This window comes from Nocardia camponoti (assembly GCF_014646135.1).
In the GTDB taxonomy this organism is placed as follows: Bacteria; Actinomycetota; Actinomycetes; order Mycobacteriales; family Mycobacteriaceae; genus Nocardia; species Nocardia camponoti.
This window is the reverse complement of the sequence record NZ_BMMW01000002.1, coordinates 1086693-1143510: the sequence shown is the minus strand read 5'-3', so window position 1 is coordinate 1143510 and position 56818 is coordinate 1086693. Positions and strand designations below refer to the sequence as shown.

The window sequence follows — 56818 nt, the reverse complement described above, 5'->3', positions numbered from 1 at the left end:
GCGTTCCAGCGTTCGGAACTGCTGCCTGAAGAGCCCAAGCAGATCGGTTCGCGCAGCGAACTTCGCGAAAAACTCGCCGACCGCCAGACCGGCGGCATCTTCTTCACGACTTTGCAGAAGTTCGGACTGACCAAGGAGGAGAAAGAGTCAGGGCTCGATCACCCGTTGCTGTCTGATCGCAGCAATATCGTGATCGTGGTCGATGAAGCGCATCGCAGCCACTACGAAACCCTCAACGGTTACGCCGCGCACCTGCGCGCCGCGCTGCCCAACGCGACCCGCATCGCGTTCACCGGAACGCCGATCTCGTTCGAAGACCGCAACACGGTGAACGAATTCGGCAATCACATCGACGTCTACGACCTCGTGCGTGCCGTCGATGATGGCGCGACCGTTGGGGTGATCTTCGAGCCTCGATTGCCGGAAGTGCTTATCTCCGAGGGGGTTTCCGACGCTGAGATTGACTTGGCCGCAGACGCGGCGGTCCTCGGACTCGACGAGGCGGAGCGCGCGAAGATCGAGGGCGAAGTTACTGTCCTCAACGCGCTCTACGGCGCACCTGAGCGGCTAGAAGCTGTCGCGAAAGACCTTGTCGCGCACTGGAAAGCGCGCCGCGAAGCCATGAGCGAGTTCATCGGTGGCCCGGGCAAGGCACTCATTGTGTGCGCGACGCGCGAAATTTGCGCCGACCTCTACGCCGAAATCATCAAGCTTGAACCCGAGTGGGCGTCGGATGCCAATGCCGAAGGTGTCATCAAGGTCGTCTACTCGGGTAGCGCGAGCGACCCTGCCAACGTCCGTAAGCATGTGCGGCGTGAGTCGGAGAACAAGTCGATTACCAACCGCCTCAAGGTGGCCGACGACCCGCTTGAGCTGGTGATTGTGCAGAACATGCTGCTCACCGGCTTCGATGCGCCTCCGCTGCACACGCTCTACCTAGACCGGCCGATGCAGGGTGCGCTACTGATGCAGACGCTTGCCCGCGTGAACCGGACCTTCGAGGGCAAGCCGAACGGACTGGTCGTCGCTTACGCGCCCATCGCCGACAACCTCGAACGGGCGCTGAAGGAATTCACCCGCAGCGCCGGACGTGAGCAACCGGTGAAAGCCACGCCGGACGCGGTGATCGCGGCGACACGCGAGCTGGTCGCACGCCTCGATGATCTATGCTCGGGCTACCCGTGGAGGTCCAAGCTCGGCGGCAAACCCGGCCAGTACTTCCGCGTTGTGAACGGGCTGCTTGCCTACCTTCGCTCCCCAACAACGCCGGGGAACCAAGACGAGCCGACTCTTGCTGACCGGTTCCGTTCGCTGTCAAACGAACTCAAGCGGGCATGGGCGGTTTCGCATGGCGCGCAAAATCTCGCCGACATCGCCCCGGTGATCAAGTTCTATGAGGAAGTTCGCGTCTGGATGGCGAAGTATGACGCCGAACAGCGCAAAGCCGAAGGTCGGCCGGTGCCTGCCGAGATCAAGCGCGTGCTCGACAAGCTGGTCGCCGACTCGACGGCATCGGGTCGAATTATCGACATTTACGAAGCGGCAGGCATGCCGAAGCCCTCACTCACCGACCTCACGCCCGAATTCGAGGAGAAGGCGAAGAACGCCGAGCACCCGCACCTGGCTATCGAAGCACTGCGCGCGGTACTGACCGAGGAAGTGCGCCAGACGACTCGAAACAACCTCGCACGGCAGAAGGCGTTCTCAGAACGGTTGCGCGAGTTGATGAATCGCTATACGAACCAGCAGCTCACTTCAGCTGAGGTGATCGCCGCGCTCATCGAACTCGCCCGCGAGGCGTCACAAGAACGCAACCGTGGTGCGCAATTCAGTCCGCCACTCAGCAGCGATGAGCTGTCTTTCTACGACGCCCTTCACGAAAATGATTCGGCGGTAACCGAATTGGGCGACGACACCCTGATCGCGATCGTGAAAGAACTGATCAAGATCATGCGCAACGACATTAAGACTGACTGGACGGTACGCGACGACGTCCGCGCGAAACTGCGCTCAACGATCCGCCGCTTATTGGTGAAGTACAAGTACCCACCGGACCGCCAGCCCGACGCGATCCGCTTGGTGATCGACCAGATGGAGGTGTTGGCACCGATGGTGGCGGCTGAGCGGTTGGCCGCGCGGGGGTAGGAGTCAGGAGGTTTGGCTCACCGGAGGTTACGCGCCGCCTTTATCCCCTCGACATACGCGGCGACGTGCCGTAGTTCGCGGTCGGTGAGCCCAGTCAGGTTCACAACTGAATCGCCTGGCAGCGATTGCGCGGTTGCCGGGTGCTTGTCGGCCGGACACGGTGATTCGGCCGGGCTCAACCCGACCTCTTCGAGTAGATGCGTCGGATCGAGGCCGACGGCGTGCGCCATAGCCTGAAGGGTGTCGGCCGTCGTCCGAACCGGGACCCGATTGCCCTGCTTGTACTGAACCCCGGTCTCGACTTGCGTCCACAGGCTGCTGCTGATGCGTGCCTCCTTGGCGGCCTGAACCACCGTCAGCCCGCGCTCTTTGCGGGCGGCTTGCAATTTTGCACTGATTGCCGACGGTATCGGCGCGCTGGGATGCCTTGACATGCAATGAGTGTAGTTTTACGGGCCGGATATCCTGCTGGTGTGCCTGACGAAACGACGATCACGGTGCCTACACGTCTCTACGACCGGCTGCTTGAGCTTGCATCGGCCCGTGGGCTGACGGTGGCGCAGGTGGTCCAGCGCCTGGTTGACGGTGCGCCCAGCCGACCGAAGCCGACGATGGGTGGATACCGCAGCGGTGGCCCGCTTGCCGCCGAAGAAATCGATCGTGAGCTAGCTGATCGAACGCGGTTCGGGTTGCCCAGCGACGGCTGAAGCCGCTTGCCAATTCGCCGCCATTCTGCGCATGGCCATTGCGTGCGCTAGTTCGTCGGACGTTACGGCTTCACCGTGAGCTAGCTCCGCATCGGACGCGACGAGCCTTGCGACGGTCTCGGGATCCGAGAGCGCGGCGACGGTTTCTTCCAGCGGCGTCGCCTTATCCGCAGCAAGTTCCATAGGGCAAGCATTGACCATATTTCGCAGGTCGTCTAGCAGCAGGGTGCGCGCACCGCGCCCTTGCGGCCGGTCCGGCGGCGGCGTTGGCCTCGGCTGATCACGGGGTGGTAACGTCGACTGCCAGCGGGTTTGGCGACAAGGGGGCCGCGATGATGTCTGACTTATTAGTGCGGGAGGGGACTCGGTGACCAATGATCAAGGGGCGTCGCTCAGCGACCTTCCCGCAGCGCTAGTTCCGATTTTCGGGGGCGCGACGACGGCGGCTGCCGAAGGTGCGCAACAGAAGGTTGCTGCCGCGCAAGCGCGCGCGACCGCGACTGATCAGGCGTTGGCGGCAAAGAACGCGGGCACTGACCCCAATTTCGTTAATTCGACCGATAATTTCGGCCACTACAGCCACTCCGACATTTATCTGCACGCGCAGTCGCTCAACGTTGAAGGCCTCCAATCCGCAGCGAAATTGTGGACAGCTGAGTGCACACGACTCTCGGATCTTTCGATGTCGTTGCAGACCGCAGTGTTGGGCCTGATGGCCAGCGGCGGCTGGCAGGGGGCAAGTGGCGACTCAGCGCGAACGGCGCTGGGTGCGCTCGGTGGTGCTACCCGACAGGTCGCGGAAGTTTTCTCCAGCGTTTCCGACCGGCTTGATGCGGCGGCCTGGGCTGCCGAAGCGACGCGTCTTGCCGTTCCCCCGCCGAACGTCTCGTCGGCGGTGCTTAACCCGAACCCTGATGATCCGTTGTCCCAGATCGTGCCCGGCCTAGCTAATCCGGCCACCGTCACCGCCGATTCGGATGCGCGGATCGCGGCCGAGAATGCCGCTCGCGCGACGATGACCGCGGTCTATAGCCCGGCATTTCCACCGACCGGGAACACGGTGCCATCGTTTACCGAGACCGCGAATGCGGGACAGCCTGGGGTCTCGAACGCGGGAATACCTGACGCCGCAGGCAAGCCCGCTGCTCCAGGGGGTGGCACGGAGAGCGGGACGCCCAGCGGAACGCCGGCCTCGTCTGACAACGGCAGCGACCCAGCATCGGCTGATGCACCCGGTGCTGGGGATAAAGGCTCCGTTGGCGACCAGGGGCAAAATTCAGAGACGGGCACGCCCGGCGACGACAAAACGAATCCGGCATCCACCCAGCCAACACAGGCCGGTCAGGTCCCTGCCGCTCCATCAACAGGTTCGCCCACGACGAACACACCAGGGGCTGGCGCACCGGGTACGACGGCAGGTCCCGGCGGAAGCGTTCTCGGTGGAGGTCCCGGCCAAGCAGGCTCTCCTATTCCGGGAAGGTCGGTTCCGGGCCAGGGCGCGGCTGTGCCCGCAGGTGGGCGGTCCGTAGCGGGCGGTACGGGTGCGTCAGGTCGACCAGGTGGAATGGGACCGATGATGCCGGGCGCTGGCGCACGTGGCGGAAAAGGCGACAACGATGACGAGCATCGGATTCCCGATTACTTGCGTCGGGTACAGCCGGATTGGCTTGCAGGCACCGACGCGATGTCAGGAGCTCTCGGCGCGGATGCGCCGTCGGCAGCGCCGGTTGAAGGTGCCAATCATGGCCTGCCAGAAGCAGTTTCGCCCACCACGCGGACGTATCCCCGCAGCGAACCGATGATCGAAAGGCCGTCCGTTCCGGCAACGCGAGCAGCGCAACCTGAGCCCGTCCCAAGCTCGCCACCGCCGGAAGCTCCCCAACCTGCGCTCTCCGCAGACCTCGCGAGTTTGCTTGCGCAGCACGGCCTTTCGACAGGCGCTCGCGCTGAGACACCATCGAACGGTCAGCGATGACACCACTAGCAACCTGGACTCTGACGCCAGACGAATTCGCTGTTCTTTGGTCGCGGGAAACCGGGCTCGACTCGTTCGACTACCCTGCCCCATTAGTTGTGCGCGAAGCATTTGCGACTCGTGATGAACAAGACCGCTACGTCAGCACGGCGTTAGCGGCCAGATTTCCGCAGGGTGCCGACGACACGCTGCGTGCGGCCTTCACGATCATGGCCAAGGCGGAAACCCGACTTCGTTGCCAAGGAGAGCTTGCGGGTGGTCTCGCGGTTCGAATACACGGTGCGGCATTGGATAACTTCGGTGTGACGGTCCATCAGTACGCGACTTCCGCTGAACCATCGACGGCGATTTTTGTCGCGCTTGTTCGTCGGGCGGATGTGCCGTCGACGGTGTGCGCCAAGCTTCCTCCCACGCAAGCAGGCGCGGCCGGTTCGATGGTCGGTTACACGCAGCGAGTGCGCGGCGAAGGCGAGCAAGGAATCTGGGGAATTGGCGCGGGGGAGAACTCTGCCGAAGACCGTATCCGCAGGTTGCTGCGGCAACGCAGAACCGGGGAAGGACAGTTCGTTCTGCAACGTGCTGCGAATTCTGAACGGCCACACCCGCCCCTTTTCACCAGTTGGATCGATATTGCGTCAGGTTCGGCAGCGGCCGGTCGGTACCTGATCACCGTTGATAGCAACGACACCACTGTCGTTGCTGCGACCGGTGACCAGCTGGCGCGAGAACTCATCGAGCGGAGGCGCTGACATGGGCGGGCGACGAGAGGAGGCATGTCGTGGCTGACGGAGGTTTGTACGGTCAGGCGGAGATCTCCGCGTTCAATCAAGACGCGCGCGATCAGAACTTCACATTTGTTGAAGCGGATGTGCGGGCTGTAGTGAAGGAGATTGACGCGTATATCGCGGGATTGCAGGCGTGCCATGCCGCAATGGCCGAGGGTGAGGTCGTCAGCGGATTTGGCACGCTCCCAACTGGAATCGAGCTTCAGCTGGGATTTCGGAAGAAGGCCGCATTGAGCAAGGTGGCCCTCGAACAGTTGATCCAGCGCGGAATGGAACTGCGTGAGGGGTTCTTCCGCGCTGCCAAGCTGACGAAGGACGCCGATGCGACCGCCGCTCAGCGAATCCAACTCGCAGGTGCGTCGGGGGCGTCGTCATGAAGCTCTCGCGAGCGGCAGGCGCGCTGACCAGTGTCCTGGTTGCTGCCGCAGCGTGCGGTTGCGAGAGCAACACGGCAGAACCCGCTACTGCTGTTGTGATCAAGTCGCCAGTTGCTGACGCACCGACCCAAGGCTCCCGGACTAAGGTCCCGGTCGCGTGGGACCCCTGTGTGCGGGTCGGCGACGACGTCGTACCCGCTTCTGAGGGCTTTGATCCTGGAACGCGGGTGCGGAATGATTCCATTAACAGCGATTACGCCTTCATTGGGTGCAGCTTCTCCCGAACAGAGGACATCAGCGGCCAAGTTCTGCCCGCTGGCAAACTCACGATCTGGTCCGCGAACGTCACGCCGCAACGGGTGAGGGATCAACTGCGGGAACGCGGCCTGGAGGCAACCGACACCAGCGTCAATGGCCGATCAGCTATGAGATGGAGCGAGGGCGTTTTCGGCGGCTGCGTTGTCGCAATGCCCGGTCCTGACGGGGTCGTTGAAGTTATGTTGAGCGGCTTGCCCGCATTGAGCAACTGGGATGCGTGCGCCCACATCGACAGCGTCGCCAAGTCCGTCGAATCCGTACTCCCGAAGTGAGGTGGGCCATGTCCAAGGACCTTGATCCGCTCCCGCAAAAGACCGATGCGCTGGTCAACGCACTCACCGCGACCCGGTCGACGGTCACCGCGGCGGACGGGCTCGTGCGCGTCGAAGCGTGCGCCGATGGCGAGATCAGCGTGCATATCGACGACAAAATACTGGTTATCGGCGGCGCTGGGCTGAGTAAGTTGATCACTGAATTAGCCGCGCATGCGCTCGCGACCGCACGGGGAAACGCCGCGAACGCGTTGGCGGATTTTCGGGCTGATCCGCGAATCGCGGAAGCGGTGGCCGCGACAGTCGACGCCATGCACCAGCCGCTCGCTCAACCACATCCGCACGAATGGGGAGGTAGACAGTGAGTGGCGGCCTCGGCGACTCAGTCAAAATCGACATCGATGACGCGGTTTCCCTGGCGAAGGGGATGCGCGGGTACGCAAGCGAGATCGCTTACGGGACGGTCGCGCCGAGCAGTTTCGGACGCGCGGCCAACGCGGTCCGATTCGGCTTCGCTGATTTCCGGCTGGCCGACGTGTGCGCGGCTAAGTCATCTGAAACCGCCACCGCGAACGGAGCTTTGAGCGATGCGCTGGAAGCGATCGGCGACAACACTGTCAAGTGTGTCGACGCCTTTCATCACACCGATTACGTGAGCAAATTGCAGATCGAAAACGCATCGACCTGGAAGTCCGGCAAATGACCGCGCCAGCAGGCAAGCCGGCGACGAAAACGCAGGCGGCGTCGATCGTTCCCGGCGCATTGCAGGGACAAGCGACGGAGTGGCAGTCCCTCCACGACCGATTGGTTGCGAATCTCGATCTCGCCCAACGCGATTACGCCGGCTCGGGCAGCTACTGGACCGGTAAAGCGGGCGACCGTGCGCGCGAGAGCGCTTCGACAACCGTGACGGAGGGCCGAAAGATCACCTCCGCGCTCGCCGCCGCTGTCGCTGCCGCAAATACGGGCCAATCCGATATCGCGACAAGCAAAGCAACGGCCGTCGCGGCAATTGAGCTGGCCGAACAGGCGAAGTTCAAGGTGGCTGAAGATGGCACCGTCACCGCGCCTGACGCACGAAACTCATTGCCTAACGCTAAGACTGAGGACATCACGGCCGCGCAGGCCGCCCTAGATGCGACCGCGAAAACAACATACGAGCCGCCGATCAAAGCAGCACTCCTCGGGCTGGGGCAGACTATCGAGAGCACTACAACGGCGATCGAGAAGGCGTTCGAAAACATCGGCTCGGTGAAAACCGCAGTGCACAACGTGCACGTGAGCTTGGGCGAGCGAAGCCAGCAGGTCCAAGACATTCTCGACGGCAAGAGCAAGGTGCCGACGAACAGCAAGGATTTCAAGTCGTTTTGGGACACGCTCTCGAACGAGGAGAAGGACGCGCTGTGGAACCAGAATCACTACATCGGCAATACAGACGGAATGCCAGCGACGGATCGGGACCACTACAACCGATTGACGCTCGACGAGCGACTGACCGCCGCCCAGGCAGCCCGCGCCGAAGCGCAGCAGATTTTTGCAGCACACCCCGAATGGACTCCGCAGGTCCTGTCATCTGGCGTTCCTGCCGAAAGCAAAGCTGATTTCGAACGTTGGCTCGCTAAGCGTGAGGAATCGAAGCACCTTGAGGACTTGACAACCCTAAAGGAAGTCACGGGTGACAAATATCCAAATAGCGTGCTGATGCAGGTTGACGACAAATCCGGCACGAATGTCCACGCTGTCGTTGCTGACGGCAACCCCGACACAGCGTCGCACGTGACAACGTACGTCCCTGGAACTGGGTCGGAGCCCTCAAAAATGGGCAAGGATATGGAGCGAGTCGCCGCTATGACGGATTCGGCCCTAGATCAGGGCGCCAAGCGGCCAGTGACTGTCGCTTGGTTTGGTTACGACGCGCCACCGGGCCTTTTTAACGCCACTCAGGATAGCTACGCCAAAAACGGAGCATCAGCGCTGACCGCATTCCAGGACGGCCTTCGAGTGACCCACGAAGGCAGCCCGTCCGCGAACACAGTACTGGGGCACAGCTACGGCACAACGCTGATCGGCGAGGCTGCTTCGAACGGTCGGACCTTGAACGCGGACAATGTTGTCCTAGTTGGGAGCCCTGGCGCAGGGGTCGACAATGTTCGCGAAATTAGCCTGTCAGGCGTTGCGGACGGCACGCAGGGCCAACATATTTTCGCTACGCGGGCAGAGAATGACCCTGTACCTCGATATTCGTGGGCCAATGAGGCGGGTGTACTTATTCCGATCGGTGGCGTACTGACCGACGACCATGGCATTAACCCGACCGATTCAAGCTTCGGTGGCCAGGTGTTCACGTCCGACCCCGGCACGGCCGGACCCTGGTGGTCAGGCGGATACAGTACGGATGCTCACAGCGATTATTGGAACACCAATTCGACATCCCTAGTCAACATGGGTCGGATTATTGCTGGCAAGACTGCGGAAGTGTCGTGATGATGAAAAGGACCCGCGCGGCCGTCGTGGCGATGACTGTGTTCGCGCTAGTCGGTTGCTCCGAATTCAAACAGGATGGTGGATCTGCTGTGAATGAGTCGCTCACTGCCCCTCAGGCGCAGGAGAAGATCTATGCGTATATGCGGGAAACCCTCGGCGAATTGCCTGCCGGCGCCGCGCTTTCAAAGGTTCCCGACAATACGGAGTTGGGTGTGCGGCGGTCTCTTCGGCCGAATGCTGTGCCCTGTTGGGACGGCAACATTCAGTCGTCCGGTCCGCGGTATTTGAGCGTCCACTACTGGATTACCGGGCTTCCAGCTGGTTCTGTTCAGCAGTACTACGACCAAATCGGTGCGAGCTGGAAAGCGAAGGGGTGGGAAATTCAAACTATGGGCACCGATGTCATCAAAGCGTCGATACCCGACGGATTCGGACTGAAGGTTCAGGATGCCGGGAAAGGCGACGGGTCGCTCAGTCTCGCCGGATACTCGCCGTGCATCCCTGAATCGACCATTGACCAGCTTGCGAACAACCCCGAGACTATCCCGCGCCCATAGGCAGAACCCGGGAACTCACCCCAACCAATCCAAAACCGATGCTGCTGTCCATGACTGCTGCATACTGCCCAAAGGGGCGCCCGTAAAGGGCTCGTAGTACTCCGCGAAAGAGCCGTCGCTTGCCTGGCGTAAACCCTCCGCGCGCAGCATATGGCTGCGTTCGGCCCAACCTCGGCGGGCGAAAGCCCAGGAGAAAAGCCAGCTCATTACGGGCCAAACCGGGCCCCGCCAGTATTCGCGGGGGCGGAAATCTTTGGATACCGGGGACGTGGACGGGGGTAATGCGTAGCGGAGGTCGGGGTGGCCGCAGAAGCGGGGGCCCTCGAAGGTGTTCAGTAGTTGGCGTTCCGCCTGGCGGGGGAGGCCGCCTGACAGCAATGGCGCGAACATCGCCAATGTCTCGGTGGTGATCCAACGGTCGAGTCGCACGTCGAAATCCCTTGCAGCGCCCGTACGTTGGTCGGTTGTCGCTACCACGCCCTTGCGGAAACGGTCGGCCCAATTGTGTAGGTCGCGCACGTCGGCAAGTGGTTGCTTGTATTCCTCGCCGATGTCGGCGAGCACGTCGCACGCCAGCGCGAAAATCGCGGAAACGAATACGTCTTCAACCGCGAAACTCATCGCCTCGGTGAGCTGGAAATCGTCGTAATTCACTCGGCGCATTTGTTCGACCAACCACAAATAGCGGTCGTATTCGCGGTCGCTTGGGCGCTGAGTCGGGTCGGAAATAATCGCGGTGTCTTCGCGACGGTAAGGCGGAAGATCAAGCCCAGGAACAACATTCGCATACGCCCGATCCCAGCGCGGCGAATTGTCCATCCCCGATTCCCAGCCGTGGTACAGGGTGATTCGCCCATTTTCCTTCGGGTCGCGCGCGTGCGCCAACCACCGGTGCCAGCGCACCAAATCCGGCCAGCGGCGGTTCAAAAACTCCTCAGCAACCGCGCGCGTGCTGCGTCCGTGCCTGCGGGAATGGTCGAGAATGCGCTGCACCGCGATCGCGTGCACGGGCGGTTGCGTGATGCCGGACGTGTCGGGTCCTTCAGGCGCGTTCGGCGCGAGCTGGCGACATTCCCACCGCGACGGTCCCGGAAAATACCCATCGACCCCATTCGCGAACACAATGTGCGGGATCATCCCGTTCTTCCACTGCGCCGAAAGCAAGGTGTCGAGTTCGATGACCGCCCGTTCCACCGACAGCGGTGCCAACCCGACCGCGACAAACGCCGCATCCCAACTCCACATGTGCGGGTAGAGGCGAGGCGCGGCCGAGGTCATCGTGCCCAGGTCATTGCCGCGCAGGAGATAAGCCGCGCGGGCGGCGAGCTGCGTCGAGGTAAAGCCGGGGTCGGTCATCCTCATAGTTTGCGACTCACTTGTCAGGTCGGCATCTTGGCGCGATCAGTACTCGGCGCGATTCAGCGACGCCGACCCCACCGACGACAGCATCGTGGTGATGCACAGCCCGATCAGCAGGTTGATGACAGCGGTCGCGATTTTGGCGTCCCAGTCGGCAACCAACGTGAACGGCAGAATCACCGCGACCGCCGTGACCAGCAAACAAATCCAGGTGAAGAAGGTGAGCGGGCTCGGCATCGCGAGCAGCAAGACCATCAAAAGCGCGGTCGCGAGCAGCGCGGCACCTGCGGCTGCGACAGCGTAAGAGGTGGTTGACACCGTGCCGTACGCGCCAGCACCTTCCGGCGACAAAATCGCGATGCCGAGCACGCTGCGCACGAGCATGATCGCGACAACAACGAGCAGCGCCGCGACGACCGCAGTGCCGATGCCACCCGCCCACAACTTGCCGATGTTGACCTTCGGCTGGCTCGGCGGCTGTTGTTGGTACTGACCGGGCGGTTGTTGGTATCCGCGCGTCGGGTACTGACCGGCGGGATACTGACGGTTCGCTGGGTCATTGTCATACCGTGGATCGGTCATCCTTCGACGGTACTAGCGTGTGCCGCTGTGCTGCGGTTTTGCTGGTAAATGTCGCGGTGGAAATGGGCGGGATGTCGCGTTTGCCGGGAAGCTGACGGCCGACCGTGCACTACCGTTGCCGACGTGACGACTAACACGGCACTGATCACCGGCGCGAGTCGCGGTCTCGGCGCGGCCATCGCGCGAGCGCTCGCCCCGACCCACGACCTCATCCTCGGCGCCCGATCCGCCGACGCGCTCACCTCGATTCTCGCCGAACTGCCCGGCTCGATCCCGTGGCCGGTGGCGCTCACCGACTACGAAGCGGTCGCCGAAGCGGCGAAGGGTATCGACCGACTCGACGTGCTCGTCCACAACGCGGGCGTCGCCGACCTGGGCACGGTCGAAAGTTCGACGGTCGATCAGTGGCGAAATACGCTCGAGGTGAATTTGATTGCCGTCGCCGAATTGACCCGCCTACTTTTGCCCGCTCTGCGCGCGGCGAATGGCCACGTTGTCTTCATTAATTCGGGCGCTGGCATCCGCGCGAACGCGGGCTGGGCATCGTATGCGGCGAGCAAGTTCGGGCTGCGCGCCTTCGCCGACGCCTTGCGCATCGAGGAGCCTGACCTGCGGGTTACCTCGATTTTCCCCGGTCGAATCGACACCGATATGCAGCGCGAGATCGTCGCTGGCGAGGGGCGCGACTACGATCCGACGCATTTCTTGAAGGCGAGCACGGTCGCGAGCGCGGTGCTGCACGCGGTCGAGACACCCGCCGACGCGCAACCGGTCGAGATCGTGATCCGTCCAGCATAATCGTGCACGTTCGCGCACTTTTGGCCAAAATCAACTGTTCAGCCGCGAAAGTGCACGAATATGCCACTTATTTAGCAACTCGACAGTTGCGACAACTATCGTGCCGCTGATTCGCGCGTGCTCAACCGAGCACCTGGTTTGAGTAGGGGATTTCCGCAAGTGGACAGACGTCAGATGCTCGCGCTGTTGACCGCAGGTACCGCTTTCGCGCTGGCCGGTTGCGCGACCGCCGAAGGTGAGGCGGTGCAAGCGGGCTCGGGCGGCGAGATTCCGGTGCCGCCTTCGCTCGTCCCCGCCAAGCCGCCGCTTCTTCCTCCGCCGCCGACCGGGCCGAAGTCGGTGATCGGCGCGAAGACGATCACCGCGCTGCCGGGTGAGGGTACGTCGATGGCACTCACCGTCGACGACGGCGCGAGCGCGGAAGTTGTTGGCGCCTATGTGAAGTGGGCGAAAGACACCGGCGCGCGCTTCACCTTCTTCGTCACCGGCTACTACGAGTCATGGACGATCCACCGCGACGCGATGCGCCCACTTGTCGAGTCGGGCCAGATCCAACTTGGCAACCACAGCTGGGACCACCCCGACCTCACCAAACTCAGCGCATCGGGCGTCGCGCAGCAGCTGGAGAAGACAAAGACCTTCCTGCACAACAACTTTGGTGTCGACGGCACCCCATACTTCCGCCCGCCGTTCGGCAACCACAACGCGACAGTCGACAAGGTGGCCGTCGACCTCGGCTACGTGGTCCCGACGATGTGGTACGGCTCGCTGTCGGACTCGGGGTTGATCACCGAGGAGTACCTGATCGAGTGCGCGCACAAGTACTTCGCCGCGCAGTCGATCATCATCGGCCACGCCAACTTCGCCCCGGTGACCCATTGCTACGGGCAGTTGGTTGACATCATCCGCGAACGCAACCTGTCGCTGGTGACGCTGAATGATGTGCTGCGAGTGCAGGTTTAAGACAGCGAAAGACCCCGGAGACCAGGTCTCCGGGGTCTTCGCGATTAACGCTTACGGGACGATGTTCACCATCTTGCCCGGCACGACGATCACCTTGCGTGGTGCGTTGCCTTCCAACAGCGCGACAACCTTCTCGTCCGACAATGCCGCCGCTTCGATCGCCGCGGCGTCAGCATCGGCGGGCACCTGAATTCGGCTGCGCACCTTGCCCTTTACCTGAATCGGGTACTCAACCGAGTCCGCGACGAGCAGTGCCGGGTCGGCGGTCGGGAACGGGCCGTGCGCCAGAGAACCGTTGTGCCCCAAGCGTTCCCACAGTTCCTCAGCGACGTGCGGAGCCAGCGGGGCGAGCATCAAAACCAGCGGCTCGACGGCCGCGCGCGGTGCACCTTCCGGGTAGTGCTTCGTCAGATGGTTGGTGAGCTCGATCAGCTTCGCGCCAGCGGTGTTGTCGCGCAACGCGGCAAGGTCTTCGTCGACACCAGCGATCGTGCGGTGCACGAAGCGCAGCGTTTCATCCGAAGGAGCGTCGTCGGTAACGCGGGCAAGCCCGGTCTCCTCGTCGATCGCCAATCGCCATACCCGCTGCAAAAAGCGGTGCGCCCCAACAACATCCTTGGTTGACCACGGCCGCGACGTGTCAAGCGGACCCATCGACATCTCGTAGAACCGGAAGGTGTCGGCACCGTACTGGTCGCACATTTCGTCAGGCGAGATAGCGTTCTTCAGCGACTTGCCGATCTTGCCGTACTCCTGGTTGACCGCGATCTCAACGCCATCGCCGTTGGTCCAGAAGAACTTGCCGTCGCGCTCAACAACTTCGGCGGCGGGCACGTACGCGCCGCGCTCGTCGGTGTAGGCGTATGCCTGCACGTAACCCTGGTTGTACAGGCGACGGTACGGCTCCGACGAAGAAACATCGCCCAGGTCAAAGAGCACTTTCTGCCAGAACCGCGCGTACAGCAGGTGCAGCACTGCATGCTCGACGCCGCCGACATACAGGTCGACACCGCCCGGGTCGGCCGGACCGTGCTGCTCGGGACGCGGGCCAAGCCAGTACGACTCGTTCTCGGGTGCGCAGAAGAAATCGGCGTTCGACGGGTCCGCGTAGCGCAGCTGGTACCACGACGAGCCTGCCCAGTTGGGCATCACGTTGGTGTCGCGGCGGTAGGTCTTGACGCCGTCGCCCAGGTCGAGTTCGACGTTGACCCAGTCGGTCGCCTTCGCCAGCGGCGGCGACGGCTCGGAGTTGGCGTCGTCGGGGTCGAAGGTGACCGGCGCGAAGTCTTCCATCTCCGGCAAGACGACAGGCAGCATCGATTCGGGCAGCGCGTGCGCGACACCGTCTTCGTCGTAAACGATCGGGAACGGCTCGCCCCAGTACCGCTGACGCGCGAACAGCCAGTCGCGCAGTTTGTACTGCACCTTGCCAACGCCAACGCCGTCGGCTTCGAGCCGCGCGATGATCGCGGCCTTGGCCTCGTCGACCGAAAGTCCGTTCAGGTACTCAGAATTGGTGAGTTCGCCAGCACCGGTGTACGCGGCCTCGGTGACGTCACCGCCGGAGATCACCTCAACGATCGGCAGCCCGAAGGCGGTCGCGAAGTCCCAGTCGCGCGCATCGTGACCGGGCACGGCCATGATCGCGCCGGTGCCGTACCCGCTGAGCACGTAGTCGGCGATGAAGATCGGCACCTGCTTGCCGGTTGCCGGGTTGGTCGCATACGAACCGAGGAAGACGCCGGTCTTCTCCTTGTTCTCTTGGCGCTCCAAATCCGACTTCGCCGCGATCGACTTGCGGTATGCCGCAACAGCGTCCGCAGGCGTTGCCGCGCCCCCGTTGGTCCACGCTGCCTCGGTACCGTCGGGCCATGCGGCGGCGGTGAGCTGGTCGACCAGCTCGTGCTCGGGGGCGAGCACAACGTAGGTGGCACCGAACAGCGTGTCGGGGCGTGTGGTGAACACGTCGAACGAAGCGCCTTCTGCGGTGAAGGTGACCTCAGCGCCGCGCGAACGCCCAATCCAGTTGCGCTGCATCGACTTAACGTTGTCGAACCAGTCGAGGTTATCGAGGTCGTCGACGAGGCGGTCGGCGTAGGCGGTGATGCGCATCATCCACTGCCACATGCGCTTTCGGAAAACGGGGAAGTTGCCGCGCTCGGAACGCCCGTCGGCGGTGACCTCTTCGTTCGACAGCACCGTACCCAAACCGGGGCACCAGTTGACGATCGAATCCGACTGGTAGACAAGGCGATACGAGTCGATCAGCGCCTTGCGTTCGGCGGCTGACATCGTGGCCCATTCGCTCGGGCGTGTGCCGTCGGCGAATTCGGCTTCCAGCTCGGCGATGGGCCGCGCGCGACCCTGCTCGACGTCGTAGAAGGCGTTGTAGATGCGCAGGAAGATCCACTGCGTCCAGCGGTAGTACTCGGGATCGGTTGTCGCGAACGAGCGACGCGGATCGTGACCGAGACCCAACCGGTCGAGCTGACGCTGCATCGTCGCGATGTTGGCCTCAGTCGTGTCGCGCGGGTGCGCGCCCGTCTGCACGGCGTACTGCTCGGCGGGCAGGCCGAACGCGTCGTAGCCAAGCGCGTGCAGGACGTTGCGGCCCTTCATGCGGTGGTACCGGCCGAACACGTCGGTGGCGATGTAGCCGAGCGGGTGTCCAACGTGGAGGCCAGCGCCCGACGGGAACGGGAACATGTCCTGGATGAACAGCTTGTCGGCAGGTGTCTCGCCAGCGAGCGGGCCGACCGGGTTGGGCGCGTTGAAGGTGCCACGCTCAGCCCAGTTGCGCTGCCAACGGCGCTCGATCTCGCCAGCAAGCTCGGCGTTGTACCGGTGCTGGAGGACCGCGGGTGCGTCACTATTTGGCTGCACGGTTCTGCCTTCTCTTTGCTCGCCGGGTGGTCGAGGTGGGGGTAAACATCGTTTCACAGGGTAGAACGTGCGGACGACGGGATTTCTCTTGGCTAGGGCCTGTGCGCGAGGTCACGCGATTCGTTGCGGTGCTGATTCCCCTGGTCGGGCTGTCGGGGGTGTGCGCTAGCCTGCATTGCATGGTCGTCGTCGCTGTTCTGTTGTTCGCGCTGGCCGCCGTCGCGATCGCGACCGGCGTCCTTGGTCTGCTCGGCAAGCTCCCGCGCAACCCCATTCTTGGTGTTACCACCGAAGCCGCGCTGCATAGCGACGAGAACTTCCGCATCGCCAACCGCATCGCGGCCCCCACTTCGGTTGGTGCCGGGTTCCTGCTGTTTGCCGGCGGCCTCGTCGCGCTTGTCGCGAATGGCTTCGCCGCGCTCGGTATCGCGGTTGTCGTCGCGGTGATCGCGGTGTTCACGCTCGGCGCTGGTGCCAACGCGGCAGCGCGCGCGGTTGAGCCGCTGCTCCCGCCCGCGCCCGTTGGCGGCTGTGGTTCGGCGTGCGGCGGGTGCTCGATCCGCGAGACGTGCGAGCCGGCGACCAGCGCTTAATTCGCAAAACTAGTCCCCTTAACAGGTTAGTTTTCCGCGCCTCTTGTCTCTACGTATACATCTACGTATAGTTGGCTCATGCCCAACAAGACGATCTACGTCGCCGACGACGATCTACCCGTGTTTCAGCGGGCGCAAGAACTCGTCGGCGGCAACCTGTCCAGCACTGTTGTGACGGCATTGCGTCACCTGATCAACGCCGAAGAGGGTCGCCTCGCGGGCTTCGACGAAGTGGTTCTGCAAGTTGGTCGCGACGGCGTGCGGCAGGTGCGTTTCGACGGTGTCCTGCTTGGCGAGTGGCGCGATGTCGGCAACGAAAAGGTCATTGAGCAGCGCGTTTATCGCAGCCGCAAGGGCAAGATCGTGCTGCACACCCACACCGCACTGTGGAAGGACTACCCCACCGGTCCGGCGGCGGGCGACCTCACCGACTGGAAGTACTGGCGTCGCATGTTCGGCATCGGCGACCGCCCGTGGGACTGGGGCGACTACACCTACGAGATTTTCGACAAGGTCGGCGACCTCAAGGAACTGATCCCCGAAGTGCTCTACCGCAAGGTCGACGAAGTCGTCTCGCATCCCAAAATCGAAGACCTCGACATCTAACTAACCCCGCCAACTTCAACACGGCCCCTTCGGGGAGCTGTGGCGATAACTCATGCACATATACGCAATAACGAATGAAAGGTACGGCCCATGACAACGCAACCCGCGATCACGACCCGCGGCCTCACCAAGAGCTACGGCGACAAAGTCGTGCTCGACGGCATCGACCTGACCGTCGCGCCAGCGTCCGTCTTCGCCCTGCTCGGCCCCAACGGCGCTGGCAAAACGACGACGGTGCAGATCCTCACCACGCTCATCCGCGCCGACGGCGGGACGAGCACGGTCGGCGGCAACGATGTCGCGACGGCCAAGGATGTCGTTCGCGAATTGATCGGCGTCACTGGGCAATTCGCCGCTGTGGACGAACTGCTCACCGGTCGCGAGAATCTGGCGCTCATGGGCGACCTGAATCAGTTGCCCCGCAAGGAAACTCAGCGACTCACCGCCGAACTGCTCGAACGGTTCGACCTCGTCGACGCCGCCGACAAACAGGCGAGCACCTACTCCGGCGGCATGACCCGGCGGCTCGACCTCGCGATGACGCTGGTGGGCAATCCCCGCATCATTTTCCTCGACGAGCCGACAACCGGCCTCGACCCGCGCAGCCGTCGCGCGATTTGGGACGTCATCCGCAGCCTCGTCGACAACGACGGCGTGACGGTGTTTCTGACCACGCAATACCTGGAAGAAGCCGACCAACTCGCCGACCGCATCGCGGTGCTCGACCAGGGTCGCATCGTCGCGGAGGGTACTGCGGCAGAACTGAAACGGCTGATTCCCGGCGGACACATTCGCATTGATTTCGCCGATCACGTCACGCTGCGCAAGGCGCAATACGCGCTCGGCGACCAAGCCCAGGTGCTCGACGGTGGCGACGGTCTCACGCTCGCTGTCCCGAGTGACGGCGGCGTGCGATCACTGCGCGCGGTACTCGACCTGCTCGACGCCGAAAGCATTGAAGCGGGCGGCATTTCGGTACACACGCCCAACCTCGACGACGTTTTCCTCACCCTCACCGGCCGTAGCGCTGCCACTGACAAGGAGTCCGCACGATGAACGACACGATGACGATGTTGCGCCGCAACATCACTCACGCGAAGCGCTACCCGAGCATGACGTTCAGCCTGATCATCATGCCGATCGTGCTGCTGCTCGTCTTCAACTTCGTCTTCGGCGGCGCGCTCGAACAGGCGACCGGCGGCGATTACATCGACTACCTCACGCCCGGCATGCTGCTCCTGCTACCCGCGTATATGACTGTCTCCGTTGCGGTTTCGATCGCCACAGACACGAGCAAAGGCATCGTGAATCGCTTTCGGGTGATGGCCATTTCGCAATCGTCGATGCTCAACGGGCACGTTTTTGGGGCGATGTTGCAGGCGGTCGCGGGTATCGTCGGCATGCTCGCCGTCGCGTTCCTCGTCGGGTTCCGGCCCAACGCGACGGTCATCGAATGGGTCGCGGCCTTCGGACTGCTGCTCGGTGTCGTCTTCGCGTTCCTGTGGTTGGCGGTCGCGCTCGGGTTGTTGTCGCCAACGCCCGAAGCGGCGAGCAACGCGCCGTTCCCCATCGTGTTGCTGCCGTTCCTCGGCAGCGGGCTCGTCGCGACGGAAACGATGCCCGTCGGGATGCGGCAGTTCGCCGAGTACCAGCCGTTCACGCCCATCACCGAAACGCTGCGCGGGCTGTTGATGGGCACCGAGATTGGGATCAACGGGTGGGTTTCGCTCGGATGGTGCGTGCTGATCGCAGGTGGCGGGTACCTGTGGTCGCGGTCGATCTTCACGAAGCAGAACTGACCCAACAACTGCGCTCCCGGTTCGCCGGGGGCGTTAGTTGCGTTCCAGCTCGATCGGGTGCGTCGCGAGCAGTGAAAGCGGCAGCGGTTGCCTGCGCAGGACGCTGGCCCACAGGTCGTGGCGATCAGTGGCGAGCGGGTCCGACGGGAGCGCCGAGACGATCATCCAGTCGTCGTTTTCCAATTCGCCGTCGAGCTGGCCCATCGACCACCCCGCGTAACCAGCGAAAATACGAATCCCTTCGACGACGGTCGCGATTTCGAGCGGGTCGGCGTCGAGGTCGACGAGCACGATGCGCCCGTCAACGCGACGCAACCCCGAGACCCCCTCGATGTCCGCGCCAACGCGCAGCGTGCCGAGGCACAGCGCGGCGTCGCGTTTCACTGGGCCGCCGATGTAGAGGTCGGTCGGCGCGGCCGCCAACGACGCCCAGCCAGGCAAAACCTCGGCGATCGGGGTCTCACTTGGGCGGTTGATCACTACGCCGAGACTGCCCGACTCGTTGTGCTCGATCAGGTAGACGACTGTCCTGCGAAAAGTGGGCTCGACGAGGTCGGTCGCCGACACCAACAGGTTGCCCGCCCGCGCTGTCAGCGCGGCCGAGCGCCGGTCGCGACGGTCGTCGCCCTGCTCGTCGCGCGTACGGCGTTCGTCCGGGTCGTCTCCGCGTGCCACTCAGCCATCATCGCACTCGCGGGCGGGTGCGCGCTGCCCCACGAGTCGCTAGTGCCGCAAAATTTACCGACCACCTTCGGTTCATCAGTGCCGGTATTCTCGCGCGCATGGAAGCGCCCGAGGTGCTGCTCGACAACAGTGCGGCCGTTTACGATTACTACCTTCGCCACCAGCAAAACCGCTTGCGCGCGCTCGTGTCTTATGCGGTGCTCGCGCGACGATATCAGCCGCGTATCAGTTACGCCGAAGGAGCGAAAGACCAGCTCAACGCATTAATGCGAAGTGGTCGCCCGGTGATTTACGCGATTAATCATCTATCCGAAAACGATCCGTACACCGTGGCCGCGGCGGCGTGGCGTTCGCCGTTGCGGCGCAAGATCGGCCGGATTCGGGTGCTCGCGAAGGACGAGCTTTTTACCGAGCCAAGTCAGCGCGCCAAGGTCGACATGATGGGCGGCATCCCGGTTTTTCGCGGCAAGGATCACGGGTTGCGCGCGGTGAACGCGGCGGGGCAGCTGATGATCGACGTGGCGGCTGGACGGCTCGCGGCAGGCGACCACCTCGCGATCTTTCCCGAGGGCACGTGCAACGACGTTGACCCTGCGACGGTCCAAGCCGTTGGCAGCGGGATTGGGCATATTGCTTTTCGCGCGACGAAATTGGGTGCGCCGCCGGTGCTTGTCGCGTTGGCGATGAGTTATGGCGCTGACGCGCGTTTGGCCAGTTTTCATCTGCGCGCGCCGGTTCTCGAATTGCCTTCGCGCCCTGCCGAAATCGCGCGATTTGTGAAGGACGAATTGCAGCAGGCGGTTGACGCGGCTATTCGGGCAAGTTGAACATCGCCCGTGATGCTTGCGGGACGAGCGCGATATAGGCCGGGTGTTTGGTGATGTAGCCGCGCACGAACGGGCAGAGCGGGAGAATTTCGAAACCCGCTGCGCGACTTGCGTTTAGCGCGGCTTCAACCAGCTCACTCGCGTAGCCCTGACCAGCGAATTCCGGGAAAATTACGGTGTGGACGAGCGCGCGTTCGGAAGCGGTGTCTTGGTATTCGATGTATCCGGCGGCCTGCCCGTCGGCGGTAAGTTCGAACCGCGCGAGCGCGGCGTTGTTTCCGACTTCGGTCGCCATGTCATCGAAACTACCCCGGGTGTGGCGAGTTGGGCTGCCAGCCGGGAGAATGTCGAAATGACCTACCGCACGCGTGTAGTGCTCGCCCCCGACAAGTTCAAGGGCTCACTCGCCGCGCCCGAGGTTGCCGCCGCGCTCGCGGCTGGGATCGCGCGGGTCGCGCCGGGGGCGCAGGTGCGCCAGGTGCCCGTCGCCGACGGCGGGGACGGGATGGTCGAAGCGTTCGCCGCCGCTGGGTGGGAGCGGGTTGTGGTTTCCGCGCCTGGTCCTACGGGGGAGCCGTCTACCGCGGTTTACGCGGTGCAGGGGTCGACCGCTGTTGTCGAATTGGCGGCCGCGGTTGGGTTGGTGAAGTTGCGTGGTCGGTTAGAGCCGTTGCGCGCCAATACGTTTGGGCTCGGCGTGGTGATCGCGCACGCGCTCGACCGTGGTGCGCGCGAGATCGTGCTCGGCTTGGGCGGTAGTGCGTCGACCGACGGTGGGGCGGGGATGCTGCGGGCGCTCGGATTGCGGTTGCTTGATGCTGCCGGGGCTGAGGTGGCTGACGGCAGTTCGGTTGAGGTGTTGCGTTCGGTGGTTTCCGTCGACCGTGCCGGGCTGCATCCTGGGGTTTCGCAGGCGAGGTTTGTGCTTGCGTGCGATGTGGACAATCCGCTGCTTGGGCCCGCCGGTGCGGTCGCGGTTTACGCGCCCCAGAAGGGCGCTTCGGCTTTGCAAATGGTGCAACTTGAAGCGGCACTTGGCAATTGGGCTGCGGTTTTGGGTAAGGGGTATGCCGAAATCGGGGGAGCTGGTGCGGCGGGCGGCGCGGGCTTCGGCGCGCTCGCGGTTTTGGGTGCGCGGGTGCGCAGCGGAATCGAGGTGCTACTCGAATTACTGGAATTCCCAACGCTTTTGCTTACCGCCGATTTGGTGGTGACCGGCGAGGGGTCGCTGGACCACCAGAGCATGCACGGCAAGGCTCCGGTCGGCGTGGCGGCGGCGGCGAAACGCGCGGGCGTCCCGGTTTTGGCGGCGGTTGGCCGGACGTTGTTGTCGCCGGGCGAGATTCACGCGGCGGGCTTCGCGGCGGCATACAGCTTGAGCGATTTGGAACCGAACGCGGCGACGTCGATAGCGAACGCCAACGCCCTATTGCAGCGGGTAGGCGAACAGATCGCGACGGATTACCTGACTGATAGGTGATTTGTCCGACTCGAACAACTATTCGATCGCTGGTACTTTCGCGGGCATGATCAGCTCATCGCACGAGGCGATGCACACGATCTTCACCCATGACGCTGCCGCGATTACGCACGCCTTTCGTGTGCTCGACCTGCCATTCCCCGATGCCGTCGAAGTCGAACAGATCTCCGTCGACCTCACCGAGACCGCGCCCGTCGAACGTCGCGCGGATACCATCCTGCGCGTTCGGACCGCCTGCGACGAGTTCATCCTCGTGGTGGAAGCGCAGTCGTCGCGCGACCCGTCTCGGGTGGCAGCGTGGGCCTACTACGTCACCTTCCTGCACAACAAGTACGGGTTGCCCGTTGTGCTGATCGTGGTCTGCCATGATCGCGAGACAGCCGCGTGGGCGCGACAGCCCATGCGGGTGGCATACCACCGCTGGACCAGCATCACCCTGCACCCGATTGTGCTTGGCCCGGACAACGTCCCGGCGATCACCAGCCCCGCGGAGGTGCTGCGAGACCTGCCGCTAGCTGCAATTTCAGCGATTACTCACGCGCGTGAACCCGAGATAGATGAGATACTGGAGGCGATCGTGACAGCGTTTCGCCGCCGAGGACAAGACGACCAAACGGCCTTCTACGCTGAACTGATCGAACAGGGAATCTCGCATACCGAAGCCGCCAAGTTCTGGAGGGACCAAATGGCAATCGATCTGTCGTTCTTCCGGTCGGAGTCCGCGCAGTTGTTGCGGGCGCAGGGACGCGAACAGGGACGTGAGGAGGGGCGCGAAGAACTGGAGAAGGCGCGCAGGGAGGCGATCGTCACGGTGCTCACCGCGCGCGGACTTGAGCTTTCGGTGCGTCAGCAGCAACAGCTCGCCACCACGTGCGATTCGGACCAACTCGATAAGTGGCTGACTCAGGCAGCGACAGCAGACGCAGCAACCGAACTGTTTGGCTAAACGGGGCTGGTTAGGGTCGTGCGGTGGGTGTTGCCCCAGTCTTCTAGTGGGGCCAATGCGGTGCGTAAAGTCTGGCCAAGGGGGGTCAAGGTGTACTCCACTCGGGGCGGGATTTCGGGGTAGATCTCGCGGTGGAGTACGCCGTGGTGTTCCAAATGGCGCAGGTTTTCGGTCAACACCTTCTCGCTCACGCCCGGCAGCAGGCGGCGGATTTCGGAGAAGCGCTGCGGGCCGTCGCCCAAAACCCACATCAAATGCAATTTCCACTTGCCGCCGACCACGTCGATCGCCAAGCTCATCCCGCACACTTCGTGACCCGCGTCACTGATGGTCATGGGGAAATCCTCCTGAACTCGTCGCGTACCTCAAGGTAAGCAACCACACCTGAAAGTGCGATCTTCCCGGAAAACGCGCTGGCGGCAACCATCAATGGCATGACACAGAATGCGGTTTCGGTACTCGGGCTCGGCCCGATGGGACAGGCGATGGTGCGGGCGTTGCTCGCGGCGGGCGTTGAGGTGACGGTGTGGAATCGCAGCGTCGAGAAAGTGGAGGCGATGGTCGCGCTTGGGGCCAAACGCGCCGACACTGTCACGGAAGCTGTTGCGGCAAACGAGGTTTCGATTCTCAGCCTCACGCATTACGCGGCGATGTACGACGTGCTCGGCCAAGCGGACAATCTTGCGGGCAAGGTGATCGTGAACCTGTCATCAGACTCGCCCGCGCAGGCGCGATCGGGCGGAGCGTGGGTACGCGAGCGCGGCGCGGAGTTCCTGTCGGGCGGGGTGATGTCGGCCGGCGACAACATCGCGCACCCGGCTTCCTACATCTTCTACAGCGGCCCAGCCTCGGTATTCGAAAAACACGCTGACCTGCTGCGACCCCTGAGCCCACAGGAATATCTTGGCTCCGACGACGGCCTTTCGCAGGTGTTCTACCAGGCCTTGCTCACGGCATTCCACCCGTGGCTGCTCGCCTTCGACCAGGCATTCGCCGTGATCGAGAAGTCCGGCGCCGACATCGCCACCTTCACACCATTCGCGGTCCGTGCCGCGCAGGCCTACCCGTTCTTCATCGAGCAGTTCGCCGAGCTTGCCCAGGTGGGAGGGCTGAAAACGCCCGCGCACCTGCGGATGATGGCCGCAGGTGCCGAGCACATTATCGCCGCCAGCGAGGAAGTGGGCGTCGACGCGAGCTTCTCCAAGTTGTCACACGAGTTCTGGGTACGGGCCGTTGAAGGTTCGCGCTCGGCCTATGACCTCATGCGCGGCTAACCGGCACCCAACCGAGGGAAGGGTTCGATCGCGAACACCACCTCAACAGCCACTTCGAAGTACGCGGCGATGCGCAGTGCCAAGTGCAAGCTCGGGCTGTACTCGCCGCGTTCGAGGTAACCGATGGTTTGGTAGTGCACCCCGAGCGCCTCGGCCAGGTCGCGTCGCGAAATGCCGCGCTCGGCGCGCAGCATCGCGATGCGGTTGTAAATTGCCTCAGAAGGCACGCTGCATCGCCTTGTCCTTTCGGGCGGCCATCGTCGCACCAGACTCTTTACCTGCCATGCGGCGCAACACAATTGGTGCGAGCGTGAGCCCGATCGCCGCCCATACGCCGAGCACCATCACCGTTTCCAGATGCCGCCACGAACCGTCGATCTCGATCGACACCGCGTCGGCGGGCAACAGGGCCGACCGCATACCCAGCCCAAGCCAGTACATCGGGAACAGTTGGCCGATCGCCGACAACCAACCGGGCAGCGCGGTGATCGGGTAGAAGATGCCAGAGATCGCGATCAGGCCCATCATCGGGATCGTGAGCAAAAACGCGCTGCGTGTGTCGAGGAAACTGCCGAAAATCGCCCCGAGTGGCAGCGCGGCGAGCAGCCCAAGCACAAGTACCCACGCGAACGTGAACCACCCTGTGCCGTGCGGCGAAAGTCCGCCGATCAATACCGCTCCCACAGCGAGCACGATAACGACCTGCATCGTGACCGACGCGGCCACCGACACGATTTTGCCGACGAAGTACCCGGTCATGCCGCGCGGAATTGTTTTCGCGCGCAGCAGGGTGCCGTCCTCACGATCGAGGACGAGCTCGTTGAGCAGCAGGTACAGCCCGTTGAACGCGACGAGACTCGCGAGGAACCCGGGCAGCGCGAGCGTCGCGACCGACAGGCCAGAGTCGTCGTAGGTCTTGTTACGCAGGAAAAACAGCACGCCGAGAGTGATTGCGGGCGTGAGGAATAGGCCGATCAGGTCGGGTGCGTTGGTGAAGTGCTGCCGCAGTTCAATGAGCCCTCTGCGGATGCCGGGCGTGACAGCGTTCATCGGGTGACCTCCGCGAGGGTGCGAACGGGAGCGGCTTCTTGGCCGGATTCGGCGCGTTTGACCAGCGTCATGTAGGTGTCTTCGAGTGACGAGCGGCGGACTTCGAGCTCGGTGACCAGCGGGCCGTGCTGCTCGTAGAGTTCATGCACGAATTCGGCTGGAGTGTGAGTGGGGTGGATGAAGCGTTGGCCGTCGATTGACCAGCCGACCTGGGCTTCTCCTTCGACTGAGCGGGCGAGCGCGTCGGGTGAGCCGTCGGCGATGAGGTGTCCGCCAGCCAAGATCAGGATGCGGTCGGCCAACTTCTCGGCTTCGTCGAGGTCGTGCGTGGTGAGCAGGACCGTGGTCTCTTCGAGGTCGGCGAGGCGATGGACGAGGTCGTGGAAATCGCGTCGTGCCGCTGGGTCGAAACCGGCGGTCGGTTCGTCCATGAACAGCAGTTCGGGCCGCCCGACGATGCCAATCGCGACATCGAGACGCCTGCGTTGGCCGCCGGACAGATTGGCGATTTTCGCGTTGGCGTGTTCGGCGAGGCCGACTAGTTCGATGAGCTCGTCGACATTCCACGGGCGGGCAACGCGGTCGGTTGAGTAACGTGCGTAGTAGCCGCCCATGTGCGTAAGTAGTTCGCGCACACGCCATTTCGCGTGGTCGCGCCAGGATTGCAGGACGACGCCGATGCGGGCGCGCCATGCCTCGTCGCCATGTTCGGGATCAGTTCCCAGCACCTCGACCTGACCGGCCGAACGTCTGCGAAACCCCTCAAGGATCTCGATCGTGGTTGTTTTGCCCGCCCCGTTGGGGCCGAGCATGACGAGCACCTCGCCGCGTGTTGCGGAAAAGGTGACGCCATTTACTACGTCGGTGTCGTCGTAGCGCATTCGCAGTCCTGCCACGTCGAGCACGGTGTTCGAAGCCATGAGTCCTCCCAGTCATCGACCTTCGATGAGATGTAGCATATGTACTACATTCCATCGCGTCAATGCATTCAGAGAATCCGATATTTCGGGAAATGTGAGCAGTGCTCTTGCATTTGGGTTTCGGCGGTCGCATACTTAGTTCAACAAAGAGAGCAGTGCTCACAGTTTGGGAGTGAACGTCATGGACAACGCAACTCGCTACATCCGCCCCGCAGGTCGCATCGAGCCGATGATGAACAAGTTCTTCAACCTGCTACCGAAGCTTGGCATTAGCGTGGCGGGTTCGCGACTGCTCGCGGTGCGCGGTCGCAAGAGCGGCGAGTGGCGCACGACGATGGTGAACGTGCTCACCGCCGACGACGGCAACCGCTACCTGGTTGCCCCGCGCGGTCATACGCAGTGGGTCCGCAACCTGCGCGTCGCGGGTGAAGGCGAGCTGCGCCTCGGTCGAAAGATCGAGTCGTTCAAGGGGATTGAGGTCGCCGACGAACTGAAGGTCCCGCTGCTGCGCCTGTACCTGAAGAATTGGGGCTGGGAGGTTGGCAAGTTCTTCGAGGGCATCACGAAGGACTCGACCGATGAAGAATTGGCCGGAATCGCCCCGGGTTTCCCCATTTTCCGCTTGACGTAAAGCCCGAATCAAGATCACCAGGCTCTGAGGTAAACAAACGTCGAGTAGAAAAATCCCGGAGAGCCTGGTGATCTTGAATCGACGCTACGTGCGCGCCAAAAACTCGATTGCCGCCGCGTAGCCCTGGATGCCCAGGCCCGCGATTACCCCGGTTGCGATCGGGGAGACGTAGCTGTGGTGGCGGAAAGGTTCGCGGGCAGCCACATTTGAGATGTGGACCTCGACTATCGGGACTTCCGGGATCACCAAAGCGTCGCGCAGGGAAACCGATGTGTGGGTTAAGCCGCCTGGGTTGATCACGATCGCCGACACGTTGCCTCGCGCCTCGTGGATCCGATCAATCAGCGCGCCTTCATGATTCGACTGAAAGGCCTCGACCGTCTGGCCGAAACGGGCGGCCGTTTCCTCGCACAAGGCGACCACGTCGGCCAACGTCGCCGCGCCGTAAACCTCCGGCTGGCGGGTGCCGAGCATGTTCAAGTTCGGACCGTTGAGCACGAGGATGGGAGCAGCCATAGCGGCAGTCTAGCGCCGGGTGCCAGCGCGATATCCGACGAACCGGTCGGCTGGCAACCCGCGAGCGAACCTGCCCGTAGCCGGATATATGGAGTTCTGATGACGGCGACGACCCCGGCGGTTAGCTTGTCGAAGGGCTGGGTATCCTCGGGCTGAATCGCCGGATTATGCGGGATTCACACAGCTGTCGGCCCCGCTAGGTACCGTTGGAGAGGCAGTTGTTGGCGACATCGGAGACGGTTGATTTCCGGTACCGTTGATTTGGTACTGGAGGGGCGAGAGTGAAGAGTGGGCGATATGGATGTGTGGGGATCCCGCCGCTTTCGCGTCCGCGGCGCATTGGCGGCCACCGGGGTAGCAGCCTTGGTTATGGCGTTGTGCTCGTGCGGTGTTGGCACGAAACCGACTGACTCAGAAGCTGTTGTGCAGCGTTTCGTCGACCTGCTCGACGACAAAGATTATGCGAAGGCCGCCGAACTCACCTCCTACCCGGCTGCCGCTTCGGCAACCATGAAGCAAATGTTCGAAGGTCTTGAGTCGGGCAAGGTCGACTACGAGCAGTCGCAAGTTATCAACCTCGACCCCGAATCGGCCATTTTCAGCCTCAATGTCGGCTGGAACTTCGGCGAGCACAAAGACTGGAATTACACACTTCAAGGCACGGTCAAAAAACTCGGGATCGGGTGGCGGATCTCGTGGGATCCCTCGGTCGTCATGCCGCAATTGGCCAACAACCGCACGGTAAAACTCGTCCGCACAATGGCTTCCCCGCCGCCCAAGGTCACCGATTTGGCTGGCGCGCCGCTGATGACCGAGCAGACCCTCAACGTCATCAAGGTCGACCCGAGCAAGACCGGCGACCTCGTCGCGACAACGAACGCGCTCTCCGACGCCATCGAACCGGTCGCGCCGCTGATCACCGGGCCTTCGCTCATGCAGCAGCTCGCTGCTTCGCAGGGCAAGCCAATCGTCGCGGTCAACCTGCGCGACGGCGACTTTGAGATTCTCGAACCGCGCATGGCCAAAATCGCCGGCGTCGTGATGGAGAAGCAGCCCAAGCTCATCTCCGCTGACCGTCGCACGTGGTCGCCGATGCTCGACGCGCTGCGCAACGTGTGGAAAGACAGCCAAGACGCCACTGCCGGTTGGGGTGTGCAGATCTTCGAACCCGACGGCAAGTTCGTCAGCCAGATCGCTGGTTACCAGGGTCCTGCCGCGCCCGATATCGCCGCGACGCTCGATCAACGGTTGCAGCACGCGGCCGAGGACGCGGTTGTTAGTTCGCCAACGGCGGCAAGCATTGTCGCGATTCAGCCGTCTACGGGCGCGCTCGTCGCGGTGGCGCAGAACAGCTACGCCACGGAGAAGGGGCCGGTCGCGTTTACCGGGCTGCATCCGGCTGGCGGGCTGATGGAACTGTTTAAGGCCGTTGCCGCCGCGACGAAAAACAAAGCGCCACAGGATGTTTCGGTACAGGAAGCTGCCGAAGCCGCGACGGCGCTCGGCGTTGGCGTCGACTTCAACGTGCACGGACTCGACGAGGTCACCGGGCGCGTCAGCTCATCGGGTCGCAGCACCGAGCAGGTTCGCCAGGGCGCGGCGTCAGACGCGGTGATGGCGAGTCCGTTCGGGGTCGCGATCGCCGCCGCCGCCATCGCGCGCGGGTCGGTTGTGCCGCCGATGATCGTCAACGGTCAGCCGAGCACGGCAACGACGCAGGTGCCCGCGCTGCCGAAACCGGCGGTCGACCGGCTGCACGCGATGATGGCCGAAGGGGCGAACCGGCCGGAAACGGCGGCGATTCGCGGATTCCGCGACATCGCGGCCTACCCCGCGACGGGCGGTTCGGACGGCTGGTTGCTTGCTTCGATGGGCGACCTCGTTTTCGCCGTCCACATCTCCGACGTCGACAGCGGCGACGCCACGTCGCGCATGGCCGCGGTGATGTTGAAGTCGCTCGCCGCGCCTGAGCCGTGATCGCTACCCGATAGCCTGACGTGGTGAAGAGATTTTGGCCCTTCGGAGTCGACCTTGCGCTTGTCGTTGTGTTCTGCGCGATTGGGCGACGGAGTCATGATGAAGCGGTGCTCACTGGGTTGCTAAAGACAGTGTGGCCGTTTGCAATTGGGCTCATTGTTGGCTGGGTGCTCGTTGTCGCGGTCGCCAAGGTCGTGCCTACCGCGCTTGTTCCGGGTGGGGTCATCATCTGGGCAAGCACGCTCGTCGGCGGAATGCTGTTGCGGGTGGTGAGCGGGCAGGGGACCGCGGTCAGCTTCATCATCGTCGCGGCCACGGTTCTCGCGGTTTTCCTGCTTGGTTGGCGAGCGCTGTTGCTGCTCAAATCCTCCGCTGCTGCTTGAACTCCTCTTCCAACGCCTCATCGTCGGCGTGTGGGGTGCGGAACAGGAACGCGAAGACAATCCAGCCGACGATCGCGACCAGGATGAAGCTGACCAACCGGTAGACGAACGTCGCCGCCACCGCCTGCGATGCCGCAAGGCCCGCGCCCGCGGTGAGGCCGTAGATCAGCGTCGCGTCGACATACACCAGCCCGCCGGGCGCGAACGGAATCGAGCCCGCCGCCTTGGCCGCCGTGAACGCGATGAGCAGCCCCGACAGCTTCGGTTCGCCCCCGATCGCGTAGCAGGCGAAGCCCAGGCACGCGACGTCAGCGAGTCGGTGGACGACCGCCCACAGGCCGACGAGCGCGGCGTCGCGTTTGCCAAGGTCGACCGATTCCAACTGCGCGCGCAGCTCGGCAAGTTTCGCGATGCCGTGGTCGGCTGGCTTCTTGCGCAAGCGGTTGACCAGCGCCAACACCTTCCGCAACCCGGTTTCGAGCGTGCCAGGATGACGTGACAGGTAGTTGCCAACAAGCAAAAGCGCGGCGAGGGCGACAACGGTGACGATGAGGTTCGCACCAATGCGGTTACCGACAAGCGCGGCACCGGCGATGCCCAACATCGCGAGCCCAACCGCCGCGACCACCCCGGAAAACACCAGCTGCCACGACGCGACGAGCGGGCTGGCACCCCAGCGGCGAGTCTGGCGGTAGGTGAACGCGGTGGAAAACACCTGGCCAGCGGGCAGCGTCAACGACATCGCCGTCGCGCCATAAACCACAGCAAGCGACTTGCCCTGGCTCACGTCGACCCCGCCGGCATGCAACAACTGCTTCTGCACGCGGGCGAATCCGCTCATCGAAAGTGCTTGTGCGGCAATACAAGCCGCGAACCAACCCCAGTGCATCTCGGTGAGCGCGCCCCACGATTCATGCAGTCGCGGCCACAAATACCAGCCTTCGCCGACGAGCAACACCGCGACAACAACAGCGGCCACCCACTTGACCCACCAAAACCGGCGCCGCCAAGTGCTCGGGGACGGGAAAGGATCGCCCGCTAGGTCGCCGTCGGCCGTCACTGTTCAAGCCTAGCGAACGCGGGGGTAACTAGTCGGTTGCCGGATCGACATCGGAACTGGGCTTCGGCCACGCCAACCGCGTTTTTCTTCGTCTGCCGCGCAGCTGAACTTCTTCGCCGGTGTCCCAATGTTCTTGCTCGCTTTCGTCGGCGAAGTACAGCGCGCTGCCCGAAGCGAGGACGCGGCCGGGATGATCTTTGGCCAGTTCGGTCAGCCGCGATGCCTCGTTGACGGGGTCGCCGATCACGGTGTATTCGAAGCGGTTGGCAGCGCCGATATTGCCCGCGACGGCCAACCCTGCCGAGACCCCAATTCCCACGTCGAGCGTGGTGACCGCGCGCAGGGCTTCGCGGAGTTCGCGGGCAGCGGCGAGGGCGGCGGTTGGTGCGTCGGGACGGTCGAGCGGGGCGCCGAAGATCGCCAGGGCGGCGTCGCCGACGAACTTGTTGACGAAGCCGTTGTGGCGGTCGATGACGTCGACGACAACGCGGAAGAACTCGTTGAGCAGGCTCACGACCTCGGTCGGTGGGCGTTCGGCGGCGGCCGCGGTCGAGCCGACCATGTCGACGAACAGGACCGCGACGTAGCGCGTCTCACCGCCCAGCTCAGTGCCGTAATCGAGGGCGCGTTGGGCGACGTCCTCGCCGACGTGCTGGCCGAACAGCTCCTGCAAGCGACGGCGTTTCGCCGCTTCGTCCATCATCCGGTTGAAGCCGACCTGCAACAGGCCGATTTCCGAACCGTCGTACACCTCGACCTGCACGTCGCGCGCGCCCGCCTGGACCCGGTTGATGGCTTGCGAAAGCTGGCGGACGGGGTCGGAAATCGACGAACCGGTGAGCATCGAAAGCGCGAGGGCCTGCAAAATCACAACGCCACAGAGCAGCACGATCGAGATCGCGAGCGACTTCGCCGAGAACTTCACGTCGGAGGTGATCTGGGTGACGCACAGCAGCACGATCGCGATCGTCGGCGCGAACGTGCCCAAACCCCAGGTCATCGCCATGCGCGTACCGACGCCTGGCGTGAGGGTGTGGTCGAAATTGCCCTCGGTGAGCGCTTCGGCGGCGACCGGACGCAGGATGCGTTCGCCGAGCATGTAGGTGAAGCCGAACACGATCGTCGCCGCCATGCACTCGGTGACGATCACCGCGCCCGCGAGTTCCGGCGTCTCCGCGATGATCATCACGGCGAGCACGCCACCGCCGATGATCCACAACACAAGGTGCACGATCGACTGACGCAACGGCACATGCAGCGCGGCCATCTGCTCGGTGCGCGTTGGCGGACCGCCGCGCATCTGCCAGCGCATCACCGGGCGCAACATCAGTGCGGCAGCCGCGATCGCGAACGCGGCGGCGACGCCAAAGACCAGAACCGGGGCTAACAAACCGGTCTTGCGCACCCCATCCGGGTCGCCTTCGGGCACAGGAAGGCCGTACTGAATAAACGCCCAGACCAGCACGGCACCGAACGCGTTGGCGAGCAGCACCGAGGTCAAATACAGCGGCCAGCGCGTACGCATGGTCTGTTTGACCGCTTCCAGCGACCCAACTCCAGAGGTCATAGCGCGCTCCCTGCCACGTCCAACCACGCTGGTGCTGTGGTTGGGTTCGCTTCCAAAGGCGCTGACACGACAACCAATCTAGCGGCTTGACCGATAGGCTCTAGCGAGTGACCGAGCAGCAGGCAAATTCCGACGCTGAAGCCGTGCATCCGCTTGTCCGCAAGGGGGCGGCGTGGTCATGGCGATTGCTGATTATCTTCGCCGCGTTGCTCGCGCTGGGGATGATTGTGCAGAAGTTCGCGTCGGTGGTGATTCCACTCGCGATCGCGTTGCTTGGCGCCGCGTTGCTCGCACCGCTAGTCGACTGGCTACAGCGGGTGGGAATCCCGCGTTCGCTTGGCGTTTTTGTCGCGCTGGTCGGGTCGATTGGGCTGCTCGCTGGCATCTTGACGTTCGTCGTTGAACAGTTCGTGGCTGGTGTGCCCGTGCTGTCGAACGAGGTCACCGACAGCGTGCACAAGGTGCAAGACTGGCTCATCAACGGGCCGCCGCATCTCAGTGACGAGCAGATTCGCAGCGCGGGCGACGCGATCGTTCGCGCGATTCAGGACAACCGCGACGGGCTCACCTCGGGCGCGCTCACCACCGCGACCGCGATCGGGCACATCCTCACCGGCGCGTTCCTGATCCTGTTCATCCTGATCTTCTTCCTTTACGGCGGCGACCAGATCTGGACGTTCGTCACCCGGATTGTCCCGACGCCGCATCGTCAAAAAGTGCGTACCGCAGGCGAATTAGGGTTCGACACGCTCGTTGGGTTTGTTCGCGCGACGGTGGTTGTGGCTGCTGTCGACGCGATCGGCATCGGCGCTGGGCTCGCCATTTTGCATGTGCCGCTTGCGCTTCCGCTCGCTTCGCTGGTTTTCATCAGCGCGTTCATTCCGATTATCGGCGCGTTTTTCGCCGGGTTCGTCGCGGTGTTTATCGCGTTGGTGACCCAGGGGCCGGTTACCGCGCTGATCGTGTTGGGCATCATCATCGCGGTCATGCAGCTCGAAGGTCATGTGCTGCAACCGCTTTTGCTTGGGCGTGCGGTTAGCATTCATCCGCTCGCTGTCGTTCTCGCGATCACCGCTGGATTGGTTGTTGGCGGGATCGCTGGGGCGTTGCTCGCGGTGCCGTTGATCGCGGTTGGTAACACGGCGGTGCGCTATTTGCTCGCGGACAGTCCCGACGAGGCGTATGGCGAGCTGATCGGTGGCGATGACCGTCGACTTTTCGCCGCCGAGCCCGACAAGGTTGTTCCGCGCGAGAACTTCGACGTCGCCAAAAAACTAGCCGAGAACAAGGATGCGGACCCACACAGCTGAGTTGAGCGGAGCCGAAGCCGCGACCGCGCCGCTGTGGCGGGCGGCGCAGGCGTTTCGGCTGGTCACGCTGCTGTACGCGCTCGGTCAGCAGGTTGCTTCGGTGCGGTATTACACGCATCCTGGGCTCAGTTGGGCGCTCATTGGGGTGCTCGCGGCGTGGTCTTGTATCTCGGCGTTGCTGCTTTCGCAGTGGTATTTCCCGGCTGCCGCGCGGCGGATTCGCGTGTGGGTTGTTGTTGGGGATCAGGTGGTGACGGTCGCGCTGATTTGTTCGACGCGGTTGGTTGCCGATTACGACTTCTATCACGGTCACCAGACGTTGCCGACCACGTTGTGGATCGCCAATTCCGTTATCTCCGTTGCGATTTTGCTCGGTCCGGTCGGGGGTGTGCTTTCGGGATTGTTCATGGCGGCCGTCGTTGTGACGGTGCGTGGGCAGTGGGGCCAAGACGTGTGGGCGGACGCGACCGCGCCGGTTTTGGTGTCGGTTGGGCTCGCGCTCGGGTTGGCGGCGAACACCGCGCGGCGCGCGCACGCGCAGGTCGAGCGGGCGATGCGGTTGAGTGCGGCGACGCGGGAGCGGGAACGGTTGGCGCGTGAGGTGCATGATGGGGTGTTGCAGGTGCTTGCCTATATCAAGCGACGCGGTGGCGAAATCGGCGGTGGCGCTGCGGAATTGGCGTCTCTTGCCGGTGAGCAGGAGATCGCGCTGCGGGTGTTGATTTCTGAGCAAGGGGTTGACGGGGATGATTCTTCGGCTGAAGTTGATCTTCGTCCGTTGCTGACCGCGTTCGCGTCGCCGTCGGTTTCTGTTGCCACGCCTGGGGATTCGGTGATGGTCGCGCGTTCGTGCGGTGGTGAGATTGCGGCGGCGGTTGCTACGGCGTTGTCGAACGTCGCGTTGCATGCTGGGCCTGGTGCGAAAGCGTTTGTGCTGCTTGAGGATTACGGGGTCGAGGTCGTGGTCAGCGTGCGCGATGACGGGGTTGGGATTCCTGCCGGGCGCCTTGCTGTCGCGGAATCCGAAGGGCGGATGGGGGTTTCGCGGTCGATCGTCGGGCGCATTGCCGACCTCGGCGGAAGTGCGGACTTGACCAGCGATGATGATGGAACCGAATGGGAGTTCCGGGTTCCGCGAAACCAGGTAGGAGGCTCGCTTTGATCACCGTCATGGTTGTTGATGATCACCCGATGTGGCGGGAGGGGGTGTCGCGCGACCTCACCGAAGCGGGGTTTTCCGTTGTCGCGACCGCCGACAGTGTTGGGGCGGCTGGGCGGCGCGCGGGTGCGGTTCGACCGGATGTGGTTTTGATGGACATGCAGCTGCCCGACGGGAACGGGGCGGGGGCGACGGCCGAGGTGCTGCGAGTTTCGCCGGAAAGTCGGGTGCTTGTGCTGTCGGCGTCGGCGGAGCGCGACGACGTGCTCGACGCGATCAAAGCTGGGGCAATCGGGTACCTGGTGAAGAGTGCTTCGGCCAGCGAGTTGGTTGACGCTGTGCGCGCTACTGCCGCTGGTCAGGCCGTTTTTACGCCGGGGCTCGCTGGGCTTGTGCTCGGGGAATATCGGCGGATGGCGTCGGCGCCCGCGGGTGAACCGCATCGGCCCGCGCTCACCGACCGCGAAACCGAGGTGTTGCGGATGGTGGCGAAGGGGCTTTCGGCGAAGCAGATCGCGTCGCGGTTGAGTTTGTCGCATCGGACCGTGGAGAACCATGTGCAGGCCACGTTGCGGAAGCTGCAATTGGGGAACCGGGTGGAACTGACGCGGTATGCGATTGAGCAGGGGCTGGAATAGTCGGCGTAGGAATTGGGGGAATGCCCTGATGCGCGGTGGGTGGGCGTGGACCTAGCCTTCTGTTATGGGTGGTCCAGAATTCCTCTCCGTTTCGACAGCTCCGGCCGTCGGAGACCGTGACCTGCGGGTTTCGGATGCAGAACGCGAACACGTCGGACAGTTGCTGCAACGCGCGGTGGGGCTCGGCATGCTGTCGCTAGGCGAATTCACCGAACGAATGGACAGCGCGCTCGCGGCGAAGACGCGTGGCGAACTGAACGTTGTCCTCGTTGACCTGCCTGGCATGCGCGTACACGGTGCGCCGCAGCCTGCTGCGATGCCGCGCCCGGCCCGTCGCGCGACGCCCGTTGGCACGGATCCGACGATGATCCGCAGTCGACTGTCGAGTGTGCACCGTCGAGGGGCGTGGCAGGTGCCGCCGGTGCTGCATTTGCACAACCTGATGTCGAGCATCGAACTGGACTTCACCGAGGCGGTGATGCAGACCCAGATCGTCGAAATCGCCGTTGACGACTACCTTTCGGGCCTCACGCTGATTGTCCCGCCAGCGGCGACCGTTGATTTGAACGGCCTTGAACTGATCGGGTCCGGGGTGAACAACCGGGTACGGACGGGCCCCCCGATCGGCCCACTGCATTTGGTGGTGCATGGGCGAATTCGATGGGGTTCGGTAACGGCGAAGTACCCGTTGATGACGCAGCTGCGCCGCGCATTTGGGCGCCTTTAGGGGTTGCTTCGCGGTTGGTTCAAGATCACCAGGCTGTGGTGGTTGAAATTTGGGGGCAAACTTCGCCGTGAGAGCCTGGTGATCTTGTTGTGTGCGGGGTCAGGCGTGTGGATCGGGGCGGTGCGGGGTTGGTCAGGTGATCAGCACGCTGTGGGGGCGGAAGGCTCTCGGCCGACGCCGCCACCAAGGCGTGGTGATCTTGTGGGGTGGGCGGCGTCGCCCCGGCTGCGAGCACGTGGATCGACGTGTGCGTCAGCGTGGCGATCTGCGCTGGGGCCGTGTTGGGCGCGGGGTCAGGCGTGTGGATCGGGGCGGTGCGGGGTTGGGCGGGTGATCAGCACGCTGTGGGGGCGGAAGGCTCTTGGGCGTTGCCGCCGCCACAGCGTGGTGATCTTGTTATTCGGGTGCGTCGTCGTCCTCGCGGCGGCGGAGGAGTTCGTTCACGCTCACTGTGCGGCCCTCGGCGCCGTGGTGGCGGCCCTCGTCCAGGGTCGCGCCACGACGGGATGAGCGGAGTTGGGCCATCCAGTTTTCGATCTCGTTGCGTGACTGGTCGTCCGGGTCCGACTGGGTCGAGCCAACTGGCGTAAAGCCTTCGGGGGCTTGCCATTCCGTACGCGGTTCCGGCGCGGCGGTGTGCTCGGGTGCGTCGGGGGAGACCGCCGGGGTGGGCTCCATTGTCGGCGTCGGATCGTTGGGGTCGATCGCGGTGAAGCCGGGGAGGGTCGGCGGGTGGCCGAAGTTGTTGGGGCGCTCCGAGATTGGTGCGTCAGCGGGCGCCGTCCAGTCCTGGTCGGCCGGGGTGTGTGCGCTCGGTGTACCGAAGCCGTTGGGCTGGTCGAGGTCTTCGAGGCGAATCGGGGGACGCGGCTCGAAGGTCACCGGCTGGAAGCCGGGCGCGGGGGGTTCATTCGTTGCGAAACCCGGTGTGGTTGGGCCCGATTCGCGTCCCGCCGGTTGAGAGTTGGGTGCGTTCGAAGGCGTGCCAGATGGGGAGTTTGGTGGAGTCGGGACTTCGCCAAACGCGGAGTCGGGAGCGCCCGTGGGTGCGCCGAACTGGGAGTTGGGTGCGCTAGTCGGCGAGCTGAACGTGGAGTCGGGGGTGCTCGCAGGTGCGCCGAACTCGGAGTTGCGTGTGCTCGCAGGTGCGCCGAACCCGGGGCCCGGGGTTGCGGGGCCGAATGGGTTCGTGCGGTTCAGCGCTGACTCGTCGCGCAGTGCGTCGTGTGCCGGGGCTGATGTGAACGGGTTCGTGCCGTTCGATGCCGACTCGCCAGGCAGGCCGTCTCGCGCCGGCACGTCCGAGCTAAAGCGGGTCGGGGTGGGCTCGCCCTGTCGGGCCTCGGGTTCCTGAGCGGCGGAAGTAAACGTGCCAGGCTCGGGGGTCCGCGTCGCCTGCGTGGGGTTGCCGAAGGCGTTGAACGGTTCGGGAGAGCGGTGTTCGGGGTTGCGAGTTGGCAAGTCGCCCAAGCGGTTCGCCGCATTGCTTGGCGAAGTTGCGTGCGACGGGTCAGTTCGCGCGAAGCCCGGTGCGGGGTCCGTGGGCGAAAGACCTGCGTGCTGCCCGTGTGCGTTCGCCGCGCCGGTTTCCGGTCGCAGTGAGTCGGCGCTCGGGGTCACGGAATCTGGCGCTTGCGGTGCGTCAGGGGGCGTGAAATTCCCGAGGGTCGCGTCTGGACGCGAGGTGTCCGACGGGTGGGGCACGGGCGGCGTGTACGCGCCGAACGCGTCAGAGATGCTTGCCCGGGGGCTTGGCGTGCGCGCATTGTCGGGAGCAAAAGTGTTGTTGCCCAGCATGTTTAGCTGGTGAGAGGCCGAGTCCCCCGTCGGGGCGGCGTCTGGCCGACCGCTGGCATTGGCCGGGGTCGCGTCGTCATGTTCGGCGTTGTCCGCTAGTCGGGGCGTCACCGAGGGCAGGTCGCGAGGCGAATCCTGGTGTGCCGCAGTCGGTTCCGAGACGCCCGCCAGTGGAGTCGAGAATCCGGCGGGAGGTTGGATGCGGGCCGACCCGCGCGGAGGGCGTGCGGCGGTGCTCGGCGCATGGGAACCACCGAGGTTCAGGGTCGGGCCCGACGTGCCCACGGACCCGTCCGCGGGGACGTTGTGACCGCCCAAGTTCGCGGGGTTGGAGGCGCCGGGGTCGTTCGGGTGCGAACCGCCAGGACCATCCGGCGTCGAACCGTCCAGCGGCGCGCTGCCGTGGGGGCCCAGGTTCAGGCCGCTTGGGTGCGGTCCTGCGGCGCTACCGGGGGCTGGGGTCGACGGGCCCGCGGTCGGGTTCGGTGCATCGTCGGTGATCGCGGGTAAAACCTGGGTTGACTCGTTGTCCGACAGCATTGCCGCGCGGGGGCGCGTTGGGTCGGGGGAGACCGGGCGGCGGGACGGCTTTTCGCCTTCCATTCGCTGCGTCGGCGCGTTCGCCTCGATCTCGGCGACCGTCCGCACACGACGCGGGGTGCGCGCCAACTTGCTGTCGGGGACGGCCGTCATCTGCATCGTCGGCGGGTCGGTGATCGGGGTGGTCTTCACCAAGTCGACGACCGCACCCTTCTGCGGACGCTCGTCGTCGAGGATCGGTTCGCCAAGGCCGATGCGTTCCTGGATGCGCTTCATCCACTTCGGCGCCCACCAGCAGTCGTCGCCGAGCAGTTTCATGATCGCGGGGACGAGCAGCATGCGCAGGACGGTCGCGTCGATGAACAGCGCAGCGATCATGCCGTAGGCGATGTACTGCATCATCACCAGATCGGAGAACGCGAACGCGCCGGTCACGACGAGCAGGATCAGCGCGGCCGCGGTGATGATGCGGCCGGTCTGCGCGGTGCCGATGCGCACGGCTTCGGTGGTCGACGCGCCCTCAGCGCGCGCTTCGACCATGCGCGACAGCAGGAACACCTCGTAGTCAGTCGACAGGCCGTAAATGATCGCGATGATCAACACAAGCACCGGCGCGCTAATCGGCTGCGGGGTGAAGTTGAGGATGCCCGAGCCGTGACCGTCGATGAAGATCCAGGTCAGAATGCCAAGCGTGGAGCCGAGGCCCAGCGCGCTCATCACGGCGGCCTTGATCGGCAGCACGAGCGAGCCGAACGTCAGGAACATCAGCACGGTCGTGACGAGCAGAACGAGCGCGATCATCAACGGGATGCGTTTGAGCAGCGCGTCGATGCTGTCTTTCTGGATCGCGGGCTGACCGCCGACATACATCTGAATGTCGTCAGGCACTTCGATCGCGCGCAGGTAATCGATGGTCTGATCGGCGTTGTTCGAGTCGACGAGCGTGGCTGACGTGCGCCAAATCGACCGATCGTCACGCGGCGACGACGGCACGCCGAACGGGCTGACCAGGCCGGGAGCCTGATTGACCTGCTTCAAAACAGTGCCGATGGCCTTGGTGTCTTCGCCGGTGAAGATGATCTCGATCGGGTCGGTCTTCTTCATCGGGAACACTTCGTAGAAGTGCTCAAGCGCGAGTCGCGTCGAGTTGTCCGGCGGCAGGTACTTCTCGTTGATACCGCCGAAGGCGAGGTCCTTGACCGGGATGATGAGCAGCAACAGACCAATCGTGATCGGAATAGCGATCTTGAGCGGGTGCTTCATCACCCAGCGGGTCATGTTGCCCCAGAAACCGTTCTCGATTTCCTCGGCGGTCTTGTCTTTGCGGAAGCGCTTGAGGCCGAGCATGTCGACGCGCGGGCCGAGAATCGCCAGCATCGCGGGCAGGATCGTGATCGACGTGAGGGCGGCGAGCGTGACCGTCGCGATGGTGCCGTACGCGATCGACCGAAGGAAACCCTGCGGGAACAACAGGATGCCGCCGAGACTCGCGACGATCATCGTCGCCGAGAAAACGACGGTGCGACCTGCGGTCATCACCGAACGACGAACGGCGGCGCGCGTGTCGTAACCCTCGGCCAACTCCTCACGGAATCGACTCACGATGAACAGGCCGTAGTCGATCGCGAGACCGAGGCCAATCATCGAAACGACGCCGCTGACAAACGAGTTGACCTCGGTGAAGTTGGTCAACGCCATGATGATGCCGTTGGCACCAAGAATCGTGAGACCACCGATGATCAGCGGCAACGCGGCGGCGACGATGCCACCGAAGATGAAAAACAGCAGCACGCCGACAGCCGGAATCGCCAGCAATTCCATGCGTTTGGTGTCGTGGGCGATGGTGTCGTTGAGCGTGCCAGCCATGCCCTGCAAGCCCGACACCTCGGTGTCGACGCCTGCCACGTTGAACGCGTCCTTGGTCGCGCGGTAACTGCGCAGCGTCTCAGTGTCGTTGTTGCCTTTGAGGCGGATGGCCGCGAAGGCGTGCTTCTTGTCCTTCGACCCGAACGTCGACGGGACCGCTGGCGCGTTGCCGACACGCCAGTACGTGCCGACGATGCTGTCGACCGAATCCGGGTACTTCGCGGCGAGCCCGCTGAGGTTTTCGACGACAGCAGCTGAGAGCTGCGGATCGTCAATGGTCTTGCCCTCTGGCGCGTTGTACATCACGACGATGTCGGAGTCGTGGTTGCGCCCGAACGCGGCGTCGGCGATGCGCGCGGCCTGCGATGACTCCGAACCCGGGTCGTCAAGGCCGCTGGAACTCAGGTGGTTTTCCAACCCGAACCCATAGCCTCCGAGCGCGAGGAGGGCAGCTCCGACAACACCGATGACGGCGAAACGGAACCGATAGACCAGATCGCCCCAGCGGGTGAACACTTAAGCGACTCCTTGACCAGCGCGAGAAGTGAGTAACGCAGACAGCGGCCGGAACGGCTGCAGCCATGCGCCCTCGTCGGGCAGCGAATCGAGGCTCACCCGCGGCAGCGGTTCCCGGAACACGCCCGGAATGTCCTCGAGGTCGACAAAGTCGAGGGTATCGGATGTGACCGCCCAACTCGCGTGCTCACGGAATCCGAGCACCTGAGCTGGAATTCCTTGCGCGGCGATGGCCTCAAGCGGCTCACGGAAGGCCTGACCGTCGGCCGAAGCGACCATAATTCCGGCGAGCCCACCCTCGCGCTGACGCAGCGCGATGTGTTCGAGCATGTCGGCGTCGACATCGGAGTCTTCGTCGATCTTGGGCTTCGCGAAAACCGCGAAACCAACGTTGCGCAGCGCTTCAACCCACGGGCGAACAACGTCGGCGGTGCCGGGCGCGATGTTGGTGAAGACGGTGGCTTCGGCCTCTACGCGACCCTTCCCACCTGCGGAAAGGTCGGCGGTGCGGGCAAGCAGCCAGCGGCCAAGCGCGTCGAAACGGGGACGATAAGCAGCGGTGGGACGGCCTCCGAGGATGGCGCCGAGGCCCATGTCAAGGTTCGGCGCATCCCAGACAAGCAGGACACGCCGACCACCGGAACCCGGCCCGGCTGATGCCTCACTGCCTGCCTCGGCACTCTCGGGCATCTCGGTGGCGATCTCACTCACGCTCATCTGTCGATCTTCCCCCATATGAACTCGTTGATGACGCTTCCGGCACGCAAGCCCTTGTCTTCGAACTTGGTGATAGGGCGTTCGAAGCCGATCGGTGCCGTATCGCGGTTGGCCGCGCTGTCGCCACCCGTGGTGTCGTTTAGGCCGGTGAGCAGCGGTTCTTGCGAGCCTACTTCGAGAATGTGTTCCGCGTAGTCGGCATGGTCGGTCGCGACATGCAACACGCCGCCAGGCTTCAACCGACTCGCGATCAACGCGAAAGTGGGGGCCTGCAACAGCCTGCGCTTGTGGTGGCGCGCCTTGGGCCAGGGGTCCGGGAAGAACACGCGGACGCCCGTCAGCGACTCCGGGGCAACCATGGACTCAAGCACGTCAACAGCGTCGCCGCGAAGCAGACGAATGTTACTGATTTCCTCGCGTTCGACCTGCTGAACGAGCTGTGCGAGGCCCGGCTGATAGACCTCGATACCGATGAGGTTGAGGTGCGGTTCGGCCGTTGCCATCGCGGCGGTGGCGGTGCCCGTTCCGCAGCCGATCTCGATGACCAGCGGCGCGCTGCGGCCGAACCAGGCGTCGGCGTCGAGGGCGTCGTTGGAGACGTCGCGGCCGATCACGGGCCAGGTGCGGTCCCAAGATGCCTGCTGATTGGGGGTAAGCGCGCTGCGTCGCGCGCGGAAACTCGTGACGCGCGGATACAGGCGTGAACCGGTGAGCGAGCGACGCCCTGCGTCGTTGGGGATCTCCGACAGCGGCGGATGCGCAGGTTTGGCTGCGGCTGCGTCGTTGGATGCATCGTTCACGGCGTCCATTGTCCAGCATGCGCGCAGCTACGTCGCATGCGGTGCTCGTGCGTGGATTTGGCGAACGGCTGGCTCGGATTTCGCTCGCTCGCAGCAAGGCGGCCCGACGGCAAGTTGCGGCGCTGGCTGACTCGGTTTGTTGTCGGTGGGGTCTGACAGAATGCGGGGCGAGAAGGGGGTTGTCGAACATGGATCTCGATGAACTGATCTCGGCGTTAACGACTGGGCGTGGCAGCGACCCGGCGATTGGGGCGCGTATCGGGGCGGCGCTCACGCATCGGCGACGGCCGTTGACCGTGCAGGTGGCTGGGCGCGCGTTTACCGGGCGCACTACGTTGCTTGGGGCGTTGGCGTTGCTTGGGGCGGTCGAAACTGCGGCTGTTGATTCGCCTGGGGTTGGCGACCCGGTGCTCGACGCTGACCTTGTTGTTTACGTGCTTGCCGGGCCGCCCAATGAGGCTGATCGGCGCGTTCTCAGTGCGCTTTCGCCTACGAATTGTGTTGTCGCACTTAATAAGTCGGATGCTGTTGGGTCAAGATGGAGTGCGGCTGTCGAAGCTGCCGCGCGATATTCGGCCGAGTTGCGCTTGCCTGTTGTGCCGGTGATCGGGGTGTTGGCGGCGCGTACGCGGTCGGGGAGTGTGGAGCCGGAAGAGCTCGCTGAGCTGCGGGAACTTGCCGCTGACGAGCCGTCGATGTTGTCGACTGAGCTGTTTATCGCGGGGTCGGAAGCGCGTGCGCGGCTTGTTGAGCGTTGGGGATTATTTGGGATCGACTGCGCGCTTTCGGCGCTGCGCGCGGTGCCGGAGTTGAGTTCGGCGGGGCTGATGCAGGTGCTGCACGCGGCAAGTGGGATTGACCCGCTGCACGAGCTGTTGCATCGCCGCTACGAGCAGATCGACGCGGTGCGCGGTGGGGAATTGCTCGATGAGCTGGTGCGATTGGCCGCGCGCGGATTAGCTGACGAAGAGGGGTCGGCCGCGGTGTTGGTCGAGGAATACCTGTTCAGCGACGACGCAATGCGGATGGGGTTGCGCGCCGGATTGGCGTGTCCTGCGGTGAGCCATTTGGCGGCCGGATACCCGTCGCCGTCGGCGGCTGATGCGAGCGAGGCGTTGGCGCGGGCGTCGCGGTGGAGGTCGCTGGTGTCGAGCGATATGCCGCCTGCGGCCCGTCGGGCCGCGATGCGGGTGCATAACGGGTACATGCGTCAGTGGGAGCGGCTGAGCAGTGCGGGGCTTTGAGGTGGGCGTCGGGGATGCTGCTCAGGCTGGTGAGCTGATTGCGCGCGCGTCTGTCGATGCTCACTCACCGACTCGTGGGGGTGCCGTGGGCGGCGAAGCGGAGACTGAGCTGGGTGCCGGCGAAGCCCGTAGAGGTGGGGAAGGTGGCACGGCGGGCGCTGAGCGCGGGACCAGCGAGGCCCATAGACGTGGGGAAGGCGGCGTAGGGGGAGTGATGGGTTCGGTGGCGGGCGCTGCGCTTGGGGCTGGTGAGGCTCGCGTACTGCCGGTTGGTGCGGACTCAGGGGTCGATCCGAGTGCCGATAGCGACGGCGGGGTCAGTGAGGTTTCCGCGCGGCACCTTTCGCTCATTGCGCGGTGGAATCCGCAGGGGGCCGCGTTGTTGCGGGCCCTTGACATCGCTGGCGTGGCTGACTCGCCTGGGGCGGGGGCGCAGATTGTTTGTTATGCGCCCGATGATGCCAACACCACCGCGCTGCGCGCCGAACTCGCGCGGTTCGTTCCCCAGCTTGACCTGGCGAAACCCGGGGGGCGGGCAAGTGCCGATTCGGCCGCGAGCATCACCGCGCTGATCATTTTCGACGCGGGCAGCATCATCGGCGCGCAGGTGCTGACGCTGATTGGGGAATTGCGCGCGGCCGGTCACCCGGTTGTTGTCGCGATGAACGGCTTCCACGCCCACCCCGATTGGCGCGCGATCCGCGACCGCAACCTGGGAATTCTCGCCGAACGGGGATTCGCGGACCTCGACATCATCGCGGTATCAGCGCGCCTCGCCCAGGCGTCGCGGGCTGGTGCGCGTCCCGTCGACCCGTCGACCAGTGCCCAGCTAACCCCAACCACGCAGCGAATTTCCGACGTAGTCGACTCATCCCTCCTCGATCGGTCCGGCGTCGCGGCCCTCCACGCGCGACTCGCCGCATCAACCGCGCGCAGCCCCGACGAGGTCAGTGCGCGTCGCAAAGCCGTGCTCACCCAAGTCCTCGCCGACACTCGCGCTCGCGTCACCGAACAGGTCGCCGCTCTGCGGTCCGGTGACGCGCTCGCTCAGTTGCGCGCGGAACGGGTTGAGCTTGTCGCTGAACGCGACGGCGGCAGGCAAACGAATCTTGCCGCGCTGCGCAGCCAGGTCCACCTTGCTCGCGTCGAGCTGTCAACACAGGTAGGCGAGCTGGTAAGGGCTCTAAACGCCCGGTCGCGCGCCGAGCTCGATCGCAGTTCACGCGCCGCACTGCGCGACTATCCGAAGCGGTTCGCCGAATCCGTCGCCGAGCTAACCGGCCGCGTCGACGCCGCGGTCGACTCGCGCGTCGCCCAAACGGCCGACCGCGTCGCCTCGCCAACGCCCGACCCGCTTCGGCGCACGGCGACCCCGTCGATCGGCGACGGTCCCGACCGCCGACACCGTGGTGTCGAAGATCACCTCATGATCGCCCTCGGTGCGTCGGCGGGTCTTGGGCTCGGCCGATTGGTCGTCTCGCCCCTAGCTCTCGTGCCTACGCTCGACTTCGCGAGTGTCCCGGTCACGCTGCTGCTCGGCGGTGCGTCGGCGGGTTGGGTGGTGCGAGCGCGTGGTCAGCTCGCCGACCGCAACCACCTCGCCCAGTGGACCTCCGACGCGCTCATGAGCGTAAAAGCCCAGCTAGATCAGCATGTTGCGAGCGCGATGCTGGATTTGGAAACGGTTCTTGCCGATTTTGTGGTCCGCAATGCCAACGCGCGCGCCGTCGTCATCGACCGTCAAATCACCGAATTAGACCTACGCGCGCGACGCCTAGGCGCCGACGCTCCCGCCCAACTCGCCGCCTGCATGTCCGATATCGCCGAACTCGATCAGCTCGATATCCTGATTGACGCGCTCACTCATGGGTAGATCTTTGGCAACCCGATTCCATCTCAGCCGTCACATCGCGTTAATCTTTAAACAGGAACCTGGGCGTCCGCACCGTGCAAGTCGATGCGCGGCCCTCCTCCATGTACGGTCCTGTACGCCGTCCATTGTGGGGTTGCGCGGGACAACGGCACACGCAGACGTCTTCCCGCCATGGTGGCGATCGATGGCTTGACACTTGCCAGCCTCGACAACCGCCCATCTCAGGAGAGTTTTCATGACCTCAGCGACCATTCCTGGTCTTCGTGGATCCGACGGCACCGCGCCGACCGAGCACTCTGAACTGCTCGCCTGGGTACAGGAAGTCGCAGAGCTCACCCAGCCTGACCGCGTCGTGTGGGCCGATGGTTCCGACGCCGAGTGGGATCGCCTCACCGCCCAGCTCGTTGAGGCTGGCACCTTCAAGAAGCTCAACGAAGAGAAGAAGCCGAACTCGTTCCTCGCGCTGTCGGACCCGTCCGACGTCGCGCGTGTCGAGTCGCGCACCTACATCTGCTCGAAGTCCGAAGCCGACGCTGGCCCAACGAACAACTGGGTCGACCCGGCCGAGATGCGCGCCACCATGACCGAGCTGTACCGCGGCTCGATGAAGGGCCGCACCATGTATGTGGTGCCGTTCTGCATGGGCCCGCTCGGCGCGGAAGACCCCAAGCTCGGCGTCGAGATCACCGACTCGGAGTACGTGGTTGTCTCGATGCGCGTGATGACCCGCATGGGCCAGGCCGCGCTCGACAAGCTCGGCACCGACCGCCCGTTCGTGAAGGCGCTGCACTCGGTTGGCGCGCCGCTCGCCGACGGCCAGGCCGACGTCCCGTGGCCGTGCAGCGACACCAAGTACATCACCCACTTCCCCGAGGACCGCGAGATCTGGTCGTTCGGTTCGGGCTACGGCGGCAACGCGCTGCTCGGCAAGAAGTGCTACTCGCTGCGTATCGCGTCGGCGATGGCCCACGACGAGGGCTGGCTCGCTGAGCACATGCTCATCCTCAAGCTGATCTCGCCGGAGAACAAGAACTACTACGTCGCCGCCGCGTTCCCGTCGGCGTGTGGCAAGACCAACCTCGCGATGATCCAGCCGACCATCCCGGGCTGGCGCGCGGAGACCCTGGGCGACGACATCGCCTGGATGCGTTTCGGCAAGGACGGCCAGCTCTACGCCGTCAACCCGGAGTTCGGCTTCTTCGGTGTCGCGCCGGGCACCAACCACAGCTCCAACCCCAACGCGATGGCAACCATCGACGCGGGCAACACCGTTTACACCAACGTCGCCAACACCGACGACAACGACGTGTGGTGGGAGGGCCTCGAAGGCGATCCGCAGCACCTGATCGACTGGAAGGGCAACGAGTGGACGCCTGAGTCGGGAACGCATGCCGCGCACCCGAACTCGCGTTACTGCACCCCGATGTCGCAGTGCCCGACGCTGGCTCCCGAGTGGGACGACCCGCAGGGCGTGCCGATCTCGGCCATCCTGTTCGGCGGTCGCCGCAAGACCACCGTTCCGCTGGTCACCGAGTCGTTCGGCTGGGAGCACGGCGTGTTCATGGGCGCCACCATGGGCTCCGAGCAGACCGCTGCCGCTGAGGGCACCGTCGGCACCGTCCGTCGCGACCCGATGGCGATGCTGCCGTTCCTCGGCTACCACGTTGGCGACTACCTCAACCACTGGATCGACCTCGGCAAGAACGCCGACTCGAACAAGCTGCCGAAGATCTTCTACGTCAACTGGTTCCGTCGTGGCGACGACGGCCGCTTCCTGTGGCCCGGATTCGGCGAGAACTCGCGCGTGCTTGAGTGGATCGTCGGCCGGATTGAAGGCCGTTCGGGCGCAACGTCGACTGCGGTCGGCAACGTTCCCACCGCCGCTGATCTCGACCTGAACGGCCTTGACGTGGTCGCCGCCGACGTCGACGAGGCGCTCGCGGTGAACGCCGACGAGTGGCGCAACGAGATCCCGTCGATCGAGGAATGGTTCGAGTTCATCGGCGACAAGCTGCCTTCGGGCGTGCGCGACGAGTTCGAAGCGCTCAAGGAGCGTCTGGGCTAAGCGCCGTCTTTACGTAAAAAGCCGCCCGTACCTTGTTGGTACGGGCGACTTTTGCGTTTATGGGGCTTGATCAGGCCGAAACAGCGAGGCACGCACACGCGACTGTTCGCGTCACTTATATTTCTCTCAGCTACAGGCACGTTGCACCAACCCCAATCCCGTGCGAGAGACGCGACCTTCGGTCCGCTGCTCGCTGAGAGGTGGTTAGCCGCACATGACCGATCTGGTGATTCGTCCTGAACCGGAGTCAAGCTCAAGCACGCCCCTGCATCGCGTCGCCGGACGGCTACAGCGCGCGCTACCGCCGGGCTGGCAGGTCGATGTTGTCGACCTGCCGCCGCGCGGTCAAGTAGCTGGTCAGCCGGTGTTGCGGGTGCAGATGCCGCAAACCTAGCTCGGGCTAGTCGGTCCAGCCCATCGGCATCAGTACCGCCTTTTGCTCGCAGAACGAATCAAGGCCCTCTGGCCCATTTTCGCGTCCGATGCCGGAGTTTTTGTAGCCGCCGAAGGGCGAATTCGGGTCGAAGGCATACCAGTTGATCGCGTACGTGCCGGTGCGAACCTTGGCCGCGATGGCGAGGCCGCGATCGATGTCGGTGGTCCAGACCGAGCCCGCGAGGCCGTAGTCGGAATCGTTGGCGATCGCGACGGCTTCGTCTTCGGTGTCGTACGGAATCACCGCGATGACCGGGCCGAAGATCTCTTCCTGGGCGATGGTGTGGGCGTTGTCGACGTCGGCGAAGATCGTCGGTTCGATGAACCAGCCCTTGTCGATATCGGCAGGGCGACCGCCACCGAAGACGATGCGCGCGCCTTCCTCAACGCCCTTCGCGATGTAGCTCTCGACGCGGTCGCGCTGCTTTTCGCTGATCAGCGGGCCGAGTTGGGTTGCCGGATCGGTCGGGTCGCCAACCTTCATGGTCGACACATGCGCGACGAGCGCGTCGACGATCTCGTCGTAGCGTTCGCGCGGGGCGAGGATGCGGGTTTGCGCGACGCAGCCCTGACCAGTGTTCATCAGCGCCGAGAATGCGAGGACGGGAATGGTCGCGGCGAGGTCGGCATCGGGCAGCACGATCGCGGCCGACTTGCCGCCGAGTTCGAGCGAAACGGTTTTGAGGCCTTCGCCCGCGATGGCGCCGAGCTTGCGACCGACAGCGGTGCTGCCGGTGAAGGTGACCTTGTCGACGTCGGGGTGGGCTGCCAGGTATTCGCTAGCTTCGGCTTCGGCGGGCAACACCGAGAGAACACCGGCGGGCAGACCGGCTTCGGTGAACAGCTCGGCAAGCAGGTTGGCGGTGAGTGGGGTGAGTGGGGACGGCTTGAGCACGACACTACATCCGGCAAGCAACGCGGGGGCGAGTTTGTTCGCGGCGAGGAAAAGCGGAACGTTCCACGCGGTAATCGCGGCGACTACTCCGCGCGGTTCCCTTGAGACGCGGGAAGTTCCAAATGGGCCTACTCGAGTCTCGTTCCACGGGAACGTTTTCGCTAATGCGGCGGTCGCGTCAAGGGCCGCGACAGCGGGAATTTGGTTGAGCGTCAAGGCGGCTAACGCGGGCGCGCCCATTTCCGCGGTGAGTGCGGCGAGCAATTCGGGCGAACGCTGCTCAATCAATCGTGCGACCTTCGTGAGCACCTCTGCTCGTTCTAGCGGGTCGGTCGATGCCCACGGTCCGCTGTCGAACGCTTCGCGTGCCGCGGCGACCGCAGCGTCGACATCGGCATTCGTTACCGCTGGCACGCTGCCGACGGTCTGTTCAGTGGCGGGTGAAACCACCTGAATACGGTCGCTACCGGCAGGGGTCGTCCACTTGCCGCCGATGAAAAGACTGTCATAGTGCATGAGAACACGTTACAGTTTTGTTGCTTGGTTGTCTGCAACATGTTCTAGTTCGGGGCCGGCTGCGTGCCCGTCGCCGACTCAATTCCGACCTGCCGGTTCGCTTTTCAGACAAACGCACTATTGCGTTCTTGTGATGAAAAGGGGATGCTTTAGCTACTGATCAGCTCGCTCGATTCACCAAACCTTTACAGCGAATTGGGGAGACCAACTCATGGCTGTGCAAGTGATCGACCGATCGTTGATGACTAGCGATCAGACCGACCATCAAGCGAAAAGTGTGGGCAGCGGAGGCTGGGTTGTGTCCTTCCTCCCCGGTCGCACGCTGACAATCGAACAGGCTACGGCCGCTATTCAGGCAGCTGAGGCGGTGGCAATAGTTGGCGCGCTAGCGGATCAGGTCGGATTGACGACTTTGGAAACGGTAGGCCTCGCGATCCAAGAGTCGCCGTGGCCGGAGTATGTGGAACCGGTGCGGCGCAGGCTCAGCTGGCTTGCCTAACTTCGGGTTTGCGCGCGACGATAACCAGGTTGCTCACCAGTAGCTCACGAACCAGCGGCACGCGAACAAGCCACCAGGCCCAACGCGGGTGGTAGCGAGGGAAAATGGTGTGCACGTCAGCGGAAGTTGTTCGTGCCCACGCGATTCCGTCGGCGGCACGTACTGCGAAAAGCGAGCGGCCAAATCTGTTCTTCGGTTCACGACCCTGCTTACGCGCATAACGTCGGGCGGCGAATTCGCCACCGAGGTAATGCCAAAGGCCGGTTTCGTGGCCGCCGAAGGGGCCGTGCCAGACGGTGTAGGAAAACACCATCAGGCCACCGGGTTTCGTCACGCGCAGCATTTCGTCGGCCATTACCCACGGGTGCGGGATGTGCTCAGCGACGTTCGACGATAGGCACACGTCAAAAGCATTGTCGCGGAACGGAAGTGACATTCCTGAGCCGCGTACCGAGCCGGGTACATGCAGGCCGGCGGCGTGCATTTCCGAAGGATCGGGTTCCACGGAGAAATAGCGTGCGCCGAGGGTCGCGAACTGGTCGGCGAAATAGCCTGGGCCGCCGCCAACGTCGAGCACGGTTATCGCGTTCAGGTCGTCGCCGGTCACGTCGCGGTAGAAGTCGCTGATGAGTTCAGCGGTGTCGGTCGCGATGCCGCCATAGAAGAGGGCGGGGTCGGATTGTTCGAACCGGAAGCTCGTCAACAGGCGAAGCGAGCGACGCAGGGTCGCGCGATCGGCGAAGGCGGGCCGCTTTGCTGGCGGCCGCACGAGTCGGGTCAGGGTCGCGGTCGGCACAGGCAGCGAGTTTAGGTTCAACGCCCGGTCGCGGCGCTGTTGGCTATGGTTTGTGCTGGTCGCGGGAGGTCACCGGCTAGGGTGGTGTCTTACGTCTCATCCGCACCCGACCCGAATGTGAGCAATATCGTGCGTGAAGTCCTGCTGCTGTGCTGGCGCGATACTGGCCATCCGCAGGGCGGCGGAAGCGAGCGATACCTGGAGCAAGTTGGCGCGCAACTGGCCGCTAGCGGGGTCAAAGTTACGTTGCGGACCGCGCGGTATCCGGGGGCGGCGCGCAGCGAGTTTGTCGACGGGATCCAGATCAGTCGCGCGGGCGGGCGATTCACGGTGTATCCGCGGGCGCTCGCGGCCATTTTCGCTGGTCGGATGGGTGTTGGGCCGTTGCGTGGGATTCGTCCCGACGTCGTGATCGACACCCAAAACGGGATCCCGTTCTTCGCTGGCGTCACCGGGGTGCCGTCGGTGGTTTTGGTGCATCACGGACATCGGGAGCAGTGGCCGGTCGCGGGGCGGCTCGTTGGGCGGATCGGGTGGTGGATCGAGTCGCGGTTGTCGCCACGGGTGCATCGTGGCAACCAGTATTTGACGGTGTCGCTGCCGTCAGCCGAGGAGCTCGGCGCGCTTGGGGTTGGGGGTGAGCGCGTCGCGGTGGTCCGCAACGGGGCCGAGCCGGTGCCAGCGGGGATCGTCGACCGTCCGGCTTCGGCGCCGCGCGTCGCGGTGCTGTCGCGGTTGGTGCCGCATAAGCAGATCGAAGACGCGCTGGTCGCGGTCGCGGGGCTGCGCGCCGACTTTCCCGACGTCCACCTCGACGTCATCGGCGACGGATGGTGGGCACCCAACCTGCGCGAATGCGCGGCTGAACTTGGCATTGACGACGCGGTCACCTTCCACGGGCACGTCGACGAGGTGCGTAAACACGAGATTTTGAGTCAGGCGTGGGTGCATGTGATGCCGTCGCGCAAGGAAGGGTGGGGGCTCGCGGTGATCGAGGCGGCCCAGCACGGCGTGCCGACCGTCGGCTACCGCAGCTCGCGAGGACTTACCGATTCGATCGTTGACGGGGTCACGGGGACGTTGGTCGCCGACGTGTCGGGCTTGGGCGCGGCCATCGGCGAGTTGTTGGCTGATGTTGAGGCGCGTCAGGTGATGGGGGAGAAGGCGCGGGCGCGGGCTGGGGAGTTTTCGTGGGAGCAGACGGGGGCGGGGGTGCGCGCGGTGTTGGAGGCGGCGGCGCGGGGGGAATTTGTGAGTGGGTTGGTTACGCGGGGGGAGTAGGGGGCGCTGTCGCGTGTTGGCCTGCGTCAGGTGATGGGGGAGAAGGCGCGGTCAGACGGGCGCGGGGGTGCGCGCGGTGTTGGAGGCGGCGGCGCGGGGGAGTTTGTGAGTGGGTTGGTTACGCGGGGGAGTAGGGGGCGCTGTCGCGTGTTGGCCTGCGTCAGGCGAGGGAGAAGCGCGGGCGCGGGAGTCTTCGGGGGGGGGGGGGGCTGACCGGGGCGGGGTGCGCGCGGTGTTGGAGGCGGCGGCGCGGGGCAATTTGTGTGCGGGTCACGGGAGAGCAGGGGCGCTGTCGCGTGACGGCGAGGTCGCGTGGGCGGTGGCGTGGGTCGGTTTGCGTCGACGCAGGGCGGTGGCTCGCGGGTCGGCGGCTTGCGTTTGACGCGGTCGCGGCGTGCGTGATTGCTTGGCGGCTCCGTTTCCCGGGGCGGGTGTGCTGATCGGGCCGCGATGAGGGGTCGTCGTGTTGGCTGTAATTGAGTTCAGTTTTGGCGTGCGTGACGCGTGACCATGGTTGGCGGTTTGGTTCCGCGTGGGGTGCGGGACATGGTCGGGTGTGGCGGGGGAATTTCACGTTGGACGTTTGTTGGGTCCAGCTCGGGCCGGTGCGGAGGCAGGGTTCGCCTCAAGGCTCAGGTCGCTCGCTGCCGCCTCGTCGATAACCCGTTGGACGGTCCCAGGGTTCGGCGGGAGGCAGGGCCGCGCTCGTCATGCACGAAAGTCCTTATGCGGGGCCCACTCTCGCCTAGTACGGGATGGTTGGCGCATGCTCGACGGCTCAGGTTAGCTGCTGTGACCTGCTCGTTCGTGGTGCGAATGCTGTTGCTAGCAAGCCTATTAGCATCAGGGATGCCCACAGGGCGTGTGCCGCTAACGCTGCCGCGCGGGATTGGCGGGTTGCGTTGAAGTGGTGTGGGTTTTCGATTCGGTACAGGGCTAGGTCGGGAGCGTCGTAGGCCAATTGTGCTGTCGCCAAGGTTGTTTCGGACTTTCCACGCGGGCCCGGCGTTGACTTTTCGATAAGGATCCAGCCGACGCCTTGGTCGGCGAGCTTGGCGGCTGGTGCGCCTGCGAGCAGGAGGTTTTCGACGGTGCGCGCGCGTCCACCTTCGCCGCTTACGGTGTTGTTGCGGACATTCAGTTCGCCGGTCTGCAGCACGTCGGGGGGGAGGAGGCGTGGGGCTGGGTCGAGCACGGGAGCTGTTGGCGCGTAAGGGAATCGGCGGAACATGCCGCCGGGGATCACCGCGACGTCGCCAGTGTCGGGCTCGATGTGCGCGACGACGTTCGCCCAACTTGCTGGGTAGTGAACGGGTTTGAGCGCGCCGCTCACGCCCCAGGTTAGGTCAGCTAGCGGGATGATCAGCAACGCGATGAAAAGTGCTGCGGCGGTGCGTAATACGTGCGGCGTTGGGATAGCCAGCGCGCTCGTATCGCGGGGTTTTGGAATCGTGCGCGAATCGGGGCCTGCGGGTGAGCTGACGTTCTGCGGTGTCGTGCTGGGTGGCCTGTATTCGTGCGCCGTTGTGCGGGTTGCGAGCGGGTGGTTGTGGGTGGGGCGGTACGCGGTAGTGGTGGGGTCGGCAGCTGTTCCGGGCGGAAGTTGTTCGCTTGTCGGAAGGTACGGGGCCTGGTCGGGCTCGGACAGATGGCGGCGGAGCTTCGTAAGCCAGGTGGCGACGGCTCGGCAGCCCGCCGCCGCGCACAGTGCGTATGCGGGGACGGCTAGGGCCACGTATTTCTGGGTGTCGCGTAGGAGGCCTGCGCCGGGGATTTCGGTCACCAGCCATTCGCCTGCGGACAAACCCCACGGTGTCGCGCCCAGTGCGGGCAGGAGGATCGCGGCTTCGGCGATGGTGATGAGGGTCTTGCCGGTGCGGCCTTGTCGCCAGACCGCGCGGACGCCCAAGGCGACCATCGTCAGCAGGAACAGCGTTGCGACCAGCGCCAATGGGGTTGTGCGCGACGTCGGGACGGCTTCGGCGTTCCAGATGCCGCCGAGTCCGGCGAGGCTGCCCATCGTCCCGAGCCACGGTTCGGCGCGTGCGGCGAAGGCGGCGACGCCTGCGGGGTCTGAGGGTCCGGCGCCTGCGCCGAGGGCTGTCGCGGTGAGCCAGGGGGCGCAGGTTGCGAGCCAGATGAGGGTTGCGGGGAGCGCTGCGCGTCGTCCGATGAGGGCGAGGCCGATGATCGCGGCGAGGAGCGAGCCGGTTGGGGTGAGCCCGGCGGCGGCGAAGGATGCGGTGAGGGTGCCCCACGCACGCCAGTCGGAGGTTAGACGCGTGGTGCGCATGGACCTGAGTGCTGGTGCGCCGCGACGTGCATTGACTTGCGCGTTGGTGGAGGCATCTGCCCTGGTTGCGTCGTTGACGTGACCGGGTTCGGGCAGCGACGTTGCGGGCGCTGGCTGCGTTGGTGCAGTTGCCCGGGTTGCGTCATTGACGTGACCATTCGCTGGCGGCGACGTTGCGGCGTTGGGCTGCACTTGTGCGTGTGGGGCGGGACGGTCTGCGGGCGGTGTTGTGGGATTGGGTTGTGCTTGCGCGTGTGGGGCGGGGCCGTTTCCGGGCGATGTTGTGGAGTCGGGCTGCGACTGTGCGCGCCGGGCGGGGCCGTTTGCGGGCGTCGTTCCGGAGTTGGGCTGCGCTTGCGCGTGTGGGGCGAGGCCGTTTCCGGGCGATGTTGTGGAGTCGGGCTGCGACTGGGCGCGCCGGGCGGGACCGTTTGCGGGCGTCGTTCCGGAGTTGGGGTGCGCTTGTATGTGTGCGGCGGGACCGTTTGCCGGCGACGATGTGGAGTTGGGTTGTGCCGCTACGTGTGGGGGTTGACCGCTTGTTGGCGGCGATGTTGCGGTGTCGGGCTGCGCCTGTGCGCGGGTGGCGGCAAGGTCTGCAGGCAGGGTTGGGGTCTGGTGCCGCGGCCGGTGCTCGTCGCGCGCGAGTGGGGTGCCGTGTGCGCGTTTGTTGGTGAGCGGTGGGCGGTGGGCGCGGCGGATGTGGGTTGCGGCGATGGCTGTCCAGGGGAGGGCTGCGTAACCTGCGAAAAGGCTCCAGTGGCCCTGTAGTAGCCGTTCGGCGACGTAAGGGTTCCACAGGGCGACCGTCGCGGCGACCAACTGCATGCTGATCGGGGCTGCCAAAAGTTGCCGTGCGAGCACCGCGGCGCCGTAACCGGCCGACCAAAGCGCGACGATCAGGATGGCCTTCACCAGCACGCCACCGTCGATGACCGGGCTAACGAGCGCGATCAACGCGTCTTGCGGCACCGCGCGCGGGGCGGCACCGCCGAGGCCGAGCGCCGAATCGGTGAGGTACGAGCGTGGCGTGCTGACGGCGTCACGCAGGAGCAGGTACCCCGAGCCAGCGAGTGGCCCGACGATCAGCGCGGTGAGCAGGGCGCAATACCCGCCGACCACCCCGCGCTCGCGCCACGTATCCACACGAGCACCATACGGACCGATCGCACGTCCACGTCGCGTGCAGGTGGACCAAGATCAGCACGCTGTTGTGCAGGTGAGCTCTCGGGCGATGCCGCCGCCTAAGCGTGCTGATCTTGCAGCGAGCACCCGGATCGCGACAGGGCTGACATTCGCAGCGTGGAACGCGCTTGGGCTGACGGGTGCCCCGCGTCTTTCCGGAGGCCGCGCATGCCACGGCCAGCTGGTGTGAACGCGATTCTGCAGCGGGCTCGGGGTCTGAGACCTCGGCCGTGGGTGAGCCTGGACCCGAGCTGCTGGGCGACCGCGTCTGGCGGATCAAGATCAGCACGCTGTTGTGCAGGTGAGGACTCGGGCGATGCCGCCGCCTAAGCGTGTTGATCTTGCAGCGAGCACCCGGATCGCGACAGGGCTGACATTCGCAGCGTGGGACGCGGGGCTTGGGCTGACGGGTGCCCCGCGTCTTTCCGGAGGCTGCGCATGCTGTGAACGCGATTCTGCAGCGGGCTCGGGGTCTGAGACCTCGGCCGCAGGTGAGCCTGGATCCGAGCTGCTGGGCGGCCGCGTTTGGCGGATCAAGATCAGCACGCTGCTGTGCAGGTGAACGCTCGGGTGATGCCGCCGCCAAAGCGTGTTGATCATGGGGCGTTGGGCGCGCCCGAGTTTCGGCGCGGGTGTTCGCGCTGTGGATTTCGGCGATGCTGCCAGTGGAGCGGGGTCTCGTCATGTGCGCCGAGGCCGCTGGGTTCAGGGCCTGGGGCGTGCCAGCACCCCGTGTCGATCGCGGGGTGGCGCGTGCGCGGTGCGGCCTCGGACGCGCTGGCGAAGCGGGGGAGTGTGGTGCGAGAGGTCGGGGGCGTTGCGGGTCTGGGAGCATGGGCGCGTGTCTTTTGTCCGTCGTCCGCCTGTTGTTGCTGATCTGACCTGGGTGACGGCGGGTGCGATGACGGCCAATGTCGCCGGGTATCTGCTGCAACTGTTGGCTGGGCGCTGGCTTGGAGTGGGCGGGTACAGCGAATTCGCCAGTCTGCTCGCGGTGCAGTTGCTGTGTGCGGTGCCTGCGCTCGCGTTGCAGAACGTGGTCGCGCGCGAGATCGTGCAGGGGGCTGGGATGCGCGCGGTGCGGTCGACGCAACTGCGGTGCGCGGGGCTGGTCGCGGTCGCGGCGGCGGTGCTTGTTCCCATTGTTT

Annotated in this window: 53 protein-coding genes (2 of these 53 only partly in view); 34 read left to right on the top strand and 19 right to left on the bottom strand. The window is 64.4% G+C overall.

The genetic code is table 11. The features are described from left to right. Positions 1 to 2145 carry the 3' portion of a type I restriction endonuclease subunit R gene (locus IEX78_RS13205; RefSeq protein WP_188829183.1) on the top strand. Its footprint begins 1053 nt before the window's first position, so only the last 2145 of its 3198 coding nucleotides appear in the window; its start codon lies beyond the left edge, outside the window; its stop codon occupies positions 2143 to 2145. A 17-nt stretch (positions 2146 to 2162) separates the two neighbouring features. On the opposite strand, the gene IEX78_RS13200 is transcribed toward IEX78_RS13205, so the two are convergent. Next, positions 2163 to 2579, bottom strand: a complete 417-nt coding sequence (locus IEX78_RS13200) for a helix-turn-helix domain-containing protein (RefSeq protein ID WP_188829182.1) — start codon at positions 2577 to 2579, stop codon at positions 2163 to 2165. Positions 2580 to 2618: 39 nt separating this feature from the next. On the opposite strand from IEX78_RS13200, the gene IEX78_RS13195 reads away from it, so the two are divergent. From IEX78_RS13195 to IEX78_RS13155, 9 genes are all read left to right on the top strand, one after another. Then, positions 2619 to 2852: a hypothetical protein gene (locus IEX78_RS13195; protein ID WP_188829181.1), complete on the top strand. Its 234-nt coding sequence runs from the start codon at positions 2619 to 2621 to the stop codon at positions 2850 to 2852. Between the two features lie 367 nt (positions 2853 to 3219). Next, positions 3220 to 4827 carry a hypothetical protein gene (locus tag IEX78_RS13190; RefSeq protein WP_188829180.1) on the top strand — a complete coding sequence of 536 codons (1608 nt, stop codon included), beginning with the start codon at positions 3220 to 3222 and terminating at the stop codon, positions 4825 to 4827. A 98-nt stretch (positions 4828 to 4925) separates the two neighbouring features. Next, entirely contained in the window at positions 4926 to 5576 is a 651-nt protein-coding gene (locus IEX78_RS13185) for a hypothetical protein (RefSeq protein WP_188829179.1), read from the top strand. A gap of 29 nt (positions 5577 to 5605) precedes the next feature. Continuing rightward, positions 5606 to 5989: a hypothetical protein gene (locus IEX78_RS13180; RefSeq protein WP_188829178.1), complete on the top strand. Its 384-nt coding sequence runs from the start codon at positions 5606 to 5608 to the stop codon at positions 5987 to 5989. Positions 5990 to 6414: 425 nt separating this feature from the next. Then, positions 6415 to 6579 carry a hypothetical protein gene (locus IEX78_RS13175; RefSeq protein ID WP_188829177.1) on the top strand — a complete coding sequence of 55 codons (165 nt, stop codon included), beginning with the start codon at positions 6415 to 6417 and terminating at the stop codon, positions 6577 to 6579. Between the two features lie 8 nt (positions 6580 to 6587). Further along, complete coding sequence (locus tag IEX78_RS13170) at positions 6588 to 6944, top strand: YbaB/EbfC family nucleoid-associated protein (RefSeq protein WP_188829176.1); 357 nt, start codon at positions 6588 to 6590, stop codon at positions 6942 to 6944. Next, positions 6941 to 7282 carry a hypothetical protein gene (locus IEX78_RS13165; protein WP_188829175.1) on the top strand — a complete coding sequence of 114 codons (342 nt, stop codon included), beginning with the start codon at positions 6941 to 6943 and terminating at the stop codon, positions 7280 to 7282. Before IEX78_RS13170 ends, IEX78_RS13165 begins: the two co-directional genes overlap by 4 nt. Further along, positions 7279 to 9063 carry an alpha/beta hydrolase gene (locus IEX78_RS13160; RefSeq protein WP_188829174.1) on the top strand — a complete coding sequence of 595 codons (1785 nt, stop codon included), beginning with the start codon at positions 7279 to 7281 and terminating at the stop codon, positions 9061 to 9063. Before IEX78_RS13165 ends, IEX78_RS13160 begins: the two co-directional genes overlap by 4 nt. An 89-nt stretch (positions 9064 to 9152) precedes the next feature. After that, entirely contained in the window at positions 9153 to 9620 is a 468-nt protein-coding gene (locus IEX78_RS13155; protein ID WP_188829173.1) for a hypothetical protein, read from the top strand. A gap of 15 nt (positions 9621 to 9635) precedes the next feature. On the opposite strand, the gene ggh is transcribed toward IEX78_RS13155, so the two are convergent. Together ggh and IEX78_RS13145 are read right to left on the bottom strand one after the other, a co-directional pair. Then, positions 9636 to 10976, bottom strand: coding sequence for a glucosylglycerate hydrolase (ggh, locus tag IEX78_RS13150; RefSeq protein WP_188829172.1), 1341 nt, complete (start codon positions 10974 to 10976; stop codon positions 9636 to 9638). Between the two features lie 45 nt (positions 10977 to 11021). Next, on the bottom strand, positions 11022 to 11561 hold the full coding sequence (locus tag IEX78_RS13145; protein WP_188829171.1) for a DUF6069 family protein: 540 nt from the start codon (positions 11559 to 11561) through the stop codon (positions 11022 to 11024). 123 nt (positions 11562 to 11684) lie between these two features. On the opposite strand from IEX78_RS13145, the gene IEX78_RS13140 reads away from it, so the two are divergent. Then, positions 11685 to 12359, top strand: a complete 675-nt coding sequence (locus IEX78_RS13140) for an SDR family oxidoreductase (protein ID WP_229683926.1) — start codon at positions 11685 to 11687, stop codon at positions 12357 to 12359. Between the two features lie 174 nt (positions 12360 to 12533). Further along, positions 12534 to 13322, top strand: coding sequence for a polysaccharide deacetylase family protein (locus tag IEX78_RS13135; RefSeq protein WP_188829569.1), 789 nt, complete (start codon positions 12534 to 12536; stop codon positions 13320 to 13322). 51 nt (positions 13323 to 13373) lie between these two features. Here the strand turns inward: IEX78_RS13135 and leuS are convergent, their stop codons facing one another. Then, positions 13374 to 16205: a leucine--tRNA ligase gene (gene leuS / locus IEX78_RS13130; RefSeq protein WP_188829169.1), complete on the bottom strand. Its 2832-nt coding sequence runs from the start codon at positions 16203 to 16205 to the stop codon at positions 13374 to 13376. Positions 16206 to 16384: 179 nt separating this feature from the next. Here leuS and IEX78_RS13125 point away from each other — a divergent pair, with 179 nt between their 5' ends. The 4 genes from IEX78_RS13125 to IEX78_RS13110 all read left to right on the top strand — a co-directional run bounded on the left by IEX78_RS13125 (position 16385) and on the right by IEX78_RS13110 (position 19203). Further along, positions 16385 to 16798 carry an SdpI family protein gene (locus IEX78_RS13125; RefSeq protein ID WP_188829168.1) on the top strand — a complete coding sequence of 138 codons (414 nt, stop codon included), beginning with the start codon at positions 16385 to 16387 and terminating at the stop codon, positions 16796 to 16798. Between the two features lie 78 nt (positions 16799 to 16876). Then, positions 16877 to 17404 carry an EXLDI protein gene (locus IEX78_RS13120; RefSeq protein WP_188829167.1) on the top strand — a complete coding sequence of 176 codons (528 nt, stop codon included), beginning with the start codon at positions 16877 to 16879 and terminating at the stop codon, positions 17402 to 17404. A 90-nt stretch (positions 17405 to 17494) separates the two neighbouring features. After that, positions 17495 to 18460: an ATP-binding cassette domain-containing protein gene (locus IEX78_RS13115; protein WP_188829166.1), complete on the top strand. Its 966-nt coding sequence runs from the start codon at positions 17495 to 17497 to the stop codon at positions 18458 to 18460. Continuing rightward, positions 18457 to 19203, top strand: coding sequence for an ABC transporter permease (locus tag IEX78_RS13110; protein ID WP_188829165.1), 747 nt, complete (start codon positions 18457 to 18459; stop codon positions 19201 to 19203). The genes IEX78_RS13115 and IEX78_RS13110 overlap by 4 nt, the downstream gene beginning before the upstream one ends. 33 nt (positions 19204 to 19236) lie before the next feature. Here IEX78_RS13110 and IEX78_RS13105 read toward each other — a convergent pair whose 3' ends face one another. Then, entirely contained in the window at positions 19237 to 19878 is a 642-nt protein-coding gene (locus IEX78_RS13105) for a YqgE/AlgH family protein (RefSeq protein WP_188829164.1), read from the bottom strand. Positions 19879 to 19985: 107 nt separating this feature from the next. Here IEX78_RS13105 and IEX78_RS13100 point away from each other — a divergent pair, with 107 nt between their 5' ends. Continuing rightward, the gene (locus tag IEX78_RS13100; RefSeq protein WP_188829163.1) at positions 19986 to 20714 is read left to right on the top strand and encodes a lysophospholipid acyltransferase family protein; all 729 of its coding nucleotides are present in this window, start codon (positions 19986 to 19988) and stop codon (positions 20712 to 20714) included. Here IEX78_RS13100 and IEX78_RS13095 read toward each other — a convergent pair. After that, positions 20698 to 21009: a GNAT family N-acetyltransferase gene (locus tag IEX78_RS13095; RefSeq protein WP_188829162.1), complete on the bottom strand. Its 312-nt coding sequence runs from the start codon at positions 21007 to 21009 to the stop codon at positions 20698 to 20700. The genes IEX78_RS13100 and IEX78_RS13095 overlap by 17 nt on opposite strands. A gap of 57 nt (positions 21010 to 21066) precedes the next feature. Between IEX78_RS13095 and IEX78_RS13090 the strand changes: the two genes are divergently transcribed. Both IEX78_RS13090 and IEX78_RS13085 read left to right on the top strand, forming a co-directional pair. After that, a complete protein-coding gene (locus tag IEX78_RS13090) occupies positions 21067 to 22194 on the top strand; it encodes a glycerate kinase (RefSeq protein WP_188829161.1) in 1128 nt (375 codons plus the stop codon). 46 nt (positions 22195 to 22240) lie between these two features. After that, on the top strand, positions 22241 to 23140 hold the full coding sequence (locus IEX78_RS13085) for a hypothetical protein (RefSeq protein WP_229683925.1): 900 nt from the start codon (positions 22241 to 22243) through the stop codon (positions 23138 to 23140). On the opposite strand, the gene IEX78_RS13080 is transcribed toward IEX78_RS13085, so the two are convergent. Continuing rightward, complete coding sequence (locus tag IEX78_RS13080; RefSeq protein ID WP_188829160.1) at positions 23137 to 23475, bottom strand: winged helix-turn-helix transcriptional regulator; 339 nt, start codon at positions 23473 to 23475, stop codon at positions 23137 to 23139. The two genes, IEX78_RS13085 and IEX78_RS13080, sit on opposite strands and share 4 nt — an antisense overlap. 99 nt (positions 23476 to 23574) lie before the next feature. On the opposite strand from IEX78_RS13080, the gene IEX78_RS13075 reads away from it, so the two are divergent. Further along, positions 23575 to 24414: an NAD(P)-dependent oxidoreductase gene (locus IEX78_RS13075; protein ID WP_188829159.1), complete on the top strand. Its 840-nt coding sequence runs from the start codon at positions 23575 to 23577 to the stop codon at positions 24412 to 24414. Here IEX78_RS13075 and IEX78_RS13070 read toward each other — a convergent pair. The 3 genes from IEX78_RS13070 to IEX78_RS13060 are packed head-to-tail and all read right to left on the bottom strand — an operon-like array spanning position 24411 to position 26384. Further along, positions 24411 to 24641 carry a helix-turn-helix transcriptional regulator gene (locus tag IEX78_RS13070; RefSeq protein ID WP_188829158.1) on the bottom strand — a complete coding sequence of 77 codons (231 nt, stop codon included), beginning with the start codon at positions 24639 to 24641 and terminating at the stop codon, positions 24411 to 24413. The two genes, IEX78_RS13075 and IEX78_RS13070, sit on opposite strands and share 4 nt — an antisense overlap. Next, complete coding sequence (locus IEX78_RS13065; protein WP_188829157.1) at positions 24631 to 25464, bottom strand: ABC transporter permease; 834 nt, start codon at positions 25462 to 25464, stop codon at positions 24631 to 24633. The genes IEX78_RS13070 and IEX78_RS13065 overlap by 11 nt, the downstream gene beginning before the upstream one ends. Beyond that, positions 25461 to 26384 carry an ABC transporter ATP-binding protein gene (locus IEX78_RS13060; RefSeq protein WP_229683924.1) on the bottom strand — a complete coding sequence of 308 codons (924 nt, stop codon included), beginning with the start codon at positions 26382 to 26384 and terminating at the stop codon, positions 25461 to 25463. Before IEX78_RS13060 ends, IEX78_RS13065 begins: the two co-directional genes overlap by 4 nt. Before the next feature lie 181 nt (positions 26385 to 26565). Here IEX78_RS13060 and IEX78_RS13055 point away from each other — a divergent pair, with 181 nt between their 5' ends. Further along, the gene (locus IEX78_RS13055; RefSeq protein WP_188829156.1) at positions 26566 to 27015 is read left to right on the top strand and encodes a nitroreductase/quinone reductase family protein; all 450 of its coding nucleotides are present in this window, start codon (positions 26566 to 26568) and stop codon (positions 27013 to 27015) included. An 84-nt stretch (positions 27016 to 27099) separates the two neighbouring features. Here the strand turns inward: IEX78_RS13055 and aroQ are convergent, their stop codons facing one another. Continuing rightward, positions 27100 to 27531, bottom strand: a complete 432-nt coding sequence (aroQ, locus tag IEX78_RS13050) for a type II 3-dehydroquinate dehydratase (RefSeq protein ID WP_188829155.1) — start codon at positions 27529 to 27531, stop codon at positions 27100 to 27102. Between the two features lie 423 nt (positions 27532 to 27954). Between aroQ and IEX78_RS13045 the strand changes: the two genes are divergently transcribed. Together IEX78_RS13045 and IEX78_RS13040 are read left to right on the top strand one after the other, a co-directional pair. After that, entirely contained in the window at positions 27955 to 29508 is a 1554-nt protein-coding gene (locus tag IEX78_RS13045) for an NTF2-like N-terminal transpeptidase domain-containing protein (protein ID WP_229683923.1), read from the top strand. 23 nt (positions 29509 to 29531) lie between these two features. Further along, entirely contained in the window at positions 29532 to 29891 is a 360-nt protein-coding gene (locus IEX78_RS13040) for a DUF3054 domain-containing protein (protein ID WP_188829153.1), read from the top strand. Here the strand turns inward: IEX78_RS13040 and IEX78_RS13035 are convergent. Then, positions 29869 to 30951, bottom strand: a complete 1083-nt coding sequence (locus IEX78_RS13035; RefSeq protein WP_188829152.1) for a lysylphosphatidylglycerol synthase transmembrane domain-containing protein — start codon at positions 30949 to 30951, stop codon at positions 29869 to 29871. The two genes, IEX78_RS13040 and IEX78_RS13035, sit on opposite strands and share 23 nt — an antisense overlap. A gap of 28 nt (positions 30952 to 30979) precedes the next feature. Further along, the gene (locus IEX78_RS13030; protein WP_188829566.1) at positions 30980 to 32476 is read right to left on the bottom strand and encodes an adenylate/guanylate cyclase domain-containing protein; all 1497 of its coding nucleotides are present in this window, start codon (positions 32474 to 32476) and stop codon (positions 30980 to 30982) included. Between the two features lie 149 nt (positions 32477 to 32625). Between IEX78_RS13030 and IEX78_RS13025 the strand changes: the two genes are divergently transcribed. The 4 genes from IEX78_RS13025 to IEX78_RS13010 all read left to right on the top strand — a co-directional run bounded on the left by IEX78_RS13025 (position 32626) and on the right by IEX78_RS13010 (position 36352). Further along, on the top strand, positions 32626 to 33828 hold the full coding sequence (locus IEX78_RS13025) for an AI-2E family transporter (protein WP_188829151.1): 1203 nt from the start codon (positions 32626 to 32628) through the stop codon (positions 33826 to 33828). Further along, entirely contained in the window at positions 33809 to 34990 is a 1182-nt protein-coding gene (gene macS / locus IEX78_RS13020; RefSeq protein WP_188829150.1) for a MacS family sensor histidine kinase, read from the top strand. The genes IEX78_RS13025 and macS overlap by 20 nt, the downstream gene beginning before the upstream one ends. Then, a complete protein-coding gene (locus IEX78_RS13015; protein WP_188829149.1) occupies positions 34945 to 35625 on the top strand; it encodes a response regulator in 681 nt (226 codons plus the stop codon). Before macS ends, IEX78_RS13015 begins: the two co-directional genes overlap by 46 nt. 64 nt (positions 35626 to 35689) lie before the next feature. After that, positions 35690 to 36352 carry a DUF1707 SHOCT-like domain-containing protein gene (locus tag IEX78_RS13010; RefSeq protein WP_188829148.1) on the top strand — a complete coding sequence of 221 codons (663 nt, stop codon included), beginning with the start codon at positions 35690 to 35692 and terminating at the stop codon, positions 36350 to 36352. Between the two features lie 396 nt (positions 36353 to 36748). On the opposite strand, the gene IEX78_RS24740 is transcribed toward IEX78_RS13010, so the two are convergent. The 3 genes from IEX78_RS24740 to trmB are packed head-to-tail and all read right to left on the bottom strand — an operon-like array spanning position 36749 to position 42597. Beyond that, positions 36749 to 41071: an MMPL family transporter gene (locus IEX78_RS24740; protein ID WP_373291580.1), complete on the bottom strand. Its 4323-nt coding sequence runs from the start codon at positions 41069 to 41071 to the stop codon at positions 36749 to 36751. Then, positions 41072 to 41788, bottom strand: coding sequence for an NYN domain-containing protein (locus tag IEX78_RS13000; RefSeq protein ID WP_188829147.1), 717 nt, complete (start codon positions 41786 to 41788; stop codon positions 41072 to 41074). After that, the gene (trmB, locus tag IEX78_RS12995) at positions 41785 to 42597 is read right to left on the bottom strand and encodes a tRNA (guanosine(46)-N7)-methyltransferase TrmB (RefSeq protein WP_188829146.1); all 813 of its coding nucleotides are present in this window, start codon (positions 42595 to 42597) and stop codon (positions 41785 to 41787) included. The genes IEX78_RS13000 and trmB overlap by 4 nt, the downstream gene beginning before the upstream one ends. A gap of 179 nt (positions 42598 to 42776) precedes the next feature. Between trmB and IEX78_RS12990 the strand changes: the two genes are divergently transcribed. The 4 genes from IEX78_RS12990 to IEX78_RS12975 all read left to right on the top strand — a co-directional run bounded on the left by IEX78_RS12990 (position 42777) and on the right by IEX78_RS12975 (position 48164). Beyond that, on the top strand, positions 42777 to 43832 hold the full coding sequence (locus tag IEX78_RS12990; RefSeq protein WP_188829145.1) for a P-loop NTPase family protein: 1056 nt from the start codon (positions 42777 to 42779) through the stop codon (positions 43830 to 43832). Between the two features lie 214 nt (positions 43833 to 44046). After that, entirely contained in the window at positions 44047 to 45705 is a 1659-nt protein-coding gene (locus IEX78_RS12985) for a hypothetical protein (RefSeq protein WP_229683922.1), read from the top strand. A gap of 235 nt (positions 45706 to 45940) precedes the next feature. Further along, entirely contained in the window at positions 45941 to 47770 is a 1830-nt protein-coding gene (locus tag IEX78_RS12980) for a phosphoenolpyruvate carboxykinase (GTP) (protein ID WP_188829144.1), read from the top strand. 214 nt (positions 47771 to 47984) lie between these two features. After that, the gene (locus IEX78_RS12975) at positions 47985 to 48164 is read left to right on the top strand and encodes a hypothetical protein (protein WP_188829143.1); all 180 of its coding nucleotides are present in this window, start codon (positions 47985 to 47987) and stop codon (positions 48162 to 48164) included. 6 nt (positions 48165 to 48170) lie between these two features. Here the strand turns inward: IEX78_RS12975 and IEX78_RS12970 are convergent, their stop codons facing one another. Then, positions 48171 to 49616 carry an aldehyde dehydrogenase gene (locus IEX78_RS12970; protein WP_188829142.1) on the bottom strand — a complete coding sequence of 482 codons (1446 nt, stop codon included), beginning with the start codon at positions 49614 to 49616 and terminating at the stop codon, positions 48171 to 48173. A 211-nt stretch (positions 49617 to 49827) separates the two neighbouring features. Here IEX78_RS12970 and IEX78_RS12965 point away from each other — a divergent pair, with 211 nt between their 5' ends. Beyond that, positions 49828 to 50115 carry a hypothetical protein gene (locus IEX78_RS12965; protein WP_188829141.1) on the top strand — a complete coding sequence of 96 codons (288 nt, stop codon included), beginning with the start codon at positions 49828 to 49830 and terminating at the stop codon, positions 50113 to 50115. Here IEX78_RS12965 and IEX78_RS12960 read toward each other — a convergent pair. Beyond that, on the bottom strand, positions 50099 to 50911 hold the full coding sequence (locus tag IEX78_RS12960; RefSeq protein ID WP_188829140.1) for a class I SAM-dependent methyltransferase: 813 nt from the start codon (positions 50909 to 50911) through the stop codon (positions 50099 to 50101). The two genes, IEX78_RS12965 and IEX78_RS12960, sit on opposite strands and share 17 nt — an antisense overlap. Positions 50912 to 51040: 129 nt before the next feature. On the opposite strand from IEX78_RS12960, the gene IEX78_RS12955 reads away from it, so the two are divergent. Beyond that, positions 51041 to 52192 carry a glycosyltransferase family 4 protein gene (locus IEX78_RS12955; protein WP_188829564.1) on the top strand — a complete coding sequence of 384 codons (1152 nt, stop codon included), beginning with the start codon at positions 51041 to 51043 and terminating at the stop codon, positions 52190 to 52192. Between the two features lie 778 nt (positions 52193 to 52970). Here IEX78_RS12955 and IEX78_RS24250 read toward each other — a convergent pair. Then, positions 52971 to 55631, bottom strand: coding sequence for an MmpA family trehalose lipid delivery protein (locus IEX78_RS24250; protein ID WP_229683921.1), 2661 nt, complete (start codon positions 55629 to 55631; stop codon positions 52971 to 52973). A gap of 880 nt (positions 55632 to 56511) precedes the next feature. On the opposite strand from IEX78_RS24250, the gene IEX78_RS12945 reads away from it, so the two are divergent. After that, positions 56512 to 56818, top strand: the 5' end (the start) of a protein-coding gene (locus IEX78_RS12945) for a polysaccharide biosynthesis protein (RefSeq protein ID WP_188829139.1). It continues 1109 nt past the right edge of the window; 307 of the gene's 1416 nt are visible here — the first part of the coding sequence; it begins with the start codon at positions 56512 to 56514; the stop codon falls past the right edge of the window.

What these genes read in the sequence shown, in the direction of transcription:
- IEX78_RS13200 (WP_188829182.1), bottom strand. Translation starts at nt 2,579, where the DNA reads ATGTCAAGGCATCCCAGCGCGCCGATACCGTCGGCAATCAGTGCAAAA.
- IEX78_RS13175 (WP_188829177.1), top strand. Translation starts at nt 6,415, where the DNA reads ATGAGATGGAGCGAGGGCGTTTTCGGCGGCTGCGTTGTCGCAATGCCC.
- IEX78_RS13170 (WP_188829176.1), top strand. Translation starts at nt 6,588, where the DNA reads ATGTCCAAGGACCTTGATCCGCTCCCGCAAAAGACCGATGCGCTGGTC.
- IEX78_RS13160 (WP_188829174.1), top strand. Translation starts at nt 7,279, where the DNA reads ATGACCGCGCCAGCAGGCAAGCCGGCGACGAAAACGCAGGCGGCGTCG.
- ggh (WP_188829172.1), bottom strand. Translation starts at nt 10,976, where the DNA reads ATGACCGACCCCGGCTTTACCTCGACGCAGCTCGCCGCCCGCGCGGCT.
- IEX78_RS13145 (WP_188829171.1), bottom strand. Translation starts at nt 11,561, where the DNA reads ATGACCGATCCACGGTATGACAATGACCCAGCGAACCGTCAGTATCCC.
- IEX78_RS13135 (WP_188829569.1), top strand. Translation starts at nt 12,534, where the DNA reads ATGCTCGCGCTGTTGACCGCAGGTACCGCTTTCGCGCTGGCCGGTTGC.
- IEX78_RS13125 (WP_188829168.1), top strand. Translation starts at nt 16,385, where the DNA reads ATGGTCGTCGTCGCTGTTCTGTTGTTCGCGCTGGCCGCCGTCGCGATC.
- IEX78_RS13120 (WP_188829167.1), top strand. Translation starts at nt 16,877, where the DNA reads ATGCCCAACAAGACGATCTACGTCGCCGACGACGATCTACCCGTGTTT.
- IEX78_RS13115 (WP_188829166.1), top strand. Translation starts at nt 17,495, where the DNA reads ATGACAACGCAACCCGCGATCACGACCCGCGGCCTCACCAAGAGCTAC.
- IEX78_RS13110 (WP_188829165.1), top strand. Translation starts at nt 18,457, where the DNA reads ATGAACGACACGATGACGATGTTGCGCCGCAACATCACTCACGCGAAG.
- IEX78_RS13100 (WP_188829163.1), top strand. Translation starts at nt 19,986, where the DNA reads ATGGAAGCGCCCGAGGTGCTGCTCGACAACAGTGCGGCCGTTTACGAT.
- IEX78_RS13095 (WP_188829162.1), bottom strand. Translation starts at nt 21,009, where the DNA reads ATGGCGACCGAAGTCGGAAACAACGCCGCGCTCGCGCGGTTCGAACTT.
- IEX78_RS13090 (WP_188829161.1), top strand. Translation starts at nt 21,067, where the DNA reads ATGACCTACCGCACGCGTGTAGTGCTCGCCCCCGACAAGTTCAAGGGC.
- IEX78_RS13085 (WP_229683925.1), top strand. Translation starts at nt 22,241, where the DNA reads ATGATCAGCTCATCGCACGAGGCGATGCACACGATCTTCACCCATGAC.
- IEX78_RS13080 (WP_188829160.1), bottom strand. Translation starts at nt 23,475, where the DNA reads ATGACCATCAGTGACGCGGGTCACGAAGTGTGCGGGATGAGCTTGGCG.
- IEX78_RS13075 (WP_188829159.1), top strand. Translation starts at nt 23,575, where the DNA reads ATGACACAGAATGCGGTTTCGGTACTCGGGCTCGGCCCGATGGGACAG.
- IEX78_RS13065 (WP_188829157.1), bottom strand. Translation starts at nt 25,464, where the DNA reads ATGAACGCTGTCACGCCCGGCATCCGCAGAGGGCTCATTGAACTGCGG.
- IEX78_RS13060 (WP_229683924.1), bottom strand. Translation starts at nt 26,384, where the DNA reads ATGGCTTCGAACACCGTGCTCGACGTGGCAGGACTGCGAATGCGCTAC.
- IEX78_RS13055 (WP_188829156.1), top strand. Translation starts at nt 26,566, where the DNA reads ATGGACAACGCAACTCGCTACATCCGCCCCGCAGGTCGCATCGAGCCG.
- aroQ (WP_188829155.1), bottom strand. Translation starts at nt 27,531, where the DNA reads ATGGCTGCTCCCATCCTCGTGCTCAACGGTCCGAACTTGAACATGCTC.
- IEX78_RS13030 (WP_188829566.1), bottom strand. Translation starts at nt 32,476, where the DNA reads ATGCGTACGCGCTGGCCGCTGTATTTGACCTCGGTGCTGCTCGCCAAC.
- macS (WP_188829150.1), top strand. Translation starts at nt 33,809, where the DNA reads ATGCGGACCCACACAGCTGAGTTGAGCGGAGCCGAAGCCGCGACCGCG.
- IEX78_RS13015 (WP_188829149.1), top strand. Translation starts at nt 34,945, where the DNA reads ATGGGAGTTCCGGGTTCCGCGAAACCAGGTAGGAGGCTCGCTTTGATC.
- IEX78_RS13010 (WP_188829148.1), top strand. Translation starts at nt 35,690, where the DNA reads ATGGGTGGTCCAGAATTCCTCTCCGTTTCGACAGCTCCGGCCGTCGGA.
- IEX78_RS13000 (WP_188829147.1), bottom strand. Translation starts at nt 41,788, where the DNA reads ATGAGCGTGAGTGAGATCGCCACCGAGATGCCCGAGAGTGCCGAGGCA.
- trmB (WP_188829146.1), bottom strand. Translation starts at nt 42,597, where the DNA reads ATGGACGCCGTGAACGATGCATCCAACGACGCAGCCGCAGCCAAACCT.
- IEX78_RS12990 (WP_188829145.1), top strand. Translation starts at nt 42,777, where the DNA reads ATGGATCTCGATGAACTGATCTCGGCGTTAACGACTGGGCGTGGCAGC.
- IEX78_RS12985 (WP_229683922.1), top strand. Translation starts at nt 44,047, where the DNA reads ATGGGTTCGGTGGCGGGCGCTGCGCTTGGGGCTGGTGAGGCTCGCGTA.
- IEX78_RS12980 (WP_188829144.1), top strand. Translation starts at nt 45,941, where the DNA reads ATGACCTCAGCGACCATTCCTGGTCTTCGTGGATCCGACGGCACCGCG.
- IEX78_RS12975 (WP_188829143.1), top strand. Translation starts at nt 47,985, where the DNA reads ATGACCGATCTGGTGATTCGTCCTGAACCGGAGTCAAGCTCAAGCACG.
- IEX78_RS12970 (WP_188829142.1), bottom strand. Translation starts at nt 49,616, where the DNA reads ATGCACTATGACAGTCTTTTCATCGGCGGCAAGTGGACGACCCCTGCC.
- IEX78_RS12965 (WP_188829141.1), top strand. Translation starts at nt 49,828, where the DNA reads ATGGCTGTGCAAGTGATCGACCGATCGTTGATGACTAGCGATCAGACC.